The sequence below is a fragment of the Enterococcus casseliflavus genome (assembly GCF_029215545.1).
GTDB lineage: Bacteria > Bacillota > Bacilli > Lactobacillales > Enterococcaceae > Enterococcus_D > Enterococcus_D casseliflavus.
The window spans coordinates 2651126-2708796 of record NZ_CP119393.1 but is presented as its reverse complement, the minus strand read 5'-3'; the positions used below and the strand labels follow the sequence as shown (position 1 = coordinate 2708796).

Here is a 57671-nt window from a genome sequence, read left to right as displayed (position 1 = left end):
TTCCTTTTATCGTTATGGCGGAGAAGAGTTCTGTGTCGTGATCGAAGGGGATGTCAAAGAACAGACCGTAGCTGCGATGACGACACTGTGTCAAACCATTTCTAGTAGTATGTTTCCTGTCGCTAATTTTGAAAAAGGGACGATGTCTTTGTCTTGCGGCGTTGAAGCGAGCACAGTTTGTCATGGGGATATCTTGGCAGCCGTTGAAAGAGCCGATCAAGCACTCTATCTCGCAAAACAAAGTGGTCGAAACCGGGTGTGCACCTTGCCTGAGACGTAAAAAAATAATGGAAAAATAATTTACACAAATTCACAAAGAATTAAATCTTTATGCACAAAAAGTTAGTAATAATAAAGAAATAATGTTATTTATTTACAAAATATACATTTTGATTATTTTATTTATCTTGAGAATCTTCGCATATTAACAAAAAGATTGAAACTATGTATAATTTCTGGTAAATTATTCTAAATCAAGAGTGATAAAAACTGTCAATAATTAATAGTGATTCTTACTTGATGCTTTGTCCGCTTTTCCAATGAAATGTTTCTGGAATTGTCCCGTCGAATCAGCAAGTAAGGGTTCTTTTTTTTAGAAAGGAAGCACAGGAAATGGCAAATACGCTGGTTGTCAATACACTCGCAAATTTAGGCGCAATTATCATCAATATTTATTTGTTATTCAAAATCAGTGACGGATTCGTTGGCCAAGGGACGTTCAAAGCGAAACAGATCGCAGCGGCGATTGCTTGTGAAACCGTCGTGGGGATGCTGATGATGAATTTCTCTTACGTCGTATACGAAACGAGATTTGACCTGCGCTTCTTGCTTTACGCTTTTTCCATGAAGTATCTGGGGTGGAAGGTGACCGTACCGACGATGGTCAATCTAGCGTTAGGACGTTTCTTGTTTGAAGTATCAAAATCTTCTTGGTTGAACTTATACCTTACGTTTTTTTTGATAGTGACACTGACATTTCTGCATGCCTGGGCCAAACGGCGATTTACTGACAAACAAGAGTTGTTCCTATCAATTAGCTACTTGATCGCTATCTCCTTTCTTTTTGGTTTTTATTTGACGGGGGATATTCAAAAAACGACCCTAATTTATATAGTTTATGGCATTCTCGCCTATACTTTGGCGTTTTTCCTTTACTCGATAGTCAATGATATGCAGCGCATTTTGGCATTGGTCAAAATCGATGATCTTACGCAGTTGAACAACTTCCGTAAATTTCAAGAGGACCGCCAACGCCTAGACACGACCGAGGTGGACTTATCGATCGCTTTGATCGATATCGATCATTTCAAAAATTACAATGACCGTTACGGACACCGTGCTGGGGATGTGATTTTGCAAGAAATCGCTCGTATTTTTTCGACCTACTGTACGGCGAGCAATCCGGTCTATCGCATCGGTGGGGAAGAGTTTGCGATCTTGATCCAAGGAGACGCACAGGCTGCTGCTTATCTCCTCGAAAAAATCCAAAAGCGCATCCGTTACCAAGAAATCATCTTGGATGCAGGCGATTCGGTCAGCATCACGTTGTCGATTGGGATCGCACAACGGCAAAAGGGCGAGCTGCTGATGCAAACGCAAGAACGTGCCGATCAAGCATTGTATCGAGCCAAGCGCAGCGGTCGCGACCAACTCTGTCTTTACTGACGGGGTTGGCTTCTTTTCTTTTTTTATTTTCAAAAATACTACCTTAAATGAGGAGCACATATGGAAAATAGTTTAATCATGATTCCTTCGCTAGAACCTGACCACAAACTGCTGGCTCTGGTGGAGAAAATTCGTTTGCATAACCAGCACCTGCCGATTTTAGTCGTGGATGATGGCAGTGGGGCTGCTTATCAGTCTGTCTTTTCGGCGTTGGCACAGCAGTTTGGCTGTCAGGTTTTGACCCATCCAAAGAATCTTGGAAAAGGCGCAGCCATCAAAACCGCCCTCACTGAAGTGCTGACAAACCAGCCAGCTGTTGAATTTATGGTGACCATTGATTCGGACGGGCAGCATGAGTATACCGATATGATGGCTTGCTTAGCTAAGGCACAAGCCCATCCCGACAGTATTATTTTAGGGACCCGATCCTTTGGCAAAGAAGTGCCCTTGCGGAGTAAGTTCGGCAACATTTTGACCCGAAATATCCTACGTTTAGCGACTGGTCTTGCCATCGAGGATTCGCAGACGGGCTTAAGGGTTTTCCCTCGGAAATTCATGACAGATTTGTTGGCGATCTCAGGTGAGCGCTTTGAATATGAAACGCGGATGCTGATCGAAGCCCAGAAACGGGGGTGGCCGATTCTCTCGCAACCGATCGCCACTATCTATATTGAAGAAAATGCCTCTTCCCATTTTCGGGTCTTGGCAGATTCCGTCGCTATCTATAGCGTCTTTTTGAAGTATTTGTTTTCATCTGTGGTCTCCTTCTTTGTCGATGTGATTGCCTATGCGTTATTGATCCATTTCTTGTCTGTCATCGATCTGTCCTCCATCGTGATCGCTTCGTTGGGTGCCCGCTTGATTTCGGCGATCGTCAATTACTACATCAATCGCGAGCTTGTTTTTGGTCAACGGACAAAGAACAGTATGCTGCAGTATTTTTTATTAGTGATCGTACAGATTTTGCTGTCCTCTTTCCTCGTCTACCTGATCTATTTGATCCTGCCGATCGGGGATTCTGTGTTGTTAAAAATAGGCGTCGATTGCCTGCTCTTTTTCTTTAGTTACCATGTGCAAAAAAATGTCATCTTTAAGGAGTGATTGAGGTGGAACAAAAACGTTTGCCTTGGGCGAAAAAAGTCGTTTACTTTCTGGCGTTTGTCTTTTCGCTGATCTATTTATCATGGCGGGGGCTGTATACATTGCCATGGCACGAGTCTTGGTTTGCCCTGCTGTTTGGTTTGCTGCTTTGGGGCAGTGAGATCGTATCGAACTTTACGGGCTTGCTGTTGATTTGGAACAAAAACAAAGCAAAGCCTTTTGAAAAACCGATCGTGCCAGAAGCCGACTATCCAGCGATCGATGTGTTGATTGCTACCCATAATGAAGAAGTGCCGCTTTTATTAAAAACAGTCAATGCGGCAGTTCATATGAAATACCCCGATCCCAAAAAAGTTCACATCTACTTGTCAGATGACACCAACCGTCCAGAGGTCAAAGCACTGGCAGATAAATTTGGCATCGGCTATATCGGATTGACAGGCAATCAGCATGCCAAGTCAGGCAATCTCAATCATGCATTGTCAAAAACCAATTCGCCGCTAGTGGCGACCTTTGATGCAGATATGATCCCTTACTCAGATTTTTTGTTGGAAACAGTGCCATATTTTGTGGCAAATCAGCAGGAACGCCGCAAAGATCAGACCATCAAACCGTTGGGCTTTGTCCAAACACCGCAAAGCTTTTACAATGCGGATCTTTTTCAGTACAATCTTTTTTCAGAAGCGGCGATCCCTAACGAGCAGGACTTCTTTTCCAGAGAAGTCAATGTTTTGAACAACGCCCATGATACAGCTATTTATACAGGTTCCAATACGGTGATCGCACGAGAAGCGATCGAAGCCGCTGGCGGATTTCCGACGGACACGATCACGGAAGATTTTGAATTAGGCGCCTTGATCAATTGCCAAGGTTATCGCAGTTTATCAACACTGCAGCCCATGGCCAGCGGTCTGTCTCCCATTGATATCCCAAGTGCCTTAAAGCAGCGGATTCGCTGGGGAAGAGGAGTGGTCCAAAGTGTCCACAATCTCCATCTTTTTAAGAACAAGACGTTGTCTTTGGCGCAAAAAATGGTTTTCTTAAACAGTTATTTGTATTGGTGGTCGTTTTTGCGTCGGTTGCTGTTTATTTTCGCGCCGATTTTGTACACCGTCTTTAATGTAAGGGTCGTAGAGACCAACTTTTGGGTCTTGCTGCTGTTTTGGCTGCCAAGCTATACGTTCTTGCATTTGGCGATGCAGGATTTGAGCAGTGATATTCGAACGCAGCGCTGGGGCGAGATCCAGGAAACGATTTTTGCACCTTACCTAGTGATTCCTGTCTTTTTACAAGCCATTGGCATCAAAGAGACCCGTTTCAAAGTGACCAATAAAGCAGCAACTCAGTCTAAAAAAGACTTGTTGTTTGTGGTGCCGCATTTGTTGCTGTTGATTTTGACGATTATCGGCTTAGTGAAGTTTAATTACGGCAAATTCGGTTCAGAGATTTTCTATGGCAGCGTGTTGACCTTCTGGCTGCTGACCCATTTCTTTAACTTAACCTTTGCGGTCTTATTTTATCTCGGTCGCCCGATTTACCGAACGACGGAACGGTTCAGAGCCCATTATCCTGTTGAAGTTTCCGACCAAGACGCCAGCTATTCTTTGATGACAGAAAATATCTCAGAAAACGGCTTGTCCTTCGTTTCTGACGTTCCTCTTTATTTTCCGCCAGATGCGCAGCTGACGTTTAAAATCACCCGTAATGGCTACCAAGCAGAGATGACGGGAAACGTCGTCCGCGTTTTTTCAGGCAAGGATCGCTGGGTCTATGGGGTTGCTTTACACCAATTATCAGAAAAAGGCTACTTGGCTTATTTGCAGATCATTTATGATGGCTTCAATCAAAGCCTGCCAGTTCTGCGTGACCCGTGGATGACCTTCTTTGATAGTCTTTTTGAAAATCTCGGTAAGCATCTGCTGCAAGCCAAACAAAAGCCATTGCCGCCTCAGCGAGTGCCTGTCCTGTCGATTGATCAAGAATGGGTCTTTGAAGAAGGAGCCTATACGGTCACAACGTTTGGTTTTGACCAGCTCACGTTGGTAAAAACAGAAGAAGTCGAGATGCCTGCCCGTCTAACCTTGCCGATCAGTAATCTTGTGCTTCACGCTGAAAAAGCAACGCTTCAACCAACAGAAAATCAAGTGATTTATCAAGTAAGCAATCTTTCCGAGCTGCGTTTTACAGCAGCCTTTCAAGAATGGGTAGACAGCTTGCTGAGAAAGGAGGAAGATGATGATCGAGATCCTGCTGCGATTTAGTCTTTTTGGTTTATCATTAGCTGGCTATGCCTATCTTTTTGTACGAGTTTGCCATTTTCCCAAACACATCAGCTGGATCGCTGCTTGCTGTTTGCCGATCCTCGTTCTTTCCTTTGTCGCATATGGTCCAAAAGGATGGTTGATCCGGGGGGCATGGGTTTTATTTGGTCTTGGTTTACTATTATGCGTTTGGCGTTTTTGGCAGGAGCGCCATCAGGTACGTTGGGGCTTGCAAGAGCCCATCCTGCTGTGGTTTTACGGCTATTTTGCTTTGTTCGTTTTAACCTTGCTTCACAGTCATTTGACCCACTATGACAACTTCTCCCATTGGGCGACGATCGTTAAATTCCTTTATACGCAGGGACAATTGCCAACGGCAGCCGATGCCATCATCAGTTTTACTTCCTATCCTTTAGGCAGCTCGCTGTTTGTTACTTATACAGCGATCATTGTTGGCTATCATGAGAATGTCTTGCTGATTGGTCAATTGATTTTGATTTTCTGTAGTCTGTATAGTTTCTTTGCGATTATTCGTGATCCGAAAAGAAAGCTGGCTTTTGCTCTGATCTTCACCAGTATGGCGGTTTTCAATTATTTTAATATTGCGATTCGAATGAATAATTTGTTAGTGGACTTTATCCTGCCAGTGTTGACTTTAGCTGGCATCGCTGGCTTATTCGCTTTAAAAGGCAACGTACTACCGTCGATCGGTTTCTTTCTTTTGATTGGCGCCTCTCTTGATTTGGTCAAAAATAGCGCCGTCTTTTTTCTGCTGATTTTAGGCGGCTATTTACTAGTCTGCTTGTGGCAGGCATCAGTTCGTTGGCGGCAACGGCTGGGCATGATGATTGTAGGATTAGCTGCCATTGGGCTATCTGTCCTGCCGGCGATTCTTTGGAACCTGCATGTCAAAGCGAATTTTCCTAAATCGAAGCATGAAGTCAGCGTGACCGCTTATAAACAGATTTTTGGCGAAAAGGATTCTCAGATACTGCAGCAGATAACGGATGTTTTTGTCAAAACGATCACGGATGTTGCGACGATCTCCACGCAAGGGATTCTCTTGATCCAGGTCATCCTGTTGGGCAGTTGGCTATTTGTCCGATTTATCATGAAAAAACGCAATCCATTTTTCAAAGAACTGCTGTTGATCGATGGTATCATTGGTGGGTATTATTTAGGAATCTATGCCATGTTCTTGTTCTCGATGCCCACTGATGAAGCATTGTCTTTGGCAGGGTTCGATCGCTATGCCTCAAGTATCGTGATTTTAGCACTTGGATTAATGACCTTTTTCATGGTCAGAGGCATTGATCATTTGTATCATGAACAAGCGATCGATCGGCGAAACTACCGTAGTTTTGCCAGCTTGACCACGAAAAAAATCTATCAATACAGTACCTTGATTCTGTTATTTTTTGCGACATTGCTGATCCTTTCAGAGAATAATGGCATGCGTTATACCAATCGTGAATATGCTGCTTCGATTCCAGCACAAGTTTTAGCCGTTACTGGCGATCACTTTGACCTAAACGAGAAAAAATATTTGGTGGTCAGTACTAACAAAGAAGCAGTAGATAGCTACTTAGTTGGCTATGTCGGAAAATATTACTTGTTTTCACCCAATGTCGATGGGCGAGAGAATTTCCTCTTATCCGATGCAGATTTTCGCACGCTATTAAATCAATACGATGAAGTCGTCGTCTTAGAAGAGCACTATACCTTTAATGCCATGACGAAGAAGCTAACAGGCAAGACCTTTGCCCCAGGCGTATATTCGGTGGCGGAGGTGTTGGGGCGTTAAATGTAGATTATACACAAAAAAGCCGATCCTACTCTAGAGAGGATCGGCTTTTGTGGTATCTGAAGGTTGATTTATACGGAATGCACATCAATAAAAGGAACGGCTGACATGCGTATAGGCCCTAAAAAGTTAAACTTTTGCGGTCGTACTTTCTACACATGGTAGTAAGTGCTTTTTTAATAAGAACCAGCCCTATCGTCCATTCTCCGTCTGTCGATAATCACTAGGTGAAATGCCGACTTTTTTCTTGAATAAACGGCTGAAATAGGCGGTGTTTTCAATGCCGATCGCCAATGAGATCTCTTTGATGGAAAGCCGAGAATAGCGCAAAAGGTCTTTCGAATAAGAGATGCGTTTGCTGATCTGGTACTCGATGGGGGGCAAGCCCATATATTTGGAAAACTCCTTGACGATTTGATACTTATTGATATGATACCTTTCCTCCAAAGATTCCAAGGTGATCCCTTGACGGAAATCTTCTTCTAGCTGGTCACGAATCTGCAAAATATAAGGCGGGATTTCACTATCCGAAAAGTCGAGATGATATTTTTGCAGGAGCAGTTCATTGAGCAGCTGATGGATCAAAACAGAGCTTTGGAAGGCAGTTTTCGCATTTGGTTCTGGCTGTAACATCAATAAATCTTGTAAGACCAAATGGATCGGATTTTGGCGGCTGCTGGCAGGATTGGTGTGAAAAACTGGACTGCCATTTTTGAGGAATTCCTCATAAAACGCTGCGACGTTGGCGCCATATAGATGGATCCAGTCCATTTCCCAGGGCTCTTGACTAACGGTGCGGTAGTACTGATAGTCTAGACAGTCGATAAAAAACACATCACCTGCTTTCAATTGATAGCTTTTTCCTTTGTAGCGCAATTCACCGCAGCCGGACAATGTATATTTGATCAAATAAGAAGGCAGGTTCTCTCGTTCTGTAAAGTAAGGTTTGCTGGCTTTGAAATAGCCGATTTCTTGAATGTAATAGAAAAGTTCACGCTGCTTTTGGGTTGAAGTATTGATGTAACGCAGTGAATCGGTTGACCATGAGTGGTTGGCTTTTTCCCAGTAATCCATCGGATCCTCCTTTTTACCAAGATTGTGCAAGTCTTTATCAAAATTGTGTGATGAAACTCGTTGATTGTCAAGCTAAAATTGAGGCAACAAGAATGGATCAGTGAATTGTAATCGATTTATTTTTAAACAAGATAATGAAAGGTGGAGACCAGTGAACACATTTATCGCAATCGATATCGGTGCATCAAGCGGTCGTCTGATGCTGAGCCGTTGGGAAAATGAGCAGATCACTTTAGAAGAGATCCATCGCTTTAAAAACGGCTTTCGTCCTCATGAAGGCTTTGACCGTTGGGCTATCGATTATTTGATCCAAGAGATTTTAGTAGGACTGCAAAAAGTGAAACAAGCAGGTATCAATGACTGCTTCGTCGGAATCGACACCTGGGCAGTGGATTACTGTTTGATCGATCAAACAGGCGAACGTTTAGGCGACCCAGTCGCTTATCGAGATAGTCGCACCAATGATGCGATCGCAACTTTTGGTCAGCGCTATTCTTTGCAAAAACTGTATGAGAAAACAGGCATTCAGCTGCAGCCCTTCAACACGATTTTTCAGTTAGCCACAGAAGAAGCGCAACTGCTGCAAAAAGCCGACAAGCTGCTGTTGATTCCAGACTACTTGGGCTACGTTTTTACTGGTAAGATGGTCACGGAAAAAACCAATGCTTCGACGATGCAGCTTCTAAATGCCAACACCCAAACATGGGATGCAGAATTGTTAGCTGAGATCGGCGTAACTGAAGGCCTATTCCCACCATTGGTTGATGCAGGAACGGTTTTAGGCGCACTGCAAACACAGAAGTTTCCAGCCTATGATTTGCCACAAGCGACCTTTGTCACTGTCGCTAGTCATGATACGGCGTCTGCGATCATCGGTACACCTGGAGAGGGGGCAGATTGGGGCTACATCAGCAGCGGGACTTGGTCATTGCTGGGGATCGAAACCAAAGTGCCCAATGTTTCCCTTGCCGCCTTTGATGAAAATTATACGAACGAATGGGGTGCCCACAATACGATTCGCTTTTTAAAAAACATCATGGGCATGTGGCTGATCCAAGAAGTGGCTCGGCAGCAAGACTATCAGTATTCCTATGCAGAATTGGCGGAATTGGCGCAAGCAACGCCTGCTTTTCAACAGTTTGTCGATGTCAATGATCCTCGTTTTTTGAATCCAGAAAACATGATTACTGAACTGCAAGCGTATTGTCGAGAAACCCAGCAGAAAGTTCCAGAAACCGCAGGGGAACTGGCTCGCTGTGTGTATGATAACTTAGCGCTTTGTTATGCCAGTGAATTACAAAAGCTGGAACAGCTGACAGGTACGACGAGCAAGCTGCAAAAACTGCATATCGTGGGGGGCGGTTCCAACAATCGCTTTTTAAATCAACTGACGGCTGATGCTGCGCAGCTGACGATCGAAGCTGGCCCAAGTGAAGGAACGGCGATCGGTAATCTTTTAATGCAGATGATGAGTGCTGGCATCTTCACGTCGCTGGTTGAAGCACGCCGTGCGGTCAAACACTCATTTCCTTGCAGTGTTCATGAACCACAGCCTTTTGATCACAAGATTTTAAGCAACTATCAACGTTTTATAGAAGGAGTAGGAAAAAAATGACAACGATTCAACAGCGTTATGAAGAAGCTAAGACAGCATATGCCAAATTAGGCGTCGACACGGATGCGGTTTTGAAAAAATTAGCTGATGTGAAAATCTCGATGCATGTTTGGCAAGGGGACGATGTCCAAGGATTTTTGAGTGATGAAGCATTATCTGGTGGGATCTCTGTAACGGGGAATTATCCTGGTGCTGCCCATACCCCAGAGGAGTTGCGCCAAGATTTAGAAAAAGCCTACTCTTTGATTCCTGGAAAACACAAATTGAACCTTCACGCCATCTATTTAGACACCGAGGAAGCAGTGGATCTAAATGAATTGGAGCCGAAGCATTTTGAAAAATGGGTTGCTTGGGCGAAGGAACAAGGCTTAGGTTTAGACTTCAATCCAACCTTTTTCTCACATCCCATGTTCAAAGATGGCTTTACCCTTGCTTCACCAGATGAAGAAGTTCGTCAGTTCTGGATCGAACACGGCAAACGTTCGCGTCAAATCGCTGCTTATATGGGGAAAGAAACTGGGCAAGTCTGTGTCAATAATTTCTGGGTGCCAGATGGCTACAAAGACAACCCGATCGATCGTTTTACACCACGGGAACGCTTGATGACAGCATTAGATGAGATTTTTGCTGAAGAATTGCCAGCGGAATACACAGTGGATGCCGTGGAAAGCAAGTTGTTTGGTCTTGGCGCCGAAGCCTACACCGTCGGTTCTCATGAATTTTATATGGGCTATGGCTTGACGCGCGATAAACTGATTTGTTTGGATGCTGGACATTTTCATCCAACTGAAGTGATCTCCAATAAATTGTCTTCATTGGCACTATTCAGCAAAGGCATTTTGCTGCATGTCAGCCGTCCCGTACGCTGGGATAGTGATCATGTCGTGATCATGGACGATGAATTGCAAGAGATTGGCCGCGAATTGGTTCGCAATGACTTATTGCCAAAAACCAACATTGGGTTAGATTTCTTTGATGCAACGATCAATCGGGTCGCTGCGTGGGTGATCGGGACGCGCAATACTCAAAAAGCGTTGCTAAAAGCGATGCTAGAACCGATCGAAGAACTAAAAGCAATCGAATTGTCAGGTGATTTCACCACTCGTTTAGCCATGACGGAAGAATTAAAAGACTATCCGTATGCAGATGTTTGGAATTACTTCTGTGAAAGCCAAGGGGTACCAGCAGGTCTGGATTGGCTATCAGAAGTGAAAGCCTATGAAGAAACCGTCTTAAAAGCCAGAAAGTAGGAGAACGATGAAAAAGATTGATATTTTACAAGCGAATTTTGTACAAGAAATGATGGAAACGACAGCAAATCTTTACCGTTTAGGGTGGGATGAGCGCAACGGTGGCAATATTTCTTACTTATTAACAGAAGAAGAGATCTTGCCTTTCATCGATCCGCAAAGCGTCTTGCGGGAAATTCCCATGATTTTTGATGCTACGGCACTAGCCGGCAAGTACTTTATTGTGACAGGTTCAGGAAAATACTTTAAAAATGTAGCCGCACATCCAGCGGAAAACCTTGGTGTGATTCGGGTCAAAGAAGATGGGCAAACATTGGAATTGCTTTGGGGCTTGGAAAATGGTGCGGTGCCAACGAGTGAACTGCCAAGTCATTTCATGAGTCATATCGCTCGCTTGTCGGTCGATCCAGAAAACCGAATCATCATGCATAACCACGCGTCGCATCTTTTAGCCATGAGTTTTACCCATGAGTTGGATGAACGCAGTTTCACGCGGACCCTGTGGCAAATGTGTACGGAGTGTTTGGTTGTCTTCCCAGAAGGCGTTTCCATCATTCCTTGGATGGTCCCAGGAACGAATGAAATCGGCGAAGCAACGGCTGCTAAAATGAAAGAAACCCGTTTGGTTCTTTGGCCACAACATGGCATCTACGGTGCTGGCAAAGATATGGACGAAGTCTTTGGCTTGATTGAAACGGCAGAGAAAGCTGCGGAAGTGTACACCTATGTCAAAGCGCAAGGCCCAATTTTACAAACCATTACAGATGAAAATCTGAAAAAATTGGCTGACGCTTTCAAAGTCACTCCCCGAGCAGGCTATCTTGAGGTATAATCAATGGTAGAAGAATAGAAAAGGCTTTCAGTCTTTTCTATTTAAACTATATTGTGAATAAACAAACAAATGGAGGTAGGAAGAATGGCGAATAGAATGATTTTGAATGAAACTTCGTATTTTGGAAAAGGAGCAATCGAGAACGTACCGACAGAATTCAAGGCACGAGGGTTCAAAAAAGCGGCAGTGATCACCGACAAAGATTTGGTGAAATTTGAAGTAGCAACCAAAGTGACGAAATTATTGGATGAAGCAGGTGTCGACTATGCGTTATATGATGGGATCGTGCCCAACCCAACGATCCAAAATGTCAAAGACGGCTTAGCGTTTGTCAAAGAAGCCCAAGCTGATTGTATCATTGCGATTGGCGGTGGTTCACCGATCGATACGGCAAAAGCGATTGCGATTATTGCTACGAATCCTGAATTTTCAGATGTGATTAGTTTGGAAGGCATGGCAGACACGAAACATCCATGCTTGCCGATTTTAGCGGTACCGACAACTTCTGGGACTGCAGCCGAGGTAACGATCAACTATGTGATTACAGATGAAGAAAATCATCGGAAATTTGTTTGTGTAGACCCTCACGATATTCCTCTGGTAGCCTTTGTGGACAGCGATATGATGATGGGGATGCCTAAGAGCTTGGCAGCCGCAACGGGAATGGATGCCATGACCCACGCCATCGAAGGCTTCATCACCAAAGGCGCATGGGAAATGACTGATATGCTGCACATCAAAGCAATCGAGATCATCGGCCGCTCATTGCGAGATTCCGTGAATGGCGATCAAGCAGGACGAGAAGCGATGGCGTTAGGACAATACATTGCCGGTATGGGCTTTTCAAACGTCGGCTTGGGCTTAGTCCACGGCATGGCCCATCCATTGTCCGCTTGGTACAACATTCCTCACGGAGTAGCGTGCGCGTCCTTGTTGCCAACCATCATGAAATACAACAAAGACTTTACGGGTGAAAAATACCGTGAGATCGCGATCGTTTTAGGAATTGAAGGGGCAGAAACGATGTCACTTGAAGACGTCCGCGATGCTGCTTGCCAAGCAATCGATCAGTTAAGCAAAGATGTGGGCATTCCAGCGACCATTTCTGAATTAGGCGTCAAAGAAGAAGATATCCCAGCCATCGCCAAAGATGCCTTGAACGATGTCTGCACACCAGGCAACCCGCGGGATACGACTTTAGAAGAAATTATTGAGCTTTATCGTTCGTTGATGTAATCTTGTTAAAGGTACGAGATCAGAAGAAATGAAAGATACTTCTGCAAGTTTCCCTTAACAACGATCTGCTGATCAGTTGCTGTTTTATTCTGAAGACTTCAGTAAAATTGCGAGGCAAAGCGTTAGATTTTTGAAGAAATCGTTGTGCCCATATACTAGTAATCAAATCAAAAAAAGTGATCATTAGAGTTGGTTCTCTAATGGTCACTTTTTTGCTGTACGCAAGATCACAGCGTACCGATCGCTTCAAAATCATCATCTATCAAGAGCTGAGAGTTTCAGAATTGGTTAGTCAGCCATCTAATCATCTCTCGATAGCACTCATCAGCGATCGCATTTGGTGTCCGATCAAAGTCATGCTGATCTAAGTCGAGCCAAAGTGTTTTGGTATGGGGGACTTGTGCAGCGAAAGCTTCGGATGCGCTGAAGGGAACATCTGGATCTTTTTTGCAATGAACGACAAAGCAAGGAGGAAAGTCTAGGTAAGCGGCAGCAGGGATCGCCAAGGCTGCTAGCTGTTCCCGATTCCCTAAATAACGCTGCCAGTTGCCATATTGACGGGCGGAAAGGTACAAAGGGAATCGTTTTTCTAACGTGCCGTGGGTGATGGGTTGGCTTTCGATCATGGCTTCAGCGGCGAGTGGTGGGACTTTCGGAAATTGTGTGTAAAAGCGTGCCGGCTGCAAAAATTCTTTACAAAACAACTCTTGGTAACCGTAAAATCGGATCAAACCCTTTTGCTCCGAGTGCTTTGTGCGTGCGGTCAGTAAGGTCGCTAAAAAACCGCCGGCGGAGCGACCGAACAAAGCGTACTCATTTGTACCAACGCCGCTGAACTGCCAGCCTTCGGCCAAAAACCACTCAACTGCCTTTTTTGCATGAAGGTAGATATCGTGTAGCGCTACTTCGGGAGCCAGTGGATAATCGAACAGGTAAAGGCTAACATCGGCAGCCAGCAATTGGTGGACATAATCCTGCGGAAGGTCTTCTCGCTGACCATAGAGGAAGCCACCACCATGAAAATACAAAAGGCTGATCCGAGGCTGCGCTGCTTTTAGGATCGTCACTTCTAACGGCAAAGTGCCGTAGGTGTCAAATTGGATTTTTTCTGTTTGCGCAAAGGCATTTTTAGGATAAACCATTGTTTTCTTCCTTTCTCTTCTTCGATAGTATAAGGAAGAGTATAGGAGAAGGAAGCGGTTAAAAAAAACAGCGTTATGACTAAAAATAGAAACGGTTTTGTCGAAAGTGAACAATGATGTCCTTCAGTAACACGCTTACAATAACCGTATAAATCAAAGGAGGCAGAACAATGGAGTTGAAAAAAGAAGTAGCGGCAATGATCGATGCACTATCTCAGATTGGGAGTGATCCAACTGGAGGAATGACTAGACTGCTTTATACCGATTCATGGAAAGAAGCGCAATCATTTGTAGAAAAACAATTAAAAGAAACTGGCTTAACGACGTCCTATGATGCAGTCGGCAATCTCTTCGGCAGAATGGAAGGCAGCCAGTATCCAGAAGAAACGATTCTTTCAGGGTCACATATCGATACCGTCGTTAACGGTGGCACATTAGACGGTCAATACGGGGTCGTTGCTGCTGCTTTAGCAATCAAGTATTTAAAAGAGACCTATGGGCAACCTTTACGCTCCTTGGAAGTCATCTCAATGGCAGAAGAAGAAGGCAGTCGCTTTCCAACCGTTTTTTGGGGAAGCAAAAACTTTGTCGGAGAAGCCAAAAAAGCCGACGTTGAAGCGATCGCAGATTTTGAAGGCAATCGCTTCGTAGCAGAGATGCAACGCCAAGGCTTTGATTTTCGCGACCCACAAGAACCGGTTCGATCAGACATCAAAGCCTTCGTGGAAATCCATATCGAACAAGGCAGTGTTTTAGAAAAAGAAAATTTGCAGATCGGTGTCGTCAATAGTATCGCTGGTCAAAAGCGTTACACCTTTGTTTTAAAAGGACAAGCCAATCATGCAGGAACCACACCGATGGGCTATCGCCAAGATGCTGTGTATGGTTTTGCCAAAATGTGTGCCGCAGTGATCGACCGTGGCTTAGAGCTTGGGGATCCATTAGTAGTGACATTCGGTAAAGTTGAGCCAAAACCGAATACGGTCAACGTGGTTCCTGGTGAAGTGTTGTTTACGATGGATTGTCGCCATACCGATGGGCAGCTATTGGATGCCTTTACTGCTGAAGCAGAACAGATCATTCAAGCGATCGCCAAAGAGCACGACCTGACAGTGGAGATGGATCTATGGATGGATGAACGCCCTGTGCCGATGGACGAGACGATCGTTGCCACGGTGGAACAAGCGGTGAAGCAAACTGGCAAACGCTACAAAGTCATGCATAGTGGGGCGGGGCATGATTCCCAAATCATTGCACCACATTTTCCAACTGCGATGCTGTTTGTACCAAGTATTGATGGGATTAGCCACAACCCAGCCGAAGCAACGACTATCGAAGATTTAGTAGCTGGGGTTGAAGTTTTAGCAGCTTCCCTTTATGAGCTAGCATACAAAGAATAGAAAGCAGGGACACACATGGGATATAAAAATAATAATACGGGCTATTTAGAAGGATTGCTGCAATCACGAGCAGTCATTAGAAAAAATAATTTTGCGATCTTGCCGCATGATGGGCTAGTGAATAATGTCATTCCAGGCTTCGAAAACTGTGAATGTTCGATACTCGGCACACCAAAATTAGGGGCGTCTTTTGTCGATTACATCATTTCATTCAAAAAAGATGGCGCCAACCAATTGGGCTTCGGCGGTCCAGAGATCGAGAGTTTCTTGTATGTCATCTCGGGCAAACTGGAAGTAAGTGATGGCAAAGAAACCCATACATTGACGGACGGAGGCTATATCTATCTGCCTGCTGGAGAAAAACTGTATATGAAAAATCTCCAAGAAGAAGCGACAGAAGTGTTCTTGTATAAGAAACGTTACCAACCACTTGAAAATCACCAAGCCTACAAAGTAGTGGGGAATCTTTCAGAGTTGACACCGATCCAATACGAAGGGATGGCAGACGTCCTACTTTGGGATTTCTTGCCAAAAGAGCTGGGCTTTGACATGAATATCCATATCCTTTCCTTTGAACCAGGGGCAAGTCATGGCTACATTGAGACCCACTACCAAGAACATGGAGCGTACTTACTGTCAGGTAAAGGGATGTATAACTTAGATAATGAGTGGTTCCCAGTGGAAAAAGGCGACTATATTTTCATGAGTGCCTATGTACAGCAAGCGGCCTATGGTGTTGGTCGTGACGAACCATTGACCTATATTTATTCCAAAGATTGCAACCGCGATCCGGAAATTTAAAGGAGTTTAGAAGATGGAAGAGACGGTTATTGTACAGTCACAAGAGTTACAGCAATTGATCCAAAACAAATTAGCGGCTGCTGGTTTGTCTGAAGAGCACGCAGCCATCGTTGCAGAGCATTTGGTCTTTGCCGATGCCAGCGGGATCCACTCTCACGGGGCTGTGCGGGTAGACTATTACGCAGAGCGGATCGCTAAAGGCGGGATGAATCGCACCCCGCAGATCACGTTTGAAGAGACTGGACCGAGCAGCGGGATCGTTCACGGTCAAAATGGCGCAGGGCAGGTCGTCGTATTAGAAGCGACAAAGCATGCCATTGAGATGGCCAAACGTTCTGGGATCGCGGCGGTTGGTGTGCGGAAAACGAGTCATAGTGGGGCACTATCCTATTATGTCAAAAAAGCCGCAGAAGCTGACTTGATTGCATTATCTATGTGCCAATCGGATTCAATGGTGGTTCCTTTTGGCGGCAAAGAAAATTATTTTGGTACCAATCCGATTGCCTTTGCGGCACCGCGAAAGCATGGTGCGCCGGTGGTTTTTGATATGGCAACGACGGTCCAAGCGTGGGGCAAAATTTTAGATGCTCGTTCCAAAGATAAAGAGATTCCAGCAACATGGGCCGTTGATGCCCATGGCAAGCCAACGACAAATCCGCATCATGTTCATGGGTTATTGCCAATCTCAGGACCAAAAGGCTTTGGGTTGATGATGATGGTGGATATCTTGTCTGGAATGCTCCTTGGGCTGCCTTTTGGCAAGCATGTTTCCTCTATGTACAACGATCTGACGAAAGGCCGCGACTTAGGGCAATTTATTTTGCTGATCGATCCGCAACGCTTCACTGATTTAGATACATTTAAAGAGTCAGTCGAAACGATGATCGAAGAGCTACACGCCATACCGGCTGCTGAACAGTTCCAGCAAGTCTATTATCCAGGCGAGATCAATCAACTAACCTATGAAAAATATATGGCAGAAGGTATTCCTATCGAAAAGAACATTTATCGCTATCTCATTAGCGACACGGTTCATTTTGACCAGTATTCTGGGTCAGATGCCTTTGCACAGACAGGAACAGGAAAGTGAGGAGACCCATGTTACACACTATTATTCAAAAAAACAATTACCAAGATTCCATTGTTTTAATGCTTTTGACCAATCGTTTACTGACGATCGAAGGGATCAACAACGCTTCGGTCATGATGGGTACACCTGCCAATAAGGATATCTTCAAGACGGGTGGTCTTTATACCGAGGAGATGAACAATGCGACATCCAACGATATGGTGCTCGTTTTAGACATTGAAGAGGAAGAAATCATCGAAACAGTCCTGTCAGAAATCGATGCCTTCTTATCGGACCAAAGCAATAGCGCAGGAGAAGAAACCCAAAGCGTCAAAACTTGGGAAAAAGCCTTAGATCTTGGAAAAGATGCGAAGGTCGCTGTCTTATCGATTCCTGGTACTATGGCAGCACCAGAAATTGAAACCGCATTAGCAGCAGGCAAACATGTTTTTTGTTTCAGTGATAATGTTTCATTGGAAGAGGAAGTTCGACTAAAGAAAATGGCGCATGAACAAGGACTTCTTTTAATGGGACCAGATTGTGGCACAGGGATTCTCAATGGGATACCAGTAGCCTTCACGAATGCCGTCCGTAAAGGGAAAATCGGTGTTGTCGGCGCTTCGGGTACGGGCATCCAAGAAGTCACCACCATCATTCATAAATTGGGTGCTGGTGTGACACAAGCCATCGGAACCGGTGGACGAGATCTCAAAGAAGCCGTCGGCGGGATCACCATGAAAGACAGCATTCTTGCCTTGGAACACGATCCTGATACGGAGGTGATCGTGGTGATCTCCAAACCACCTGCACCACGTGTCCGCGATGAAGTGTTGGCATTATTAAGAAGAGGAACAAAACCTGCAGTCACGATTTTTCTGGGGGAAGAACCAACGGACCACGAAGAAAATCTTTACCGAGCCTACACGCTGGAAGAAGCGGCACAATTAGCCGTGCAGCTGCTACGTCAAGAACAGATTGGATTAGAGCCAGTAAAAGAGGAAACGGTAGCTGCCGCTTTTGGACCTGAACAGCAAAAAATCAAAGCTTACTATTCTGGCGGAACGTTGGCGTACGAAGCAGCGATGCTGGTCAAAGCAGGATTAAATCTAGAACAAGAAGATGCCCATCAGGAAGGGTACATCTTAAAAGCAGCTGGCCATGAGATCATCGATTTAGGTGATGACATCTATACGCAAGGCAAGCCCCATCCGATGATCGACCCAACAAAGCGGATCGAACTGTTGAAACAAGCGGGAGAAGATCCTGAAACGGCAGTGATTTTGTTAGATATCGTTTTAGGATACGGCTCTCATCAAGATATGGCGAGTGAATTGGCACCGACCATCAAATCGTTGAAGGAAGCAGCGCAAGCAGCTGGCCGGGAGTTAGCGGTGATCGCTACGATCGTCGGAACTGATTTAGACCCCCAAGACAGCAACGAGCAAGCAGAGATTTTAACCGCAGCTGGCGTGATTTTGTGTCAAAGCAATGCCCAAGCAGTCAAACAAGCTTTAGCAATGCTCGGTCACCCATTTTCACCAATTAGTCGTAAGCTGTTGCCAAAAGCAGTGACAACTGCCGATACGTTGCCAGAGTCATCTGAAAAGAGCCGCGAATTGTTGGCGAATGACGCGTTCATCAATGTAGGATTGCGTAGCTTTGCGGAAGCGATCCAGGCGCATCACGGTCAAGTCGTTCAATATGACTGGCAGCCAATTGCTGGTGGAAACGTAACGTTACAAAAAGCCTTACGTTTCTTAGCACAAGTGTCACTATCAGAGTAGGAGGAAGTTATCGTGTACGAAACTATTGAAGAAGCAAACCAAGCCGTTATTGCCAAAATCGTTGCCGGTTCGCCTTTTTTGCTGGATGTCGTTCCAGCAGTCAGTGTCATTCCAGAATTAGGTGAAGGAAAAGTCCTATTGCATGCAGGACCACCGATCCGCTACGACCAGATGATCGATCCGATTCAAGGTGCTTGTGTTGGCGCGGGGCTTTTTGAAGGCTGGGGCGAAACGGAAGAAGAGGTACGTCATTTATTAGCATCTGGGGAAGTTCAACTGATTCCTTGTCACCACGTGCAAGCGGTTGGTCCAATGGGGGGCATCACCTCTGCCAATATGCCAGTGCTCGTGGTGGAAAACAAAACCGACGGCAACCGAGCGTATTGTACGATGAACGAAGGGATCGGGGCAGTTTTACGTTTTGGCGCCTATTCTCAAGAAGTCATTGATCGCTTGCATTGGATGAAAAATACGTTAGCGCCAGTTTTAAGTGCTGCACTACAAACAAAACCCGATGGCTTGAACATCAATGTCTTAGTCGCAAAAGCAATCGCTATGGGGGATGAGTTCCATCAACGGAATATCGCTGCTTCGTTGGCGTTCTTAAAAGAAGTAGCACCAGCGATCGTTACTCTGGAAGGATTTGAAAAAGAAAAACCAGAAGTCATTCAGTTTCTAGCAGACACGGATCAGTTCTTCTTGAATATCATGATGGCTTCTTCAAAAGCGGTGCTTGATGGCGCCCGGACGATTGAAGAAGGCACGGTTGTGACCGCAATGTGTCGCAACGGGCATGAATTCGGTATCCGTATTTCTGGCATGGGAGATGAGTGGTTTACTGGTCCTGTCAATACACCAAAAGGGCTGTATTTCTCAGGATTCAGTGAAGAAGATGCCTCTCCAGATATGGGCGACAGTGCCATTACGGAAACCTTTGGTGTTGGGGGAATGGCAATGATTGCTGCCCCAGCTGTGACACGCTTCGTTGGTTCCGGCGGATTTCACGATGCGTTGAAAACCAGCAATGAGATGTTAGAGATCTCCATTGATACCAATCCGAATTTTCCCGTTCCTACATGGGACTTCAAAGGGATCTGTTTAGGGATCGATGCTCGGAAAGTCGTGGAAACAGGGATCTTACCGGTGATCAATACAGGGATCGCCAACAAACAAGCTGGACGGGGACAAATTGGGGCCGGGACAGTGACACCACCAATGGATTGCTTTGAAAAAGCTGTCTTGGCTTATGCAAAAAAATTAGGATTTGAAGAATAACTCAGGGTCTGAAAACGTGAAAAGGAGCAACCTAGCGATGATACAGGCAAAATGGATCGACCAAGCTTTATTTGAACCCGCATTTATCAATGGCAACTGGATCGTTCACAGTGTGTTTCAGCATAGTTTCAATCTGCAAGATCCTCGTCAGGATCAGCTGATCTGTGTCTCCAAACAAGCGGCTCGCGTGCCCAAAGGGATGATTTTAGCTGCCGACGATTATGCAACGTTGGCGACAGGGTTAGTTGCTGGTACCACTCTTTTGGTTCAGCAACGGGTGATCCATTTTCCGCATCATCGTCTGTCTTTTCAAAAGGCAGCCAAATTTACAACCACCTTTCCAGCTGGCACAGTCCCATTTGATCGAGAACTGTTTTGGTCAACCCTTCAAAACGTCACGGAAAAGACGGGGATTCAAGAAGCTGTTTCAGAAACCATCAGCAGCAATCATCCGTTTTACGACGCAATCGATCAGCTATGCACGCCTTCATTTAAGGAACAACGGCAAGCAGTCGCTTATTTAGTCGGACGGGGTGTCGGATTGACCCCCACAGGCGATGATATGCTAGTTGGTCATTTACTGGCTCGCCGAGTGATGGGGCAAGAAGATACCCGCTTGTTGGCTTATCTACAAAGAAGGCTGTTGACAGTCAATGATTTAACGACTGACGTCAGTAAACACTATCTTCTGCATGCACTGACAGGCGCATTCAATCAATCGGCATCATCCTTGACCAAGTGTACCGATTCAGTGGCTTTTTCCCAAGTAATCAAAGAGATACTAGCGATTGGTCATACCTCGGGGGCCGACTTTTTGGCAGGGTTTGCTCGCAGTATCGATCAATTTCAAAACAATAGAAATGAGGAATTCATATGGCAAAACGAGTGGTCATCGCTCTAGGGGGCAATGCAATTTTAAAACCGAATCAACCAGCGACCGTAGAGACACAGCTTGCAAATATCCAGTTAAGTGCAGAACAGATCGCTAAAATCGAGAAGCTTGACCATCAAATCGTCGTGACGCACGGCAATGGTCCGCAAGTCGGCAATATTTTACGACAAAATGAAGAAGCCAAAGAAGTCGTGCCGCCTTTTCCACTAGATGTCTGCAATGCAGAGTCACAAGGCTTTATCGGTTATTTAATGGAGCAAAGCATCAAAAATAAAATCGAGCAAGAAGAACTGACCAGCAATGTCGTGACCTTATTGACCCAAGTGGAAGTGGCAGCGGATGATCCCGCGTTTGAAAAGCCAACGAAGCCAATCGGCTTGTTCTACTCAGAAGAAGAAGCAAAAAAGATGGCTGAGGAAAAACATTGGGTGATGGAAGAAGATGCTGGACGTGGGTACCGTCGCGTCGTGCCATCTCCACAACCTGTGACGATCCACGGCGTGGAATCAATGGTTCATTTATTGAATCAAAATACCATCGTGATCGCTGGTGGCGGCGGAGGGATTCCAGTCGTAAAACAAGCGGAAGGCTTGAAAGGGATCGAAGCAGTCATCGATAAAGACCGAACCGGGAAGAAATTGGCAGAACAAGTGGATGCCGATGTATTTATGATGCTGACCGACGTCAACAACGTTTATATCAATTATGGAACACCGAAACAAGAAAAATTAACGGGCTTATCCGTAAGTGAAGCGCAAGCATATTTTGATGCGGGGCATTTTGCAGAAGGGAGTATGGGGCCGAAAATGGAAGCGGCGATTGCGTTTGCCAAACAAGGAAAGACAGCAATCATCTGCTCATTGGAAGAAGCGGACTTAGCATTGTTAGGTGAAGCAGGCACAAGGATCGCTGGGTAACACCAGCGATCCAACTGCTTGATTCGCCTATTAGTCGCCTTCTTCCGACAGCTCAAGGGCTAAACGCAGATCCAGGCTGATGCTAGGATCATGCACGTTTTTTCCTAGTAGTTTTTGACACTGTTCGATGCGGTATTTGATCGTGTTGCGATGAACGAACAAGGCTTTGGCGGTGCGGGTGATCTCACATTGATAATCCAAGTAAGCCCGTAAGGTTTTACGCAATTCGATGGTGGCATCTTCTTGCGGAAACGCCAATTCTTTGAGGATCGTACGGCAGAAATAATGGATATCTTCAGGACTCATTTTTTCAAATAGACTCCGCATTCCCCGTTGATGGTAGAAAGAGACGATGGAAGAATCATGTTGGCCTCTTCGTTCTTCATAAGCAGTCTTTGCTTCGATGTAGGAGCTGGCTAAATCATTGATACTTTCACAGACACTCCCTACCCCAAAGGCCATTCGAAATGGCAACCGATTGGTCAAAGCATTGGCGGTCTCGATCAAATGGTCTTCTAAGGCATCACACTTGTGCTGCACGAAAATCGCAAAGTGATTGCTGCCCTTTAAGCGAAAGAGACAAACATCTTTGATGCGATAAGGCAGTTGTTCACTAAACCACTGATAGACCAGGTCACTTTCTTCTTTTAAGTATTTGTCTTTGCCTTTGGTTTCTTTGGTTGGTTCGCAGGCACCATAGATGACACGATAATGGCGGGCTTTGACCAAACCGTAAGTCTTTCCGAGATCTAACCAATCTTTTTGTTCTTGCTTGGTGGATTGCTGGTATTCGATCATCCGTGTTAAAAAGTCACTTTTTAAATCTTCAAAAGATTCTTGCACTTTTTGGTTCTTGTAAAGCATAAACGACAAGACCAAGGCTGCTTGTTCCAGCGCAAAATCCGAGACAGGATAAGGAATCGCCTCAGGATTCAAAATGACTAAATAATGGGGGAAATAAGTGGAGGTTTCAATAGCATAATAAGAAATTTGTGACGTTTTTTCATGAAGATCTTTGATAGGGATCGCCCCGCTTTTTTCACCAGTAAAAACCCCTTTCGTTTGTCCTAATTGATGGATGTAGTACTCCGCGGGTTTTGACATGCGGGTGAAATGCTTGGAGTGGGCAATCACTTGTTTAAAAGGATTCAACAAAATGATCGGTGTATTGACCATTTGGCCAAAATCAGCGATAAAGCGAGCGATGCTGACATCCTTCATCAAGGAAGCAGAGAACCGTTTTTGAATGTCTAACGCATAACTCAGCTGCTCGGTTTTGGTGTTCCACAATAAATTCAAAAGCTGGTGCATCAAACGACCCAGCGGCATCGTGGCAGGTACTTCTACGATGGGGAAACCTAAACTATCGGCGTAGGCGATGACTTCAGGATCGATGACATCTAAAAAACGACCGATCTTGATGCCTAATCCAGCGGCATTTTTGGCTACGAGAGAATCGATCAGCTCTAGAAGCGCTCCTTGATTATTTTTATAAACCATCGCCGTGCTTAAGATAAAGGTATGCTCAGGAATATAGTGGGCGATATCGGGGGTCTCGGTGATTTCGATACTGTCGACGGGAATTTCCGCAGTCAGGGGATCTGTCAATAAACGCAAATTGGAAAAGCGTGGTATAGCAAGCAATTCAGCAACTAACTTCATAGAGAAACTCCTTTTGGAATTGAACAAAACAAACAAAAACATGTCCTTTTTTAGCTTTATTGTACAACAAACTTGGAAACGTTGACAAGGCGTTGGACAGTGAAATCAAAAAGAGAAATGAGGGGAAAAGATGTATAAAGAGTTAACGATCGCACAACGTACGATCATGACACCTGGGCCTGTAGAAGCCCATCCAGCTGTTCTACAAGCAATGACCAATCGCATTTTGGGGCAGTTTGATCCGAATTTTTTGGCGATCATGGATGAGGTCAAAGAAATGATCAAACAACCGTTTGGAACCAAAAACAAAGAGGCATTTGCCATTGATGGGACTTCCCGAGCTGGTTTAGAAGCGGCGCTGATCGCTTTGATCGAACCAGGGGACAAAGTCTTGATCCCCGCCTATGGGCGCTTTGCTTTCTTACTTGGAGAAATCTGTGAACGTGCCCAAGCGCAAGTCAAATATGTAGAAAAAGAATGGACGGCTCCTTTTGCACCCGCAGAGGTCATCAAAGAAATCGACGCATTTCAACCCAAGATCGTGGCGATGGTCCACGGGGAAACTGCCAATGGGCAAATGCAGCCGTTAGCAGAAATCGGGCAGTATTGTCGCGCAAAAGATATTTTCTTTGTCGTTGACATGGTGGCGACTTATGGTGGCGTGGCCCTGTCAGTCGATGATTGGTGTGTCGATTTAGCGATTGCCGGCACTCAGAAGTGTTTAAGTGTGCCGTCTGGTCTTTCATTAGTGACCTACAACGAGCGAGTCGAAGCCGTCCTTAATGCCCGTTACCAAAAAGAATTAGGCTTGAGCAAAACGGATCGAAACAAGCGGCACATTATGAGTAATTACTTGGATTTGAGTCAATTGCAACGCTACTGGAACACAGAGCGAATCAACCATCACACAGAAGCGACGAGTATGATCTATGCGCTTCATGAAGGATTACGGATGCTGCTAAACGAAGGCCTTGATGCAGCCTATCAACGTCATTTGACGAATGAAGGGGCGTTGGTCGCTGGACTGGAGGCAATGGGGCTTTCGATTTATGGCGAAAAAGCAACCAAAATGCCGACAGTTACCCCCATCTTTATTCCAGAAGGTGTTGATGGCGAAGCTGTCCGAGAAGAGATGCTTCACTCCTTTGGTGTAGAGATCGCTAGTTCATTTGGTGATCTAAAAGGAAAAATCTGGCGGATTGGAAATATGGGCTACAGCAGCCGCAAAGAAAATATTTTACATGTCCTAGCCGCGTTAGAAGGGGCACTATTGTACCAGCAAGCACCAATTTCTGCTGGCAAAGCGCTCATCGCTGCGTTAAATTACTACCAAAAAACGACTTAAATTTTTAGCACAAATGCACAACGACTGAAAGCGCTTTGTGAAAAATGACAAATGCAATCGTCGGCAAAAAAACGTACACTAAGACTATCTTAAAGCGCTTTCGTTGACGTGCTTCACAAACTTTACTTGTGTAACTGATGGAGGGAAAAAAATGGAAATCAATAAAGAACGTGGTGGGCTTGCCTACTGGAAACAAATTATTATCTTAATGTGTTCAGGCTGGGTCACTATCTGGATTTATCGCGCTGCGTTATCACCGGTCTATCCGCAAATCAATGAGTCACTTGGCGGCAATATTTCTGATACAGCATTAGGATCGATTGCCAGCTTTTACTTTTTCGGCTATGTAATCATGCAGATTCCTGCCGGCTTTTTGGTGGATAAGATTGGGAAGAAAACAGTTCTGCTTCCAGGATTCGTGGTATTTGCACTGGCAGCTTTACTGATTTCACAAGCCTCTTCAATCTCCATGATCTATACCGGAAGCTTTTTAGCAGGGATCGGCTGTGGGTCATTTTACGGCTCAGCGTATTCTTTGACCTCACAGAACATTCCGAAAGAAAAGAAGAGCTTCTCAACAGCGATCGTCAATAGTGGTTCTGCCGTTGGTTCAGGGTTTGGGATGATCTTATCAAGCTTTATCGTTATTCAGATGAACATGCCTTGGCAAACAATGATGTATTTATCCGCTTTCTTGATCGTTTGTATGACGATCGCTTTTGCATTGGTGATCCGCAGTAACAAAGAAGACGTGGCTTTCTTGGAGAGCCAAGCAGCAGCTGAAGAAGAAACAACGGATCAGCCGAAAGAAAAAGTTTCCCTTTCGACCTTGTTCTCACTGCGGATGCTCTTTACGTATGTGTTATATTTTGCGACGTGTTATGCCTACTATATGACGGTTACTTGGCTACCAAACTTCTTAGGAACAGAACGAGGCTTCCAAGGAGTCGCGATCGGCTTCTCTTCTTCATTGGTAGCATTTGCTTCCATTCCTGGGGCATTGTTCTTTAGCCGCTTGGCAGACAAATACATGCACAAAAAAGTAACTTTTATCGTTATTTTAGAAGTATTGGCGGCGTTGATGTTACTAGTAACGGTGCAAGCGACAAATTCGACCTTCTTAATGATCGCGTTGATCTTGTACGGGTTCCTTGGGAAATTAGCGGTTGAACCAATCATCATTTCTTGGCTAGGGGAAAATGCACCCAAAGTTGGGGTCGGTACGACATTAGGGGTCTTCAACTTTTTCGGCATGATGTCTTCCGTTATCGCACCAACATTGACCGGATCGATCTCGGATGCAACAGGGTCAAAAGTAATGGGCTTTTATATCGCAATTATTTTGTTGATCGGTGGTACATTCTTATTCTTGACTGTAAACTCTAAGAAAACAGCAAAGTAGAAAAGTGAGGCACAAAAGATGAAAAAACGATCCTTAAAAATCAGTTTGACCAACCAAATCATGATTGCAACGGTATTGGGGATTTTTTGGGGCGTTTCCTTTCCCGGTTTAGGTGATCAAATGCAGCTAGTCGGGGACTTCTTCTTGCGACTGATTCAAATGTCTGTGGTCGTGCTGGTCATGGGCTCGGTGATTGAAGCGGTGGGGGGACTTGATCCAAAAGAATTAGGTGGGATCGGCGGGAAAGTCTTCCTCTGGTTTACTGGATCGACCCTCGTCGCCGCTATTTTCGGTCTCTTGTTTGCCTTGATCCTCAAGCCTGGCGCAGGCCTTGATCAGTCCCTGCTGCAAAGTACAGAAACTGCATTAAGTACCAGCAGCATGGAAGAAGTCATCTTAAACTTTGTTCCACTGAACATTATTCAAGCCATGGTGGAGCAGAATATGATCCAAGTGATTATTTTTTCGCTCTTCTTTGGCCTTGCCTTGAGCTTGATCAAGCATGAAAAAAAGAATCAGCTGTTTCTAGATATGATCAGTAGTTTTAATCATATTTTGTTAAAAATGGTCAGCATGATCATGAAGTTGGCGCCGATCGGGATTTTCGGCCTTGTTGCTTCCTTAGTAGAAGATACCGGTATTCGTGTGTTGGGAATGTTAGCCAGTTTTTTATTGACGTTAGCAGCAGCATCTTTGCTCTTTTTGTTTCTTTGGTTTCTCTTGACGTCGCTCTATTGCAAAGTTTCCTTGTTTCGTTTGATAAAGAACATGTGGCGTCTCTCGGTGGTTTCCTTTACGACCACCTCCTCTGCTGTTTCATTGCCGTTTCAAATCGAAGATGGCAAAGAGCGATTTGGGATCAGTGATCGAATCAATAAGCTCGTGATGCCTCTGGGCATGACCTTAAATAGCAATGGGCTCTCCTTATTTTTAGCCCTGGCAATCGTAACCGTTGCTCAGGCGTACCAGATCCAATTGAGCTGGGGGGATCTTTTGCAAGTGGTCTTGTTGTCCTCGTTGGCATGCTTGGGAACGATCGTCGTTCCAGGCGGCGGATTAGTCACACTGGCTACGGTTTTACCTATGTTAGGACTGCCTAATGAAAGCATCGCCTTACTGGCTGGGATCGATTGGTTTTCTGGGATGTTTCGGACCCTCTTGAATGTTGACCCTGACGTCACAGTGGCGTTGATCGTTGCTCATGATGAAGGAGAACTGGATCATGCAGTCTTCAATGGTGAAAAAGCCTCGGTCAAATTAGCAGAAAAAATCACCGATGGCGTATAAGACCAATCATTCTTGTGATGAAACTTTACTCTTTTTTGAAAACGTGCTACGATTGATTCGTTGATAGACGAAAGAAGCTTCCTGAAATACCGTAAACGGTAAACAGTAGCGGCTGATTTTCCGCTCGTCATTCAACAGACAACTACGACAAAAAGAGGAGGAAAAAATATGACAGCATCGATGAAATTGTGGATTGACCTTTTGAATAGCTAATTTAAATCTATTTCAAAAGTCTAGGCAATCGTGATTTCAAGGGATGAGTGTCCTCTTTTTTCCAATTTCTTATTAAAATCAGGGTATAGCGGTAGGCTATGCCCTTTTTTTGTGCTTACGTTTTCCTAGACGGGAAGGACAGACTGATGGAACAATTAAGTGTAAAAATAAACAATCTAATCAAAAATTATGGGTCCAAAGAAGTACTGAACATTGAAGAACTGAGCACCTATCAAACGGATCGTATCGGGATCGTGGGAGCAAACGGGCAAGGCAAGTCTACCTTGCTGAAATTGATTGCGGGAGTCGTCGATCCTGATTCAGGAACGATCCAAAAAGAAAATTCGTTTCACTATTTCCCGCAAATCGCTGAGGTGACTGAAAAGACGGAGGCCCTTGACTGGGCGCTGTTCGGTCGTTTTTCGATCCCAACAAATGAATTGGCGACACTAAGCGGCGGAGAGGAGACCAAATACCGGTTGGCACAAACGTTATCTTCCTATCAGTTAGGACTTTTGCTCGATGAGCCAACGACCCATTTGGACCAGCAAGGAATTCAAGTCTTGATTGAGGAATTGCAGTATTATTATGGCACCCTGATCGTGGTCAGTCATGATCGGTATCTATTGAATCAGCTGGCAACGAAAATCTGGGAAGTCGATCAAGGAAAAGTCACCGAGTATGCTGGCAATTATGACAGTTACCGACAGCAAAAAGAGCAAGCGGCACAGCGTGTTGCCTGGGAGGCTGCGCAGTATCAGCAACAAAAACAGCAGTTGACCCAAGCAATCCAAAAGAAAAAAGAACAAGCGATCAAGAGCTGTCGTATTTCTGAAAAAAAGCGACAGCAGAACATCCGACCAGACCGTTTGTCGTCATCAAAACAAAAAGACACGGTGCAAAAGTCATTGCAAAAAACAGTCAAAGCCATGGAAAGCCGCTTGGATCAGTTGGAAGAAGTGAAGGGCGTCGCCCGGCAGCAGGTGATTCGTTTTCCAGTAGTCCCTGCAGTGGAGCTGCATAATAAACGACCGATTCGTGGGGAGCAAGTAACCATTCAAAGAGGGGCGAAACGTTTGCTAGACAGCAGCAGTTTCCAGTTTGCTGCCGGGAAGAAAATCGCTATCGTGGGTCCGAACGGTTCGGGAAAGTCGACTTTACTAAAAGAAATCATCGCAGGCGGAGAGGGAATCTATGTATCACCGAAAATCGTTTTTGCGGTCTACGAGCAAATGGGCTATCGAAAAAACAGCACCACCCCGCTTTTGACGGAATTGATGGCTCAAACAGACTATCAGGAACCACTGGTCCGCAGTATTTTACACAATCTGGGATTTAGCCAGATTGACGTGATGAAGCCAGTCAATGTGCTAAGCGGCGGAGAAGCGACACGGGTCGAGCTCGCACGCATCTTTACTCAACCTGCCAATGTTTTGATACTTGATGAACCGACGAACTTTATTGATCTGCCGACAATCACCGTCTTGGAACAATTGATTCGCAGCTATCGAGGCATGGTTTTGTTCACATCTCACGATCAAGCGTTTATCGATGCCGTCGCGGATGATGTGTATCAAATCGATCATGGAAAATTAACATTGGTTTCCAGTAACTAGCAGCATTGTCGCTTTTATAACTGTATAAAGAAAAACAGCGCGGGAAAGGAAGCGACCGCCCAACGTTCGATCAACAATCGGCCGTTGAGCGGTCACTACAAAACCCGTGCTGTTTTTTTCGCAATCATCGGTATCGCCTAGCTGTTGCTACATCGCTTAATAAATCTTTTTCGTAAAGTATATTAAGATCAGGGGAGAGATCAAGGTACTCAACAAGACAACGATCACCAAAGGGGAATACAATGCGGACGAAATCAATTGGTTTTGTTGACCAATCTGCAAAATGATCAATGCCATTTCACCTCGGGAAATCATTCCAGCTCCCACCATCCAAGCACTGTTGTTCGAGAATTTCGCGATTTTCGCCCCGACATAACCGCCGACCAGTTTGGTCAAGATCGCGACCACGGTAAAGGCAAGAATAAAGAATAATTGCTCATTTAAGCGGGAAAAATCAACTTCTAAGCCAACGCTGACAAAGAACACCGGAATGAAGACGGCGTAACCTAATGCTTCGACACTGTGTTCCACTTCCTCACGAACCTTCGTTTGACTGACAGCGATCCCTGCGAAGAAGGCACCAATGACCGAGCTTAACCCAACGAGGTCAGCAAGATACGCCATTCCTAAGCAGATGATCAGTGACATGATGATCACCGCGGAATTTGCAAATAGCTTTTCTGCAAGTGCCAATAAGAACGGAGCGATCCATTTCACTAATAGAAAAATCAACACAAAATAAATCAATTCTACCAATAAGGTGACCGGCAGTGGTGTTGCTTGGCTACTTTCGCCGCCCAAAAAGGAAAGGCTAAGACTCAAAACCAACACGACCAAAATATCATCCACGACGGAAGCACCAAGAATCGTCGACCCTTCTTTCGTATTCACCACATTCAACTCTTTCAATACTTCGACAGAAATACTGACTGAGGTGGCAGCTAATACGATCCCGAAAAAGAACGCTTCTGTGGGACTGCTTTGAAAACCGACCCCCGTGGCATACCCGAAGAGCATAGGGAACACGATTCCCAAAAGGGCAACGAGCATCCCTGGACGAAAATAGCGTTTCAATAAAGAAATATCACTTTCCAATCCCGCTAAAAACATCAGCAAAATAACACCAATCTCTGAAAAATCATGAACCAGAATATCTGGATGGACCCAATTGAGTCCTGCGCCTCCTAATAAAACCCCCGCTAACAACTGCCCGATAACAGCAGGAACGCCCATCCGTCTCGCCAGATGCGAGAAGAGGGTCGTCGTGATTAGGATCAAACACAAAATCCCGACAAAATGCATAAAACCTCATCCTTCTTTCCTATAACATACTCCCCTTTAGTATAGCATTCTCTCTTGAATTGAGCCTGTATCAAGCCTTTTTTTATTAAAAGAGTTTCATTAAACCACACGTTTTTTGAGATAAGGAGGAAGCGAAGGCAATCAGAGTTTTTCTGTGCACTCGTCGAAATAAAAAAACATTATTTTCACTTTACTTGTATCAAATTATTGTTTGAGCCAACGGGCGAGCTGCTGAAACACCATTTGGACTTGCGGCTCCTCGACGTTTTTCAAAAAGTCGTGGGGCAAATCATAGACAGGGACAAATTTGCTTTTAGGCACTTTCTTCAAGCCTTTGCTGTAACGAAAAGGAACTTCCTCATCGGGACTGCTGGCACTGCTGAAAATTGGAGGAAATTGAGCAAGCAGCTCAGGATCAATGGCATAGTCAGAAAGAGCTTCAGCTGTTAGACCATAGATCGTGGTGAGTTCTTGCTGTTGAACCCAATAAACATAAGGCAAATAGCGCTGAAACTGCGGATCATCCCAAACGATCTCGGTTTGATCCAAAGAAGGGACTTGCTCTTTGCTTAAGAGCGGCTGCTGCAAGACTCGTTTGTTTTCAATAAAAGAAAGATCGGTATACCCATAAAAATTGACCAGTTTTTCAGGCAATCTCTGTTGTTCCTTCAGTAATTGCTGGGTCAGCGCCAGCATCAAATAACCGCCAGCTGAGCGTCCGCAGAAACAAAACGGGTTATCTTTAAGCACAGTTGCTTGCAATTCTTGAAAATTTTGCCAGTTCAGCGCCAAAATCTCAGCTAACGAGGAATTGGGCGCCAGCAAATAATCGACTGTGAGGACGCTGTATTGCTGCGCTTGAAATAGTGTGATCAGTGATGCGGGAATGTCTTGGCGGGTTCCATAAACAAAACCGCCGCCGTGAAAATAAATCAGGTATTTCTCCGAAGCAGGATAGAGGGTCACGGAAGCACCGGTGGTCAATTGCCATTCTTTTTTCATTTTGCTTGACTCCTTTTTTGAAGCTCTAATAAATAGGTGCCGATCTCGTAATTGACTAATTGGATCGGACTTGTCAGATCGATCTCTAGCAGCTGCTCAATTTTGCTTAGCCGATAGCGAATCGTTTTGGCATGAAGAAACAAGGTTTCAGCCGTATTTTTGTAATTGCGATTCGTGATAAAAAAGGTATACAGCGTTTTGAACAGCTCTTCATTTTCTTCCGAAAGTTGATACAGCTTCGGGGGAATGCTTTGCTGCAGCTTTTCCAGTTGGTTCTCCTTGATAAAGGAACTAAAGATACCTAAGTCGCTATAGGCAATGATCGGCGCCAAATAAAACTGCCGATTGAAGCGAATCGCATCCAAACACTCTGGCAGGATCTCTTTGATCTGTTCCTTGCGCAAGACTTCGCTGACCACCAAGCAGCCATGTTCACCGGCTAACAGGGCATCATCAAAATGTGTCTGCAGCATCTGTTTCGTCACCTGATGGGCGATCGATTGGAAATTATAGAGGATCACCAAATAATTGTGGTGTTCGAAAAAGACGTGGGGTGTTTTCAACGCCCGTAGCTTGTGCAAGACGACGGACTTACGCTCCTTATCTTTAAAGCTGTTGGAAGCAAAGGCAATGCCTTGGTAGAAATCGTAGCGATCCAGTTGCGCTTCTTCTAACAAAAGATCCAGCTCAGCCAAATTACTAGGAGTGTTTTGTAAGATTGCATCGGCCAGATTGTTCATGCGATTGTAGCGTTCTTTCTTCAACAAATACTCCATTTGGAGGCGTTCATAAATGACGTCGATCACATTTTCAATGATCATGACTTTTGCCTCAGGGATCTGCGAATCTTTCTGATAAACGATCAAGGTACACAGATCATTGTAAGGATTGATGATCTCTACTTTTATGGCAGTCACATATTGATTGTTTTCATGAGAAAATAATTCCAAATATTCGTAGTGGTTCTTGGTAAACTCGATGGTTTTCATGGGTTCTTGTTTGGTCACAACGAAATTCTTAAAGGATTGACCGACGGACACATGCACATCTAAATGGGGGATGCGCAACGAACAAGGCTTTTCGATCAATTGATAGAACTCCTGCATGATCTGATCGAAAGAAGAGTGGTTGCGCTCAACTTTCATGAAGCGCTGGCGAACTTCGTAATAGGTACGCAGCAGCTGGGTTTGGTGATTTAGCAATGGTTCGTAAACCGCTAGCATGATGGCTTCATAGCTGACTTCTTGCTGCACTTTGATCAAAGGGATCTGATAAGCAAAGCTAAGCTCAATCACCCAATCTGGGATCATAGGGATCAAGCGATCCACTTTGATCACTAAACCGCTGACACCGATTTGCTGCATTTTTTCAAAAAAAACACGCAGTTCCTCAGGGGATTGGTCTTTGAAGGCATAAAAAGAAGTCAAAATCAATTGATGGGCTTTGCTCCACTTCTCAATGTCCATCGCTTCCAGCACCATGACGGAACCAACGGAATTTGTTAAACCAATGGAGCCAGTCAGGACTTTACTTTTTTCAAAAAGCGGCAGTTCAACCAATTCTTTTAATTTCATAAAATGCTCCTTTTTTCTCTTTTGGATAAAAAGTATAGCATTTTTTTAGAACTTTATCCAATGAAAACGCAAACAAGGCTCGTTAGAATGAGAGTATAAGAAAAGGAGGAGAACAAATGCTGCACACAGTAATCTTAAAGAATAACTACCAAGATTCCATTAACTTAATGTTGCTGACGAATACGATCAATGATCTAGGCGATGTCGAAATGAGTCAAATCATGATGGGGACGGATGCAAACAAAGATATATTAAATAACACTGGCTTGCTTTCTAAAGAGGCAGAAGGTGCTTCACCTAACGATATGATGATCGTAGTCGATAGCCAAAACGAACAGATCATGGATCAAGTAATGCCAGCGATCGATTCATTTTTAGCTGATCTTTCAGCAAAAGATCAAGGCAAAGAAACGCCAGCGGCGGCTTCATGGCAAGAAGCCTTGAGCGCAATGCCAGATGCCAATGTTGCACTATTTAGTATTCCTGGGGAATATGGCGCAGCCGAGATGGAAAAAGCCTTGAAAAATGACTTGCATGTTTTCTCGTTTACGGACAATGTCGCTATCGAAGATGAAGTGCGTTTGAAAAAGCTGGCTCATGAAAAAGGCTTATTGATGATGGGGCCAGACTGTGGGACCGGTATTATTTCCAGCATTCCGATTGCCTTCACGAATGTCGTGGCACCAGGAAACATCGGCGTCGTTGGTGCCTCTGGTACGGGGATTCAAGAAGTGACGACGATCATTGACCGATTAGGCGGTGGTGTCGTTCATGCCATCGGGACCGGCGGACGTGACTTAAGCGACAAAGTTGGGGCGATCACTGTCAAAGATGCCATCGTTGCTTTAGAAAATCATGAACCGACAGATGTGATTTGCGTGATCTCGAAACCACCTGCAAAAGAAGTGCGGGATGAAGTCGTTCAATTGCTGCAAAGTATCAGCAAACCAGTGGTAGCGATTTTCTTAGGAGAAAAACCAGAAGCCCATGAAGGAAAAGTCTATTTGGCACATACTCTGGAAGAAACAGCGCGCATCGCTGTTGATCTTGCCAATGAAGAACCCGTCAAAGCGAACTATTTTGAACGCGTGGCAACCCCAGATGTGCCAAAACTCGCTGAAGACAAAGTGGTCAAAGGTCTTTATTCTGGCGGTACATTAGCTGCCGAAGCAGGAATGCTGATCTCCGAAGCCTTGAATCTAGAAGGCCTTGTAAAACAAGAAGGCTATATCTTGCATTCCCACGGCTATGATGTGATCGACCTTGGTGATGATATCTATACCCAAGGCAAACCGCACCCAATGATCGATCCTGAAGTGCGCATTAAAAAAATCGAAGACTATGCGCAAGATGAGCAAACCGGGGTCATTTTATTTGATGTGGTGTTAGGTTACGGCGCACATGCAGATATGGTAGGAGCTTTGTTACCAGCCATCGAAGCTGCACAGCAAACAGCCCAAGCAGCTGATCGCGCGTTGTACTTTGTTGCTACCGTCTGTGGAACTGAAAAAGATCCGCAAAACTATCAAGAAGCAGTCAACCGTTTGAAAGCAGCTGGCGTCTATGTGGCACCAAGCAATGCTCAAGCAGTGCAATTAGCCCTCGCCTTAAAAGGGACGACTCTTTCTGAAGCAGACAAAGCGGTCAATGACTATACTGGTAGCAAAGTTGAGGTGCCGACAGTTAGCGAAAAAGTGATGGAGCTGTTGACCACCAAACCACGGATCATCAATGTTGGCTTGCAAAGCTTCAATGAATCGATCCTGCAATATGGCGGGAAAACAGAACAATTTAACTGGCGTCCTCGTGCCAACGGCAACAAGAAAATGATCCGCATTTTAGACGCGTTAGAAGAATTTGACGAAAAAATCACAGCTGAAAACCAAGCAGTGACGGATAAAATCAAAAATGCCCAACCATTCTTGATTGATGTCGTTCCAGCTAAATCAGTGATCGCTGAATTAAACGAAAGCCAGAAAACCTTGCTGCATGCAGGACCGCCGATCCAATGGTCGGAAATGACGGGACCGATGCAAGGGTCTTGTATCGGCGCTGCCTTGTTTGAACGCTGGGCGAAGGATGAAGACGAAGCCCGCAGCTTACTCGAAAGTGGGGAAGTCCGCTTTATGCCATGTCACCATGTCCAGGCAGTTGGACCAATGGGGGGAATCACTTCTGGGAATATGCCTGTCTTTGTGGTTGAAAACCGCCTTGTCGGCAACAAAGCCTACTGTATTTTGAACGAAGGGATCGGTAAAGTCTTACGATTTGGTGCCTATTCACAAGAAGTGATCGATCGTTTGGATTGGATCAAAGACGTCTTAGGACCAACCATTGCCAAGGCATTACAATTAACAGAAGAAGGCATCAACTTGAATGTATTGATTGCCCGGTCGATCACAATGGGGGATGAATTCCATCAACGAAATATTGCAGCATCATTGAACTTTTTGAAAGAAATCGCGCCGTTGATCATCCAAACAGAGATCGATGAAAAGCAAAAATATGAAGTGATCAAGTTCTTAGCAGATACCGATCAGTTCTTCTTGAATATCATGATGGCAACTGGCAAAGCCATCGTTGACGGTGCCCGTGTCGATGCCAAAGGAACGATCGTGACCACCATGACGAGAAACGGTGTTAACTTTGGGGTTCGTGTCGCCCAAACAGAAGACCAATGGCATACTGCACCAGTCAATACGCCGAAAGGTTTGTACTTTACTGGGTTTACCGAAGCAGATGGCAATCCCGATATTGGGGACAGTGCCATTACTGAAACCGTCGGTGTCGGAGCAATGGCGATGGTAGCCGCACCAGGTGTAACACGCTTTGTCGGCGCTGGTGGTTTTGAAGATGCGCTAGAAACTTCCAATGAAATGGCAAAAATCTGTTTCGGTCATAATCCGACCTTCTCGATCCCAACATGGGATTTCCAAGGGACTTGTTTGGGGATCGACATCCGCAAAGTCGTTGAAACAGGCATCACCCCAATCATTAATACTGGGATCGCCCATAAAGAAGCAGGTGTCGGTCAAGTCGGCGCAGGCACGGTGCGTGCACCGTTAGGCTGTTTTGAAAATGCCTTGACGGCTTATGCGAAGGATCTGGGGATCGATGTTGACTGAGAAAATTAAAATCAGTGATTATCTAGACCCACTGCAACGATTCGGTCGTACCGGTCGGGTGCATAGCGTGTTTGATCGTTCATTCAATGTGATGATCGGGCAGCAGCTGGTCAATATCAACAACTATCGCAACTATTTGACTGGCTTCGGGGTCTTTTTACCTGATGCATTGTTTGAACAAGTCTTGCCTTTGATCGAAGTCGGCAATCGCGTGCAAGTCCGAGAGCATGGTCTGACTTTTTACAGCAGAAAAGGAACATTTTCTCTTTCATTAGAGGAGAAAGAATTGGTTTCGCTGCAGGTGAAGGAGCTATCCTTCACCTCTGCGGAATTGCAGCTTTTGAAAGAAATACTGCTTCAACAAAAACTAGAAACCAAAATTGGGTTGCCAGAAGATGAGAAAACCCGAGCAGTGTTTGCGGCATTGCGGCAGTCTGTCTCAGATTGGGAACCAATCATTGACCACCTGATTGGTCGCGGCAAAGGATTGACACCTAGCGGCGATGATCTTCTCGTTGCCTATCAAGCGATGCTCTATGCCTTGCAGCAGCCAGAAGCCGAAACGTTAGCGCAAGCATTGGCAAAACCGCTGTCTACGACGGATGTCAGCCTTGCATATATTCAAAGTGCCAGTCAAGGGTATGTCAATTCGGTAATGCTGCAATTATTCCAAGACGTAAAAAGTAAAAACCCGCAGGTGCTGGAAAACGATGTGCAGCAGCTGATGTCCATCGGTCATTCGTCAGGCAAAGATCTTAGCTTTGGGTTGTTGTTAGCGTTGGAGTCATTGTCACTTGAGGAGAAAGAATAGAAAAGGGGAGAAATCATGGAAATCAGTAACCAGAAAGATGCGGTCAAAGTAAGCAATTCTTACTGGAAAAAAGTCGTTGCTATTTTCTTTGTCGGCTGGATTTTAATGTACGCCACACGGACGATCTTCAATCCAATCATGGGTGTGATCGGTGAAGAATTCAATTTAAGTAACACACAACTAGGACTTGCCAATAGTATTTTCTTTTTGACTTATGCCGTTGCGCAAATTCCTTTTGGGATCATCGGCGACAAAATCGGTCGCAAATTAGTGATCGCTCTAGGCTTTGTTTTATTGGCGGTGACTACGTACTTCAGTGGGCTAGCCACAAGCTTTGTTTTGTTTTTAGTGATTCGTGCCATTGCAGGGATTGGTCAAGGTGCCTATTACGGTCCGCAATACGCATTGTCTACCGAAGCGATTCCCGACAACAAACGAACCGTCGGAAATGCCATTATCAACAGTGGGATGGCGTTTGGAACGTCTGGCGGGTACTTGCTTTCTAGTAAATTGGTCTTGGATAACGGGGGCCATTGGAGCCAACCCTTCTTCCTAATGGCGATTCCGACCTTGATCGTCGGTGTCTTGTTTTATTTTGTTTTGAAAGAAAAAGTGATTCGTCCAGAAGATGAAGGACAAGAAATAAAAGAAGAAGGGCCGAAAGAAAAGATTTCCTTGAAGCAGATTTTTTCAAACCGCAATCTCGTGGCAGCCTTTGTTCTATGCTTTACCAGCATTTATGCAAACTTTGTGATCATTACTTGGCTGCCGCAATTCTTGATTGCCGAGCGTGGCTTTGAAGGGGCGAGTGTCGGCTTTATTGCTTCCTTAGTCCCATGGGCATCAATTCCAGGTGCGTTGATTTTTGCTCGATTGAATGATAAAACAGGCGCAACGAAAAAATTAGTCTATTTATTGGTCCCATTGGCGACCCTTTCCGTATTTGCCATTGCCTTTGTAACGGATCGTACCTTATTGATCACTGTCTTGATTTTGTATGGATTGACTGGCAAGCTGGCGCTTGATCCAATCGTCGTGACCTTTGTGACGAAAAACGCACCAAAAGGCGCCTTAGGAACGACTTTGAGTGCTTATAATTTTATCGGGATGTCGGGGTCGATCTTAGCACCTTATGTTACTGGCTTTTTAGCCGATTCTTTAGGATCGATGCAAGTCGGGTTTTACCTGTCTTGTCTATTACTGCTGATCGGATTAGGTGTTTTTGCCGTATTAGCAAAGGAAAATCAGAAGGAGAGCATAAAATGAGTTTGAATGTGATCGCGTTAGGCGGCAATGCTATTTTAGATAAAGACCCTAGTGATGAAGGACAAAAAGCAGTTGTTGCGCAAGCAGCACGTTATATTGCCGATTTTGTCGAAAAAGGGGAAAAAGTCATTGTTTGTCACGGCAATGGACCACAAGTCGGCAACTTACTGTTGCAGCAAAAAGCAGGGGAAAGTGAAAAAAATCCCCAATTGAAATTAGACAGCTGCGTGGCAATGACCCAAGGAAGTATCGGTTATTGGCTGCAAAATGCCTTGATCAATGAGTTTGCCACACGTCAAGCACATCCATCGGTGATCTCATTAGTCACCCAAGTTCGTGTCGATCCAGCAGATCCATCCTTTGAGAAACCTTCCAAACCAGTCGGACCTTTTTATAGTGAAGAGGAAGCCAATGCTGCGATGGCAGCCAATGGTGGGGTATATCAAGAAGATGCAGGGCGTGGTTACCGGAAAGTGGTTCCATCCCCGAAACCGCAAGAAATCGTTGAAAAAGAAGCCATCAAAACATTGGTCGATGCTGGTGTGATTACGATTTGCGCCGGTGGTGGTGGCGTACCTGTCGTTCGCAATGACAATGGGTTTACTGGCGTGGAAGCCGTCAACGACAAAGACTTTACCGCTAGTGTCTTAGCAAAAGATGTGCAGGCCGATCGCCTGATCATTTTGACTGGTGTCGACAATATCTACATCAATTACAACCAGCCGAATCAGCAAGCCCTAGGGGAAATCAGTGTGGCACAAGCCAAGGGCTACATCGAGGAAGGCCATTTTGCAGCGGGCAGTATGTTGCCAAAAATAGAAGCTGCGATTGATTTTGTTGAAGAAGATGCAGCCAGAACCGCGATTATTACCTCAATCGAAAAGTTAGCTGAACTGGATCAGCATACAGGAACCATACTTCGAAAATAAAGAGGGGATCAAAGTGAAAGCAAAAAAACTACCGATGGTGACGCAGATCGTTATTGCCGTTCTTCTAGGGATTCTTTGCGGTTTGTTCTTTGGGCAAGCCGCTTCGTTCCTAAAAATTTTGGGCGATCTTTTCTTGCGTCTGATGCAAATGGCGATCCCATTATTGATCGTTGGACAAATCATTCAAGCAGTTGGGGGGATTGCCCCGAAAGAACTCACTCGTTTGGGTGGAAAAACGATCGCTGTCTTTGGGATTTCCTCCTTATTCGCTGCTGCATGGGGCGTGCTGATGGCGCTCTTCTTTGCTCCAGGCAAAGGGATCGACTTTTCACAAGCTGCCGGCGAACCTCTGCAAGCACAAGAAATTTCTATATCAGAGACAGTGATCAACTTTATTCCCACGAATATTTTCGATGCGTTGAGTAAAGGGTCAATTATTCAAATCATCGTTTTTGGGTTATTTTTTGGTGTTGCCCTCAATCGCTTTATGCAAAAGAAACCTGAGTCAGCTCTTTATGGGCTGATCGTGGATCTGAATGAGGTCGTCATTGCCATCATTCGTTACGTGATGATCGTGGCACCAATCGGTATTTTTGCTTTGATCGCTTCAACGATCAGCTCCCTGGGCTTGCAGATCATTTTGCCATTAGGCAGCTATTTGCTTGTCTACGGTCTAGCCACCGTCACGTTCCTTGGGCTGTGGCTAGTCTTGTTGACCGTGTATTGTCGGATCAATCCGTTACGATTGATCAAAAATATGAAAAATATGTCGGTCATGGCATTGGCGACAACCTCCTCTGCCATCACGCTGCCGATCGCTATGGAAGAATCCCAGAATAAATTAGGACTCAGTAGCCGCATCACCAATTTGGTATTGCCGTTAGGGATGTCTTTGAACAGCAATGGGTCAGCGATGCATATGGCGATTACAGTCATGACGATCGCCCAAATGTATCAAATCAACTTTGACGGGATCCAAATGGTGACGGTAGCTGTAACTGCGACTTTCGTTTCTTTAGCCAATGCAGTTGTTCCCGGAGCGGGGTTAGTTTCCTTGGCAATCATTGTTCCCCAGCTCGGTTTACCAATCGAAAGCATTGCGCTATTTGCTGGTGTTGAATGGTTTGTTGGTATGCTGCGGACGATCTTGAACGTGAACTCAGACGTCTATTCAGCGCTTTTGATCGCTAAGTCTGCTGATGAACTCGATCATCGCGTGTTTAATCAATAAGAGAAGCCGTTGCCAAGCGTGCTTCTCTTTTTCTAAGGAGGAAAAAAGATGGAAGAAATGAGCAGACGTTCTCTGCTGGAATTAGAAGCATTGATGAAAAAGAAACTCTTGGCTGCTGGTTTGCCAGAAGCCGCTGCCAGTGAAACAGCGGCACATTTGACCTTTGCGGATGCGTGCGGGATCCATTCTCATGGTGCCGTGCGGATGGACTACTATGCCGAGCGCTTAGTAAAAGGCGGCATCACGCTAGAACCAAACATGTCTTTTGAAAAAACAGGCGCCGCTACCGGAATTTTTCACGGAGATAACGGCATGGGGCATTATGTGTGCAACGAAGCGATTGCGATCGCCATTCATCTGGCGAAAGAAGCAGGGATCGCTGCAGTAGGAATCGAGCAGACCAGCCATAGCGGGACGATGGCGTATTACGTCAAACAGGCTGCTGAAGCCGACTTAGTGGCGATCGCCATGTGTCAATCGGATCCGATGGCGGTGCCTTTTGGTGGGACCGAAAACTATTTTGGCACCAATCCAATCGCGTTTGCAGCACCACGAGCCAATCATCCGCCGGTGGTTTTTGATATGGCGACAACGGTTCAAGCGTGGGGCAAAATTTTGGACGCTCGCTCGAAGAAGCAGCAGATCCCCGATACTTGGGCCGTAGACGAGCAAGGCTTGCCTACCACCGACCCCTATGCAGTCCAAGGATTATTGCCAATCGCTGGTGCCAAAGGGTATGGCTTGATGATGATGGTGGATATTTTAGCTGGCTCGATGTTGGGCTTGGCTTTTGGTAAACAGGTCACCTCCATGTATGCGGACTTGACGGAAAAACGTCGCTTAGGACAATTCCTTTTGGTGATCGATCCGTCTCGTTTTACGGACACCGAAACCTTCAAGCAAAGCATCGATCAGATGGTGACTGAGCTGCATGCAATCCCGCCAGTAAAAGGGCAATCACAAGTCTACTATCCTGGAGAGATCAGTCAAATACACTTTGAAAAAGCTCAGCAAGAAGGGGTCCTGATCCCCAAAGCGATCATCGATTATCTCGAAAGCGAAACCCTCCATTTTGATCGCTATGGGAGTCAAGATTCCTTTGCTAAATAAAGATTTGCAGAAGACGGTTGGTTCATAGGGGTATTGAACCAACTGTTTTTTTGCTGTGTGGAGCAAAGAGGATTTTTCCATAAAAAATCGCAGCTTTTTGACAGGAGCAGACGAATTCTTTGAGTTGGTTCATTTTTTTCAAAGCATTTCTTAAGCCATTTAACCTTTGATTGCTTGTTTTTTGGAATATGGTAGAATAGGTCGCATAAGTTTAGATCACTCAAGAAATGAGAGAAAAGCGAGGATGCAGCGTGGCAATGAATAAAGTGGTTCTTACTGGGAAAATCGCAGCGATGCCTAGTAAAGAAGCGTTTGATGCGGCGGACGATCAGGGCGTACGTTTTGATCTTGTCATTGTATCTCAATGGCAAAACAGTGAAGAAGTGCATCATGAATGGTTTGCTTGTGTCGTTCATGGGAAACAGGCAGAGACCTTTTTACGGTATACTCAAAAAGGAGCAAGTATCAAAATCAACGGACACTTGCAAGGCTGTCCGTATGAAACAGCAGAAGGGCAAAGATTTTGTGCGGCAGAAGTCGTGGTGGATACCTTTCAAATTTTAGAGTTAGCAGAAGAACCAGCGGCGCCTTTTCCTAAAAAGCGACCATCGACACTTGATGAACCGACGCAAACAAAGTCGATCCGTAATGAAAAAGATCCCCTAAAAACACAGATGCTGGAGTTTTTAAAAGACAATCGATTATTTTAATGACGAAACATGCGGAAAGCAACGGCTTCTCGCATGTTTTTTTACGTAGAGAAAGCGTTGGTAAAATTCAATTATATCTGACTAGCGGTGTTCTTTATTGCGAATCAAAGAGGCGGTTAAATAGAATGGTGATTGTAATAAATGATCACGAAAGTGAAAATAGTATTTCACAAAAAGTGTCGATTGGTTTAGAATAGTTGAAACATATCTTGAGGGAAAAAGCGGCGCTTGCCTTGTTCAACTGCTAGATGCCGCTTTTTTCTGAAAAAATCGTTAATCAGGGAGGGATGTCGATGGGCAAACCAATTATAGGGATCGCTGCGAATGAAGTGCAAGATGCTGGTGATGTGCTGCATCATTTGCCGATCGCCTACACACCATTAGGGTATGTGCGAGCGATCCAGCAAGCGGGCGGACTGCCATTGCTTTTGCCAATCAGTGAGTCAGCTATAGCCAAGGACTATGTTTCACAGATCGATAAACTGGTGTTAGCTGGTGGACAAGATGTTTCACCCAAGTTTTATGGGCAGGAGGCTCATCAGGCAACTGGAAGCGGCTTTTTGGCACGGGATGAGTTTGAACTGGCGCTAATCGATGAAGCGCTGCTGCAAAAGAAACCAATTTTTGCGGTTTGTCGGGGGATGCAGCTGGTCAACGTGGCCTTTGGGGGCACGCTGCAGCAAGACATCAGTACCTTCAGTGAAATCATTCATATGCAGGCGCCGATTCCGAAAGAAGTGCCGACCCATGCCATCGCGACGGCTGAAAAAAGCATGTTGGCTCGTGTATACGGTCAAAAAACAAAGGTCAATTCCTTTCATCATCAAGCGGTGGATCGATTGGCTCGTCCATTGCAAAAGACAGCTTGGAGTCCTGATGGCATCATTGAAGGCATTGAACACGTGGGTCAGCGCTTGTTGGCGGTTCAGTGGCATCCGGACTTTGCCTATGATGCGCTTTTACAAGAACAAGCGGTTTTCAAGTATGTCGTTGACGTGTTGTAAGAAAGAGGGTCACGCAAGGAGGAGAAAAATGAAAAAGAAAATGATGGGTATCACTGCTTTCACAGTATTGGTTTTAAGTGCCTGCAGTACCACGAGTCCCACGACGGATTCTGGACAGCAAGAGGAGCAAGGCGGTGTTGCGCAAGAGATTCAAGTGTCAACCGCGGGCGCCTTATCGACCCTTGATAGCGGGCAATACACGGATGTCAACAGTTCCGATATGATCGGACAAGTGGCAGAAGGGTTATACCGTCTGGATCAAGAGGGGGATCCTGAGCTTGCGATGGCCGCTGAAGAGCCTACGGTATCAGAAGATGGACTGGTTTATACCTTCACCATTCGTGATGCAAAATGGAGCAATGGCGATCCTGTTACAGCGGATGATTTTGTCTACGCCTTTCAATATGTTGCCAATCCAGAGAACGGTTCTAGCAGCAGCAATCAAATGGATGTGTTGAAAAATGGCAGTCAAGTACGTCAAGGAGATGCTGAGGTCAGTGAGTTAGGTGCCAAAGCATTGGACCAGCAGACGTTAGAGCTGACATTGGCAAGTCCGATCTCGTATTTGGATCAGATTCTGGTCGGGACACCTTTTATGCCAAAAAACCAAGCGTTTGCTGAAGAAAAAGGTGCCGATTATGGGTTATCAGCGGAAAATTTTGTCGGCAACGGCCCATTCTTGATCGAAGGGTGGAACGGAACCAATGAATCATGGACGTTAACGAAAAATCCTGATTATTGGGATGCTGAGAATGTCCAATTGACCAAGATCGACGTGCAAGTAGTGAAGGAAACGGCGACTGGTGTCAGCCTTTTTGAAACAGGAGAACTGGACTACACCACCTTAACGGATACTTACGCGCAGCAATACCAAAACTCAGCTCAAGCCAACTATGTGCCAAAGGCGCTAGTGGGGTATTTAAGTGCCAACCAAAAACGAGAAGTCACAGGCAATGTCAAAGTACGTCAAGCAATTTTACAAGCCATCGACAAAGAGGCATTTGCCGAAAATATCTTAGGTGATGGGTCCACTGCATTGAACGGCTTTGTGCCAAGCAACTTTGCCAAAGATCCTGAAACAGACCAAGATTTTCGTGAAGAAAATGGCGATTTACTGCCGTACGATTTAACAGCCGCACAAGAGCTTTGGGCACAAGCCAAAGAAGAGTTGGGACAAGACGAAATCACTTTGGAACTGTTGTCAGCAGATACAGCAGCAGCCAAGAAAACCATCGAGTTTGTCCAAGGGCAGTTAGAAACCAATTTGCCGGGATTAACCATCGATGCCAAGTCGATTCCTTTACAAAACCGTTTGGACTTGCAATCCCAAGGTGAATTTGATCTCGTCTTTGGGACTTGGACACCAGATTACGCGGACCCGATCAACTTCTTAGAATTTTATGATTCGACAGGTGGCTTGAATACCTCTGGGTATGCTAGTGAAAAGTACGACCAAGGGTTACAAGAAGCACGGACGACTTTAGCAAACGACCCAGCTGCTCGTTGGGACTTATTGAAAGAACTCGAGAAACAATTGATCGTCGAAGATACAGCCGTCTTGCCTTTATATCAAGGAGCGGTAGCGTATTTGAAAACAGATCGTTTGCAAGGGGTGCAAGTGTTTCCTTTTGGACGAACAGTATCCTATCGCCTAGCATCTGTCTCAGAATAAACAGGAAGTAAGAAAACAGAGGAACTTTTTTCAACCAAGTGTGCTGACCAAACAACGCTTGTTGAAGAGAGGAGAATCTGTTTTTTTATTTTGCCAAATTCCTTGCAGCGCTTAGGATAAATCGAGAATTCGTTTTCAAAAAAAAGTTGTTGAAAAGCGAGAAATTGAGAAACGCCTTTTTAGAAAAGTCAATCTTTTTGAAAAAAAATTAATAAAAGTTGTTGCATTCTCAGAAACTTATCTGTAAAGTGTTAGGTGTAGTCAGCAAAAATAAAAAGAGAAGGAGGGATTACGATGCAAAAAGTATTTGATAAAAAAACAACCAAATTGAATAAAGTGAATCCCTCATTCGGTAACCATTAGTGTACAGATAATGTCTATAATAACGACGTTTATGCTCTGTCCTTTTTCCGAAGGGACAGAGCTTTTTTGTGTACTTTTTTAGAATGTGAGGGATAAAACATGAAGTATGTATTAAAACAATTAACAACGTATTTTAAAGAACATAAGGTGCGCTATACCTTTGTATTCGTCTTTATGGTGATCGCTAGTGCGATGTATGTCGCACCGATCTATATTCTGCGCTTGTTCATCGATGCGTTGATTCAAGATAATTTTGATTACTCCGTACTGATCCAATATGTGAGCCTCTTCGCGGGAGCTATCTTGTTAGGATATTTGGCGGAATTTGTTTGGACGTTTAATTTATTTATTGGTTCCTACGATTTGCAAAAACAATTACGGGAACAATTGATGAGCCACTTTCTCAAAATGGGGGCGCCGTTTTACCATCGTTTCCGAACAGGTGATTTAATGACCCGTTCCAGTGACGATGTCCAAGTGATGGGGATGACCGTTGGGTATGGTCTGATGGTTTTCTTAAATACTAGTTTGTATCTAAGCTTTATCGTAGCGATGATGGCTGGGACGGTTTCTTGGTTATTGACCTTGATTGCCTTGATTCCAATGCCGCTTTTAGCCTATTACATTTTCAAATGGGGCTCGCAAGTCGATAAGGCGTTTACGGAAGCGCAGAATTCTGTTTCTGAGATGAACAGTGAAGTGCTGGAGATCATTGATGGCATTCGGGTCGTCCGAGCTTATGGACTAGAAGGAGCCACCACGGAACAGTTTCAAAAGAAAACACTGGAAACACGAGCGAAAAACAATATCGTTTCTGAGATCGATTCCCGTTTTGGGCCGCTGATTACCATCATCTTAGCAATCAGTTTTGTGATGAGCTTTGGTGTCGGGGCGTTTCTTGTTGCCAACCAAACGATCACCATCGGTGCGATGGTCTCTTTCCAAGTGTACTTGACAATGGTCGTTTGGCCGATGATCTCAGCAGGAGATCTTGTGAATGTGATGCAGCAAGGTGCCGCATCCTGGCGTCGAATCAATGAAGTGCTGCAGACGGGGGATGAATTAGAAACGCCAGGTGAAGCCGACCTGCAAGCCATCAATACGATCCGTTTTGAAGCATATCATTTCCAATACCCGCAAGCAGCTCGTTATGTGTTAGAAGGACTGGATTTGACGATCACTCGTGGAGAAGTCTTAGGGATCGTTGGGAAGACCGGCAGCGGAAAAACGACGCTGCTAAGACAATTCGGTCACCGCTATCCATACTCTGATCAAGTCCCCTTGATCAACGAGCAGCCGTTGACGGCCTATCAAACAACAGCAGTGCGCAACCACTTTGCAGAAGTACCGCAAGAACATACCTTGTTTTCACGAACGATTCGCGAGAACTTGTTATTCGGACAACCAGACGCTTCCGAAGAAGTATTGTGGGAAGCACTGGAAGCTGCTTGCTTTAGCGAAGACATCAAGCGGATGCCAGAAGGGCTCGAAACGGTCGTCGGTGAGAAAGGCGTTTCCCTTTCTGGTGGACAAAAACAACGCTTGTCCTTAGCACGGGCGTTTTTACGAAACAGTGAAGTTCTCTTACTGGATGATGCCCTTTCGGCAGTTGATGCCAAAACGGAACAAGCCATCATCACGAATTTGAAAACGATGAAGCAGGCACCGACCTCCATTATCGTGACCCATCGATTGTCCGCCATCACCGAAGCGGATCAAATCATCGTCTTAGAAGACGGACGGATCACACAGCGTGGTACCCATCAGGAGTTGATCGAAACCCCAGGCTGGTACCAAGAACAGTATTACCATCAACAGTTAAAGGAGGACGATACAAGTGTTCTCAACGATTAAGCGCTTGCTCACGTATTTGAGCTATTATAAAAAACAATTTACCGTGGGCGCGATCTTGCTGTTGCTGGCAGCAGCGCTCGAACTGACTTCACCACTGATTGCCAAACAGCTGATCGACCGAGTGATGACACCGGCGGTTGACAGCAGAAACCTAAATACGATGCTTTTGATCCAATTACTCGCTGGGTATTTGCTGGTCAATTTGATTGGTTCCCTCTTTCGTTATATCAGCTTGCTGCAATTGCGAAAAATGTCCAACAGTATCGTCAAAAAAATGCGGGATCAGCTTTTTGACCATATGCACAAATTACCGGTTTCTTACTTTGACCAGATCCCAGCAGGTAAAGTCGTTGCACGAATCACGAATGACACCGAAGTCTTGCGGTCTAATTTCTACGTGATCGTGATCAGTAATTTGTTAAGCAACATCATCCAAATCATTGGTGCGTTTATTGCATTGTTTCTTTTGAACCGTACCTTAGGAGCAGCGATGCTGATTTTGATCCCGATTTTAGGAATCTGGCAGCATTTTTATACCAAATATGCCTCTCGTTACAATTTAGCAATGCGGGAATACATCTCACAAATCAGTGGGCAGTTGAATGAATTTGTCCAAGGAATGGCGATCATCCAAGCCTTCCAACGAGAAAATCAGTTGCAGAAAGAATTTAATGAAACAGTAGAGAAATGGTTCAAAACTGGACGTAAATACCTCTTGCTCGATTCAAGTATCGCTTGGGGATTAGGCAATTTGTTGCGAAATTCAACGATCTTGATTTTGATCACCACCTTGGCCGCCTTTTTCCTTGATGGCCGCTTGGCGATCTCAGCAGGCTTGCTGTATGCCTTTATTGATTACATCAACCGCCTGTATGATCCCATCGAAGGGCTTGTCCAAACCATCACCAATGTGCAGCAATCATTAGCTGCTGGACAGCGGGTCTTTGAGTTTGCTGATCAGCCGGTTGAAAAACAACAAAGTGAGCAGCTGACTGTCACGAATGGCGATGTTTCATTCCAACAAGTGACCTTTGGCTACGACCCTGAGCAAGCGATCTTGCACGATATCAACTTTGACGTTGCCGCAGGAGAGACCATTGCTTTAGTTGGTCATACTGGTTCTGGAAAATCGAGTATTTTGAACCTGTTGTTCCGTTTTTATGATCCGCAGCACGGAAAAATCGTTGTGGATGGACAAGTGATCGCTGATTATGATCGTCATAGTTTAAGAGATTCAATGGCGATCGTCATGCAAGATCCCTATCTATTTACTGGAACGATCGCCAGCAACATCGGGATGAACGATCCAACGATCACCGAAGCGATGATTATCGATGCCTTGAAGCAAGTCGGCGCTGACTACCTTTTGAGCCGCTACGAAAAAGGCATCCATCATCCAGTCGTTGAAAAAGGCAATGAGTTTTCTAGTGGAGAACGCCAGCTGATCAGTTTCGCCCGTGCGCTGGTCTTTGATCCGAAAATCTTGATTCTGGATGAAGCGACGAGCCATGTGGACACTGAAACAGAGTCCATCATTCAAAAGGCGATGACCGTCTTGCAAAAAGGGCGGACGACCTTCATGATCGCTCACCGTTTGTCAACGATCAAACAAGCCGATCAAATCTTGGTCCTAGACCAAGGGAAGATCGTGGAACGGGGAACCCATGCAAGTCTTGTCCAAGGGCAGGGAATCTATCAGCAAATGTATCAAATGCAGGCAGAGCAGCTGTAATCAGCGGTGATTGCCGACAACGTTAACCGTAAAAGAAAATCCTTGAGCCTCCTGCATGGGAAGTGGCTCAAGGATTTTTTATATAATGCGAAGGTGCAGCCAATCATCTATGGGGAGTAGGAAGAGGAGGCCTTCGCTTATATATCAGTAGGAAAAGCGGCAAGGTGTTGTCGTAATTTTGTTAAGAAACGCTCGCCGATCACTGATAACGGGCGAGCGTTCTTTTTAATGAGGATGATCTCACCCTCGGACGCGTCGATCAAAGGAAGAAAAGCCAAGCCTTGGCGTTCTGGTTGGGCAACGATCCCCGAGCCGGTTCCATAAAGATCCGTCTGCTGTAATAGCTGGACCATCGTGCCTCGATCGCTGACATGCACCACTTGAGGGCTTGGAGCAAAGTCGATCAAATCTTCGGAAAAAAACGAATAGCGTTCATCTTCTTGCAAAAAGCGTACTTGTGGATAAGGGGCGAGATCTCTTAAGGAAAGCTGCCTTTTTTCTGTCAAGGGATGAGCTGCTCGCAAAAAGACATGGGGGCGAAACCGTCCCAACGCCTCGAAGGACAATTGGGCGCCTTGCAGCAGTCGTTCCAATCCTGCTTGGTTTTGCTCATTCAAATAAAGGATCCCAAATTCACTTCGATATTGTTGCACGTCCGTGATCACCTTTAAGGTCGTGGTTTCTAATAAGCGAAACTGGCGGTAGTCGGGAAATTCCTGCAGCAGCTCACTGAAAATTCCAGCCGTGAAATCATAGTGCTGGCTTGCGATAGCGAAGGTTTGACTCGCTGCTTGCTTGCTGGAAAAACGCGTTTGCAGCTGCGCCACTTGACTCAAGATCGGCTGGGCATGGTCTAGAAATTCCGAGCCTTCGGCAGTCAAGCGGGCGCCTTGATTCGTACGCTCGAAAAGCTGGACCTCCAATTCTGTTTCCAACTCTTTCACGGCTTGGGAAAGACTTGGCTGCGAAAGATACAGCCGTTTGGCTGCTTCACGAAAACTTCCATGGTCAGCGATCGCTTGCACGATGCGCATTTGTTGAATATTCAATTTTTGACCTCCTTTACAAAGATTCAGACGGGGAATGGTCCGCTAATCAATAGTAGTCATGTCTTTTCCTTCTATAGTAATAGAAGCTTCTTTAAAAAATACGACGATAGTTGCTGCTTATTGCTACTTGTGAAGCGGTTATTGCAATTCTTCAGGAATAAACCAATAGCCCGTTTGATTCTCTTCTGCCAGCAGTTCTTTAAAGGCTTCAGAACGATATGCTGCCACCACTGCCTGTGCCCAATCACTGTCTTGGTTGGCTTCTTTGACCGTTGCCACCAGTTCATACTCTTGCAAAATGTCTTCACTTAATAAGCTTTCCTCTGCAGCAATTCCAGCACTATAAACGATGCTGCCGGGAATCACCGCGTAGTCTAAGTCTGCTAAGCTGCGGGGGATTTGCGCAGAATCCATCTCGACGATATCCAGGTTATAAGGATTGTCAGTAATGGTTCTTAACGTCGCGTCAATGGGCGCCACTTCGGGGTCAAGTTCGATCCAGCCAGCTTTTTGCAGCAGCAACAGGGCCCGGGCGCTATTTGACGGATCATTGGGAATCCCGATGGTATCGTTTGCTTCAATCGCTGCTAAATTGTCCTTTCTGCCAGGATACAAGCCAGCTGGAACGGTAGGGATCGGTGTGATACCCACCAAATCGGCACCCGTGTTTTCATTAAAGTTCTCTAAATAGGCGGTATGCTGATCGACGTTTAAGTCGATTTCGCCATCGTTCAGTGCAATGTCTGCTTCCAATACCCCAGTAAAGCCAATATCAGTCACGGTATAGCCTGCTTCTTCTAAAATCGGTTTGATTCCCTGAAGAAACAGTTCGCTGTAAGGTCCTGGTGTCGTACCAACTCTGATTTCTGTCTGCTGCTCTTCGGCATTTCCGGTCACTTCTTCTTGGTTGCCGCAGCCAGAAAATAAGACCAAGGACAACAGACCAATGCCCATACCTAATCGAATCCATCGTTTCATACCTCTTCCTCCTTTTTTATAAAAAAAACCTTCCCAAAGACAATTCTTTGGGAAGGACGATCATTTCGCGGTACCACCTTCATTTGTTTTTTGTTGAAACAAAAAACCTCAGTCAGTTCATCAAATAAACTGCATTGCGCTATCGGGCTTTCTCCGTCGGGGATTGTTCGTCCACGAATGCTCAAAGGTCATCTTCGGATCGTCTTCCTTACTCGTTTCCACCAGTTCCGAGCTCTCTTGAAAGAAAGGGGGGATCGTACTCTTCTTCTCACTGCATGTGTATGAAATTAGTAGTATCTTAGAACAAGATGAGAAAGTTGTCAATTGCTTTCGTGATAGGTGATTCCAATCACTACGCAGGTAGTAGGGGAACAAATGGGGAAGGGTAAGAATAGATCAATAAGGCAGGAAAAGCAGATGAATGGTCGAAATCGCTTGGTTGGGTTAGAATCGAAGCACAAAACAAAAAAAGAGGCGAGGAAATGAAATTACTTTTGATTGGACATACCGGCACACTTGGGCAGCTTTTAGTTGAAGGCTTTCAGCAGCTACCAGAGGTGGAGCTGATCACGGCTAGCCGTAGCAGCGGCGATCATCAAGTCGAAATTGCGGATGCAGACAGTGTCAGCCAGCTATTTGCAGCTACTGGGAAAGTGGATGCCATTGTTTCCGCTGCGGGAAGCACAGTGTTTAAACCCTTTGAGGAATTGACGCCAGCAGATATTCAACAGTCGGTGGCTTCGAAGTTGCAAGGACAAGTCAACCTTGCGTTGATTGGCCAGCATTTTCTCAATGAAGGCGGCAGTATCACACTGACTTCTGGAATTATCAAAGACGAATTTATCCCAATGGGCACGCCTTCAGCACTGGTCAACGGCGGTTTAGAAGCCTTCGTGGCATCGGCAGCTTTTGAGATCGGTCATGGGGTACGAATCAATGCAGTCAGTCCCAATGCACTTGTGGGCTCTTGGGAAACCTTCGCCGATTCTTTCAAAGGCTTTATTCCCGTTGGTGACGCACCCGTTTTTGCAGCGTATCAAAAAGCAGTCTTTGGGATCATGACTGGCAAAACCTTCACTGTGTATTAAGAAAAAGCAGAAGTAGGAAAAACCGCCAAATCAAAGCTGACTTGGCGGTTTTTGTTCTGCTGAAAAAGAAGTAGCAAGCAGTTAAGAAGAGAGCAATTGGGTTTTCAGCTTGGGCATTTCTGCTTTGAGTTGTTGGCGAGCAAAAGCCAAGTCATTGATCCAAGAAGCAATCGCTTCTTTTTCTAAGAACAGAGGCATTCGATCATGGACTGGTTCAACAGAATCGTTCGCGGCAGTCGTTAGAATGATTGATTCGGTTTCGATTTGATCCTCTTTTTGAAGGATGCGATAAAAACCAGCAGCATAAATCACGTGATCTTGCGAAAAGAGAAACTTTTCCTTTTCATGATTCCATTCATAGAAACCAGACATCGGAAAGACACAGCGATGCTCTTGGAAAGGTTTGCGAAAAGTCGGTTTTTCTTCAACGGTCTCAGAACGGGCATTGATCATCAAATGCCCTTTTTTAAAGCCGGTAAAGCCCCATCTTGTCACACCAGCTACAACTTGTTGTTGTTGATTTGCACCGATGGTTACGACATGATTGGAAGGGAAAACATCATTGACAGCGACAGTCTGTTGGCGCTTGCGGGCTTTCGCCGCGGCTTCTTGATAATATTCTGACAATTCGCCAGTTGTTGGGTCAAATAAGTATCGGCCGCACATGGACGGGTCACTCCTTTTTTTGGATTGGCTGGTGCCTTTGTTTCAGTATAAAGACTCAAGGCGTCAAAACCAACTAACTTGCTTCACTTCTCGATTCAACAAGAAAAGGAGCTTAAACATATGTAAAAAGTCAGGAGTATCGCTTGATTTGCTGGAAATCAGATAACAAAAAAAGGCAGTCACCTACTGAGGTTGACAGCCTTTTTTATTCTAGTTGGTTAGCCAATTTTTTTAACTCTCCCGCCGATTTTATTTGCGAAACGTTCAGCATCTTCTCTGCAAGTATAGGTCAATGCAATTGTTTTGTCCCGTGTTCTTTTTCCTTCGGCGGTTAGATAACCATGAAAGATTTTAATCGCATACAATAGATAAACACCTCCTTATCCTTGGTAATAATAACAAATTTACCGCTTACATTCAAGGGATATAGTAAAAGTTTATTTTTTGTTAGTTATTTTATTAAGAATTTATTCAAAGGTTTAAGAAACGATTGAAGGAGAAAGGGAGGAGAGTGGAATAGACCAATTCGTGTTTGAAGGAAAGACGAAGGAACGGAAACGTATAAAATTTTTGCTACTTGCTTTCCAGCATAGAAGGACAAAGAATGAAAGCTATTTTGTTTTGACATTTCAACAAATAGACCAATCGAGGAATAACTAAGATATGTGTCAAAAGTAGAGAATAGAAGCTATTTTCGTTTTTTGCGTGTTATTGATACATTTTCCCCTCAAAAAATGATTTGTAGAAAGAAACGATGACTCAAGCGCTATATAAGCACGAAGCTTGTTGTTTATTGTGCCGGCAAGTTGCTGGTTTGGGGATTAAAAAAAGCAAAAGTTGTTCTTAAAACACCAGTCTGACAAAAATAGCTTTTGTGAGAAGCTCAACGGGGGCTTAACGATCGTGTGAAAAAATTTAAGGAAGCGATTGACAAGTTTTTTTTGAAGTGCTATGATACCGATGTAATTAGATAACGGTTACAGAAGTGCTGTGACCAAGAGGCGTGTTACTGTAAGAAGGCAAACCTCATATTCCACCAAGGGTGGAGTATGAGGTTTTTTAGTGTTTTTAAGGTGGAGGAAATCATGAAAATAAAGAAGTTTTTAAATAATAATGTTGTCTTACTAAAGAAAGGCAGCAATGAAATTATCGGATTTTCTACAGGCATCAGCTTCAATAAGAAGGTAGGAGATGATGTAGAAGAACAAGATTTTGAAAAGATTTTTGTATTGGATACTCATGCAATGCTGGAACATTTTAGCTATCAATTAGGAAAGTGCGATCCGAAATACGTAGCGATCGTTGCTAAAATCGTGGCCTATGCCAAACAGAATTATCGCTTAGCAGTCAGCGACTATATTTATTTGACTTTGCTGGATCATATTGATTTCACTGTTCATCGGATCAAGCAGCAAATGACTTTTCATAGTCCTTTGCAATGGGATATTCGGCGATTTTATCCCGATGAATATGCCATTGGGGTGTATGCTGTCCAGCTTATGGAGCAAGAACTAGCGATCGATGTACCAACAGAAGAAGCGATCTCCATCGCATTGCATTTTGTAAATGTCCAATCACAAAAGAAGGATATGGCGGTTACCAATCAAATCGCGAAGTTTATAGAAGACGTACTGACGATCGTAAAGTATGAGTACAAACAAAATTTTGATGAGAATAGTTTCCATTATTCTCGCTTTGTCACGCATCTGCACTATTTCGCACAAAATGTGATCAATCATACACTACCCAGCTATGAGGCGTCGACGCTCTATGCACAAATTGAAAAGATGTATCCGCAAGCATTTCACTGTGTGGAAAAAATCAAGGTTTATATCAAAAATACGTATGATATCAATATCTCAGAAAATGAAGAAATCTATCTATCACTCCATATCCAGAAATTGACGGAACAAGGAGAAAGGGAGAAAAACAATGGACTATAAACAACTAGCCAATGAAATTTATGAAAATGTCGGCGGTGGTAAAAATATCCAGCACGTGACCCACTGTGCAACAAGACTGCGTTTCACGCTGGCCGACGACAAAAAAGCTGACAGTGAAGCAATTAAACAATTAAAAGGAGTGACTGGACTCGTTCAGGGAAATGGTCAATACCAAGTGATTATTGGGCCGGATGTATCGAGTGTATACGCTCAATTACCGACGACAGAAGCGACGGCTGATCAAAGCAACAACGATCAATCGATCATCTCACGACTCCTTGACTTTATCGCAGGCTGTTTTACACCGATGATTGCAATCATTGCAGCTGGAGGAATGCTGCAAGTGGTCCTTTCACTGTTGGAGTTATCAGGCATTTTAGCAGCAACTGATGATACGTATCTCATATTGTATCAAGTATCGCAAGCAGCCTTCTTTTTCATTCCCGTTTATTTAGGAAATTCTGTGGCCAAACGATTAAAAATTGATCCTTTCTTAGGAAGCTACGTCGGAGCGATTTTTGTGATGCCTGGATTGACGGCCCTTCTTAGCCAAGAAGGAGGAATCTCATTATTTGGGTTACTCGTACCGAATGTGAGCTACAATGCCTCCGTTTTGCCAGTCTTATTAAGTGTCTGGGTTATGTCTTATGTTTATCGGTTCGCCGATCGGATTTTACCGAACAGTGTCAAATTTATTCTACGTCCTTTGATCGCCATCATCGTGATCACACCGCTGGCTCTATTACTAATCGGACCATTAGGTGTGACGATCGGTAACTATGTGTCACAGTTTTTGAACTACTTAACAAACAATTTTGGTCCGTTAGCGGTCTTGTTTATGGGTGCCTTTGCTCAATTGCTAGTAATGACGGGCATGCACACGACGTTGACCCCTATTTTATTAACTTCTCTGGCGACCTACGGGTATGATGATTTGATCGTCCCTGGTATGTTGCTTGGATTGGCTGCCGAAGCAGCGATTTGTTTAGCGGCTGGAATCAAAGCTAAGGATACGGAATTTAAACAAGTGAGTTTTTCATCAGCAATTACTGCCCTGATGGGTGTATCTGAACCTGCTTTGTACGGAGTAACCTTACGTCTGAAAAAACCGATTGTCGGAATGATCCTTGGGGGTGCTGCTGGGGGACTTTATTTCGGTTTGATGAAAATCAATACGCCAGTAGTCATTGCTTCATTTGTGGCGCTTCCATCATACAGCAGTGTGTTTCATGCGCTGATCGGCTCGTTGATTACTTTTGCGATTGCCTTTGCCTACACCTGGCTCATGGTCAAAGATGCAGATTTTCCTAACAATAATCAGCCACAAGCAGTAAAATCTGGAACGCAAGATGCGACACCCGAAGCAACTGATGTTTTTTCTGAAACGAAGAAAGAACAGCCAGCGATTGAAAAAATTGTATTATCACCTTTAAATGGGACTGCTGTTCCATTGACAGAAACCAATGATCAGGCGTTTGCTTCATTGGCATTAGGTAAAGGAATTGCTGTTAAGCCACACGATCAACAGGTGATAGCACCATTTACGGGACAGGTTTCTGCCGTTTTTCCAGGAAATCATGCGATTGGACTTACCAGTACCGAGGGGATTGAACTACTGATCCATATCGGTATCGATACGGTGAATATGCAAGGAAGTGCCTTTGAACGACTAGTCAATGAAGGTGATCAAATCACAGTGGGAGAAACGTTATTGCACTTTGATTCAGAAAAAATCGCTCAGGCTGGGTATGAAGATACCGTTATGATCACTGTTACTAATACGGCAGACTTCTTAGATGTTGTGGCACTTGCCCAACATCAAGAAATTCAAGCTGGCGATCAGTTATTAGCTATTTTTTAACCATTAGAAAGAAGAAAGGATGACAGCAATGAGTTTCCCAAAATATTTTTTATGGGGCGGCGCTTCGGCGGCAAACCAATATGAAGGCGGCTATAATGAGGGCGGAAAAGGCCTCGCTTGTGCTGACTTGATCAGTGGTGGCAGTCATACGACTTCTCGGAAAATCACAGCAAAAATTGAAGAAGAGTTGTTGTATCCAAGCCACGAAGCAACTGATTTTTATCATCATTATCAAGAAGATATTGCATTGTTTGCAGAAGCTGGATTTAAAGCTTTCCGCATGTCTATCAACTGGACACGGATTTTTCCCAAGGGCAAAGACGCTGAACCGAATGAAGAAGGACTGGCCTTTTATGATCGTGTGTTTGACGAGTGTCGGAAGTACGGGATCGAACCAATTGTAACCATTGCTCATTTTGATGTTCCCGCATATTTGAGCCAAGAATACAATGGTTGGGCGAGTCGTGAAGTGATCGACTTTTATGCGAGATATGCGGCGGTATTGTTTGAACGCTATCACGAAAAAGTAAACTATTGGATCACTTTTAATGAAATCAACACGGCCACTTTAAGTATCGGAAACTTTTTATCACTGGGACTGCAAGTTGGTGAATCTGAATTTATCAATCAGCCGGATAATCTACAGCAACGATACCAAGCCCTGCATCATCAATTTGTTGCCAGTGCAAAGGTTGTCGCTTACGGACATGAACACTATCCAGATCTGAAAATCGGCTGTATGATTTCTTATATGCCAC

The 57671-nt window shown here is 44.8% G+C and carries 45 protein-coding genes and 1 other annotated feature (2 of these 46 running past the window's edge); of the genes, 35 read left to right on the top strand and 10 right to left on the bottom strand.

Annotation, left to right across the window (positions count from 1 at the left end; translation table 11 throughout):
* From P0G38_RS12920 to P0G38_RS12900, 5 genes are all read left to right on the top strand, one after another.
* Positions 1–280, top strand: partial view of a GGDEF domain-containing protein gene (locus P0G38_RS12920; RefSeq protein WP_074536519.1) — the 3' portion only. It extends 830 nt beyond the left edge of the window; 280 of the gene's 1110 nt are visible here — the last part of the coding sequence; its start codon lies off the left edge, out of view; it ends in the stop codon at positions 278–280.
* A 332-nt stretch (positions 281–612) separates the two neighbouring features.
* A complete protein-coding gene (locus tag P0G38_RS12915; protein ID WP_074536518.1) occupies positions 613–1665 on the top strand; it encodes a GGDEF domain-containing protein in 1053 nt (350 codons plus the stop codon).
* A 60-nt stretch (positions 1666–1725) separates the two neighbouring features.
* Positions 1726–2766: a bifunctional glycosyltransferase family 2/GtrA family protein gene (locus P0G38_RS12910; protein WP_074536517.1), complete on the top strand. Its 1041-nt coding sequence runs from the start codon at positions 1726–1728 to the stop codon at positions 2764–2766.
* Positions 2763–5027 (top strand): glycosyltransferase family 2 protein, encoded by a 2265-nt coding sequence (locus tag P0G38_RS12905; protein ID WP_151195852.1) that lies wholly within the window; start codon positions 2763–2765, stop codon positions 5025–5027. Before P0G38_RS12910 ends, P0G38_RS12905 begins: the two co-directional genes overlap by 4 nt.
* Positions 5002–6831 (top strand): lantibiotic ABC transporter permease, encoded by a 1830-nt coding sequence (locus P0G38_RS12900; RefSeq protein ID WP_275851727.1) that lies wholly within the window; start codon positions 5002–5004, stop codon positions 6829–6831. Before P0G38_RS12905 ends, P0G38_RS12900 begins: the two co-directional genes overlap by 26 nt.
* 192 nt (positions 6832–7023) lie before the next feature.
* Here the strand turns inward: P0G38_RS12900 and P0G38_RS12895 are convergent, their stop codons facing one another.
* Positions 7024–7905 (bottom strand): AraC family transcriptional regulator, encoded by an 882-nt coding sequence (locus P0G38_RS12895; protein ID WP_005225353.1) that lies wholly within the window; start codon positions 7903–7905, stop codon positions 7024–7026.
* Between the two features lie 199 nt (positions 7906–8104).
* On the opposite strand from P0G38_RS12895, the gene rhaB reads away from it, so the two are divergent.
* From rhaB to fucO, 4 genes are all read left to right on the top strand, one after another.
* Positions 8105–9520 (top strand): rhamnulokinase, encoded by a 1416-nt coding sequence (gene rhaB, locus P0G38_RS12890; protein ID WP_373193405.1) that lies wholly within the window; start codon positions 8105–8107, stop codon positions 9518–9520.
* The gene (gene rhaA / locus P0G38_RS12885; protein ID WP_016612607.1) at positions 9517–10770 is read left to right on the top strand and encodes an L-rhamnose isomerase; all 1254 of its coding nucleotides are present in this window, start codon (positions 9517–9519) and stop codon (positions 10768–10770) included. The genes rhaB and rhaA overlap by 4 nt, the downstream gene beginning before the upstream one ends.
* A gap of 7 nt (positions 10771–10777) precedes the next feature.
* Positions 10778–11602 (top strand): rhamnulose-1-phosphate aldolase, encoded by an 825-nt coding sequence (rhaD, locus tag P0G38_RS12880; protein WP_005234418.1) that lies wholly within the window; start codon positions 10778–10780, stop codon positions 11600–11602.
* 84 nt (positions 11603–11686) lie between these two features.
* Positions 11687–12838: a lactaldehyde reductase gene (gene fucO / locus P0G38_RS12875; protein ID WP_151195848.1), complete on the top strand. Its 1152-nt coding sequence runs from the start codon at positions 11687–11689 to the stop codon at positions 12836–12838.
* A gap of 278 nt (positions 12839–13116) precedes the next feature.
* On the opposite strand, the gene P0G38_RS12870 is transcribed toward fucO, so the two are convergent.
* Positions 13117–13980 (bottom strand): alpha/beta hydrolase, encoded by an 864-nt coding sequence (locus P0G38_RS12870; RefSeq protein WP_151195847.1) that lies wholly within the window; start codon positions 13978–13980, stop codon positions 13117–13119.
* Between the two features lie 170 nt (positions 13981–14150).
* Here P0G38_RS12870 and allC point away from each other — a divergent pair, with 170 nt between their 5' ends.
* The 7 genes from allC to arcC (P0G38_RS12835) are packed head-to-tail and all read left to right on the top strand — an operon-like array spanning position 14151 to position 22118.
* Positions 14151–15380, top strand: coding sequence for an allantoate deiminase (gene allC, locus P0G38_RS12865; RefSeq protein ID WP_005225359.1), 1230 nt, complete (start codon positions 14151–14153; stop codon positions 15378–15380).
* A 15-nt stretch (positions 15381–15395) separates the two neighbouring features.
* Positions 15396–16181: a (S)-ureidoglycine aminohydrolase gene (gene allE, locus P0G38_RS12860; protein WP_151195846.1), complete on the top strand. Its 786-nt coding sequence runs from the start codon at positions 15396–15398 to the stop codon at positions 16179–16181.
* Positions 16182–16194: 13 nt separating this feature from the next.
* Positions 16195–17271, top strand: coding sequence for an ureidoglycolate dehydrogenase (gene allD, locus P0G38_RS12855; protein ID WP_015509185.1), 1077 nt, complete (start codon positions 16195–16197; stop codon positions 17269–17271).
* An 8-nt stretch (positions 17272–17279) separates the two neighbouring features.
* Positions 17280–19034 (top strand): acyl-CoA synthetase FdrA, encoded by a 1755-nt coding sequence (gene fdrA, locus P0G38_RS12850; RefSeq protein WP_275851714.1) that lies wholly within the window; start codon positions 17280–17282, stop codon positions 19032–19034.
* A 12-nt stretch (positions 19035–19046) separates the two neighbouring features.
* Entirely contained in the window at positions 19047–20309 is a 1263-nt protein-coding gene (locus P0G38_RS12845; protein ID WP_005234461.1) for a YlbE family protein, read from the top strand.
* Positions 20310–20346: 37 nt separating this feature from the next.
* The gene (locus P0G38_RS12840) at positions 20347–21210 is read left to right on the top strand and encodes an oxamate carbamoyltransferase subunit AllH family protein (RefSeq protein WP_275851711.1); all 864 of its coding nucleotides are present in this window, start codon (positions 20347–20349) and stop codon (positions 21208–21210) included.
* The gene (gene arcC / locus P0G38_RS12835; protein WP_005225365.1) at positions 21183–22118 is read left to right on the top strand and encodes a carbamate kinase; all 936 of its coding nucleotides are present in this window, start codon (positions 21183–21185) and stop codon (positions 22116–22118) included. Before P0G38_RS12840 ends, arcC (P0G38_RS12835) begins: the two co-directional genes overlap by 28 nt.
* A 30-nt stretch (positions 22119–22148) precedes the next feature.
* Here the strand turns inward: arcC (P0G38_RS12835) and P0G38_RS12830 are convergent, their stop codons facing one another.
* Positions 22149–23780: a PucR family transcriptional regulator gene (locus P0G38_RS12830; protein ID WP_151195845.1), complete on the bottom strand. Its 1632-nt coding sequence runs from the start codon at positions 23778–23780 to the stop codon at positions 22149–22151.
* A 130-nt stretch (positions 23781–23910) separates the two neighbouring features.
* Here P0G38_RS12830 and P0G38_RS12825 point away from each other — a divergent pair, with 130 nt between their 5' ends.
* The 4 genes from P0G38_RS12825 to abc-f all read left to right on the top strand — a co-directional run bounded on the left by P0G38_RS12825 (position 23911) and on the right by abc-f (position 29643).
* Positions 23911–25125, top strand: coding sequence for a pyridoxal-phosphate-dependent aminotransferase family protein (locus tag P0G38_RS12825; protein WP_005225367.1), 1215 nt, complete (start codon positions 23911–23913; stop codon positions 25123–25125).
* Between the two features lie 151 nt (positions 25126–25276).
* The gene (locus P0G38_RS12820; RefSeq protein ID WP_005225368.1) at positions 25277–26527 is read left to right on the top strand and encodes an MFS transporter; all 1251 of its coding nucleotides are present in this window, start codon (positions 25277–25279) and stop codon (positions 26525–26527) included.
* A gap of 18 nt (positions 26528–26545) precedes the next feature.
* Complete coding sequence (locus P0G38_RS12815) at positions 26546–27814, top strand: dicarboxylate/amino acid:cation symporter (RefSeq protein WP_275851703.1); 1269 nt, start codon at positions 26546–26548, stop codon at positions 27812–27814.
* Between the two features lie 359 nt (positions 27815–28173).
* Positions 28174–29643, top strand: coding sequence for a ribosomal protection-like ABC-F family protein (abc-f, locus tag P0G38_RS12810; protein WP_151195844.1), 1470 nt, complete (start codon positions 28174–28176; stop codon positions 29641–29643).
* A 156-nt stretch (positions 29644–29799) separates the two neighbouring features.
* Here abc-f and P0G38_RS12805 read toward each other — a convergent pair whose 3' ends face one another.
* The 3 genes from P0G38_RS12805 to P0G38_RS12795 all read right to left on the bottom strand — a co-directional run bounded on the left by P0G38_RS12805 (position 29800) and on the right by P0G38_RS12795 (position 33521).
* Positions 29800–30945: a cation:proton antiporter gene (locus P0G38_RS12805; RefSeq protein WP_275851698.1), complete on the bottom strand. Its 1146-nt coding sequence runs from the start codon at positions 30943–30945 to the stop codon at positions 29800–29802.
* 204 nt (positions 30946–31149) lie between these two features.
* The gene (locus P0G38_RS12800) at positions 31150–31947 is read right to left on the bottom strand and encodes an alpha/beta hydrolase (protein ID WP_275851695.1); all 798 of its coding nucleotides are present in this window, start codon (positions 31945–31947) and stop codon (positions 31150–31152) included.
* Positions 31944–33521 (bottom strand): PucR family transcriptional regulator, encoded by a 1578-nt coding sequence (locus P0G38_RS12795; RefSeq protein WP_275851692.1) that lies wholly within the window; start codon positions 33519–33521, stop codon positions 31944–31946. Before P0G38_RS12795 ends, P0G38_RS12800 begins: the two co-directional genes overlap by 4 nt.
* Positions 33522–33637: 116 nt before the next feature.
* On the opposite strand from P0G38_RS12795, the gene P0G38_RS12790 reads away from it, so the two are divergent.
* From P0G38_RS12790 to P0G38_RS12740, 11 genes are all read left to right on the top strand, one after another.
* Positions 33638–36646 (top strand): bifunctional FdrA/YlbE family protein, encoded by a 3009-nt coding sequence (locus P0G38_RS12790; RefSeq protein ID WP_275851688.1) that lies wholly within the window; start codon positions 33638–33640, stop codon positions 36644–36646.
* The gene (locus tag P0G38_RS12785; protein WP_167826870.1) at positions 36636–37457 is read left to right on the top strand and encodes an oxamate carbamoyltransferase subunit AllH family protein; all 822 of its coding nucleotides are present in this window, start codon (positions 36636–36638) and stop codon (positions 37455–37457) included. Before P0G38_RS12790 ends, P0G38_RS12785 begins: the two co-directional genes overlap by 11 nt.
* A gap of 15 nt (positions 37458–37472) precedes the next feature.
* Positions 37473–38723 carry an MFS transporter gene (locus P0G38_RS12780; protein WP_005225376.1) on the top strand — a complete coding sequence of 417 codons (1251 nt, stop codon included), beginning with the start codon at positions 37473–37475 and terminating at the stop codon, positions 38721–38723.
* On the top strand, positions 38720–39652 hold the full coding sequence (gene arcC / locus P0G38_RS12775) for a carbamate kinase (protein ID WP_008379201.1): 933 nt from the start codon (positions 38720–38722) through the stop codon (positions 39650–39652). The genes P0G38_RS12780 and arcC (P0G38_RS12775) overlap by 4 nt, the downstream gene beginning before the upstream one ends.
* A 13-nt stretch (positions 39653–39665) precedes the next feature.
* Positions 39666–40883, top strand: coding sequence for a dicarboxylate/amino acid:cation symporter (locus P0G38_RS12770; RefSeq protein ID WP_015509197.1), 1218 nt, complete (start codon positions 39666–39668; stop codon positions 40881–40883).
* 48 nt (positions 40884–40931) lie between these two features.
* Positions 40932–41993 (top strand): ureidoglycolate dehydrogenase, encoded by a 1062-nt coding sequence (gene allD / locus P0G38_RS12765; protein ID WP_015509198.1) that lies wholly within the window; start codon positions 40932–40934, stop codon positions 41991–41993.
* A 227-nt stretch (positions 41994–42220) separates the two neighbouring features.
* Positions 42221–42703: a single-stranded DNA-binding protein gene (gene ssb / locus P0G38_RS12760; RefSeq protein ID WP_016610622.1), complete on the top strand. Its 483-nt coding sequence runs from the start codon at positions 42221–42223 to the stop codon at positions 42701–42703.
* 293 nt (positions 42704–42996) lie between these two features.
* Positions 42997–43707 carry a gamma-glutamyl-gamma-aminobutyrate hydrolase family protein gene (locus P0G38_RS12755; protein ID WP_275851675.1) on the top strand — a complete coding sequence of 237 codons (711 nt, stop codon included), beginning with the start codon at positions 42997–42999 and terminating at the stop codon, positions 43705–43707.
* A 28-nt stretch (positions 43708–43735) separates the two neighbouring features.
* Complete coding sequence (locus P0G38_RS12750) at positions 43736–45379, top strand: peptide ABC transporter substrate-binding protein (protein ID WP_275851672.1); 1644 nt, start codon at positions 43736–43738, stop codon at positions 45377–45379.
* Between the two features lie 462 nt (positions 45380–45841).
* On the top strand, positions 45842–47596 hold the full coding sequence (locus P0G38_RS12745; protein WP_074534922.1) for an ABC transporter ATP-binding protein: 1755 nt from the start codon (positions 45842–45844) through the stop codon (positions 47594–47596).
* A complete protein-coding gene (locus tag P0G38_RS12740; RefSeq protein WP_074534923.1) occupies positions 47580–49328 on the top strand; it encodes an ABC transporter ATP-binding protein in 1749 nt (582 codons plus the stop codon). Before P0G38_RS12745 ends, P0G38_RS12740 begins: the two co-directional genes overlap by 17 nt.
* 137 nt (positions 49329–49465) lie before the next feature.
* On the opposite strand, the gene P0G38_RS12735 is transcribed toward P0G38_RS12740, so the two are convergent.
* Positions 49466–50377: a LysR family transcriptional regulator gene (locus tag P0G38_RS12735; RefSeq protein ID WP_074534924.1), complete on the bottom strand. Its 912-nt coding sequence runs from the start codon at positions 50375–50377 to the stop codon at positions 49466–49468.
* 138 nt (positions 50378–50515) lie between these two features.
* Complete coding sequence (locus P0G38_RS12730) at positions 50516–51355, bottom strand: MetQ/NlpA family ABC transporter substrate-binding protein (protein WP_074534925.1); 840 nt, start codon at positions 51353–51355, stop codon at positions 50516–50518.
* Between the two features lie 49 nt (positions 51356–51404).
* Positions 51405–51636, bottom strand: a binding site (T-box leader).
* Positions 51637–51837: 201 nt separating this feature from the next.
* Between P0G38_RS12730 and P0G38_RS12725 the strand changes: the two genes are divergently transcribed.
* Entirely contained in the window at positions 51838–52443 is a 606-nt protein-coding gene (locus tag P0G38_RS12725) for a short chain dehydrogenase (RefSeq protein ID WP_010747693.1), read from the top strand.
* An 81-nt stretch (positions 52444–52524) separates the two neighbouring features.
* On the opposite strand, the gene P0G38_RS12720 is transcribed toward P0G38_RS12725, so the two are convergent.
* The gene (locus tag P0G38_RS12720) at positions 52525–53109 is read right to left on the bottom strand and encodes an SOS response-associated peptidase (protein ID WP_005225388.1); all 585 of its coding nucleotides are present in this window, start codon (positions 53107–53109) and stop codon (positions 52525–52527) included.
* A gap of 218 nt (positions 53110–53327) precedes the next feature.
* Complete coding sequence (locus P0G38_RS12715) at positions 53328–53474, bottom strand: hypothetical protein (protein ID WP_005234527.1); 147 nt, start codon at positions 53472–53474, stop codon at positions 53328–53330.
* A gap of 720 nt (positions 53475–54194) precedes the next feature.
* Between P0G38_RS12715 and P0G38_RS12710 the strand changes: the two genes are divergently transcribed.
* The 3 genes in view from P0G38_RS12710 to P0G38_RS12700 are tightly spaced (at most 28 nt apart) and all read left to right on the top strand, a layout consistent with a single transcriptional unit that may run on beyond the window.
* Positions 54195–55052 (top strand): PRD domain-containing protein, encoded by an 858-nt coding sequence (locus P0G38_RS12710; protein ID WP_074534926.1) that lies wholly within the window; start codon positions 54195–54197, stop codon positions 55050–55052.
* A complete protein-coding gene (locus P0G38_RS12705; protein WP_201705853.1) occupies positions 55042–56913 on the top strand; it encodes a beta-glucoside-specific PTS transporter subunit IIABC in 1872 nt (623 codons plus the stop codon). Before P0G38_RS12710 ends, P0G38_RS12705 begins: the two co-directional genes overlap by 11 nt.
* 28 nt (positions 56914–56941) lie before the next feature.
* A protein-coding gene (locus tag P0G38_RS12700; RefSeq protein ID WP_275851654.1) for a glycoside hydrolase family 1 protein crosses the window boundary here: on the top strand, positions 56942–57671 show its 5' portion. The gene runs 701 nt beyond the window's last position; the window shows 730 of its 1431 coding nt (coding positions 1–730); its start codon is at positions 56942–56944; the stop codon falls past the right edge of the window.

Bases quoted from the DNA above. Each gene is read 5' to 3' on its own strand.
- rhaA (WP_016612607.1), top strand. From the start codon at position 9,517: ATGACAACGATTCAACAGCGTTATGAAGAAGCTAAGACAGCATATGCC.
- P0G38_RS12840 (WP_275851711.1), top strand. From the start codon at position 20,347: ATGATACAGGCAAAATGGATCGACCAAGCTTTATTTGAACCCGCATTT.
- allE (WP_151195846.1), top strand. From the start codon at position 15,396: ATGGGATATAAAAATAATAATACGGGCTATTTAGAAGGATTGCTGCAA.
- P0G38_RS12915 (WP_074536518.1), top strand. From the start codon at position 613: ATGGCAAATACGCTGGTTGTCAATACACTCGCAAATTTAGGCGCAATT.
- arcC (WP_005225365.1), top strand. From the start codon at position 21,183: ATGGCAAAACGAGTGGTCATCGCTCTAGGGGGCAATGCAATTTTAAAA.
- rhaB (WP_373193405.1), top strand. From the start codon at position 8,105: ATGCTGAGCCGTTGGGAAAATGAGCAGATCACTTTAGAAGAGATCCAT.
- P0G38_RS12750 (WP_275851672.1), top strand. From the start codon at position 43,736: ATGAAAAAGAAAATGATGGGTATCACTGCTTTCACAGTATTGGTTTTA.
- P0G38_RS12820 (WP_005225368.1), top strand. From the start codon at position 25,277: ATGGAAATCAATAAAGAACGTGGTGGGCTTGCCTACTGGAAACAAATT.
- P0G38_RS12710 (WP_074534926.1), top strand. From the start codon at position 54,195: ATGAAAATAAAGAAGTTTTTAAATAATAATGTTGTCTTACTAAAGAAA.
- P0G38_RS12900 (WP_275851727.1), top strand. From the start codon at position 5,002: ATGATCGAGATCCTGCTGCGATTTAGTCTTTTTGGTTTATCATTAGCT.
- P0G38_RS12730 (WP_074534925.1), bottom strand. From the start codon at position 51,355: ATGAAACGATGGATTCGATTAGGTATGGGCATTGGTCTGTTGTCCTTG.
- allD (WP_015509185.1), top strand. From the start codon at position 16,195: ATGGAAGAGACGGTTATTGTACAGTCACAAGAGTTACAGCAATTGATC.
- ssb (WP_016610622.1), top strand. From the start codon at position 42,221: ATGAGAGAAAAGCGAGGATGCAGCGTGGCAATGAATAAAGTGGTTCTT.
- P0G38_RS12745 (WP_074534922.1), top strand. From the start codon at position 45,842: ATGAAGTATGTATTAAAACAATTAACAACGTATTTTAAAGAACATAAG.
- P0G38_RS12705 (WP_201705853.1), top strand. From the start codon at position 55,042: ATGGACTATAAACAACTAGCCAATGAAATTTATGAAAATGTCGGCGGT.
- P0G38_RS12785 (WP_167826870.1), top strand. From the start codon at position 36,636: ATGTTGACTGAGAAAATTAAAATCAGTGATTATCTAGACCCACTGCAA.
- arcC (WP_008379201.1), top strand. From the start codon at position 38,720: ATGAGTTTGAATGTGATCGCGTTAGGCGGCAATGCTATTTTAGATAAA.
- P0G38_RS12795 (WP_275851692.1), bottom strand. From the start codon at position 33,521: ATGAAATTAAAAGAATTGGTTGAACTGCCGCTTTTTGAAAAAAGTAAA.
- P0G38_RS12895 (WP_005225353.1), bottom strand. From the start codon at position 7,905: ATGGATTACTGGGAAAAAGCCAACCACTCATGGTCAACCGATTCACTG.
- allD (WP_015509198.1), top strand. From the start codon at position 40,932: ATGGAAGAAATGAGCAGACGTTCTCTGCTGGAATTAGAAGCATTGATG.
- P0G38_RS12910 (WP_074536517.1), top strand. From the start codon at position 1,726: ATGGAAAATAGTTTAATCATGATTCCTTCGCTAGAACCTGACCACAAA.
- P0G38_RS12780 (WP_005225376.1), top strand. From the start codon at position 37,473: ATGGAAATCAGTAACCAGAAAGATGCGGTCAAAGTAAGCAATTCTTAC.
- P0G38_RS12755 (WP_275851675.1), top strand. From the start codon at position 42,997: ATGGGCAAACCAATTATAGGGATCGCTGCGAATGAAGTGCAAGATGCT.
- P0G38_RS12870 (WP_151195847.1), bottom strand. From the start codon at position 13,980: ATGGTTTATCCTAAAAATGCCTTTGCGCAAACAGAAAAAATCCAATTT.
- P0G38_RS12790 (WP_275851688.1), top strand. From the start codon at position 33,638: ATGCTGCACACAGTAATCTTAAAGAATAACTACCAAGATTCCATTAAC.
- P0G38_RS12815 (WP_275851703.1), top strand. From the start codon at position 26,546: ATGAAAAAACGATCCTTAAAAATCAGTTTGACCAACCAAATCATGATT.
- fdrA (WP_275851714.1), top strand. From the start codon at position 17,280: ATGTTACACACTATTATTCAAAAAAACAATTACCAAGATTCCATTGTT.
- P0G38_RS12830 (WP_151195845.1), bottom strand. From the start codon at position 23,780: ATGAAGTTAGTTGCTGAATTGCTTGCTATACCACGCTTTTCCAATTTG.
- P0G38_RS12725 (WP_010747693.1), top strand. From the start codon at position 51,838: ATGAAATTACTTTTGATTGGACATACCGGCACACTTGGGCAGCTTTTA.
- P0G38_RS12825 (WP_005225367.1), top strand. From the start codon at position 23,911: ATGTATAAAGAGTTAACGATCGCACAACGTACGATCATGACACCTGGG.
- P0G38_RS12805 (WP_275851698.1), bottom strand. From the start codon at position 30,945: ATGCATTTTGTCGGGATTTTGTGTTTGATCCTAATCACGACGACCCTC.
- fucO (WP_151195848.1), top strand. From the start codon at position 11,687: ATGGCGAATAGAATGATTTTGAATGAAACTTCGTATTTTGGAAAAGGA.
- allC (WP_005225359.1), top strand. From the start codon at position 14,151: ATGGAGTTGAAAAAAGAAGTAGCGGCAATGATCGATGCACTATCTCAG.
- abc-f (WP_151195844.1), top strand. From the start codon at position 28,174: ATGGAACAATTAAGTGTAAAAATAAACAATCTAATCAAAAATTATGGG.
- P0G38_RS12800 (WP_275851695.1), bottom strand. From the start codon at position 31,947: ATGAAAAAAGAATGGCAATTGACCACCGGTGCTTCCGTGACCCTCTAT.
- rhaD (WP_005234418.1), top strand. From the start codon at position 10,778: ATGAAAAAGATTGATATTTTACAAGCGAATTTTGTACAAGAAATGATG.
- P0G38_RS12720 (WP_005225388.1), bottom strand. From the start codon at position 53,109: ATGTGCGGCCGATACTTATTTGACCCAACAACTGGCGAATTGTCAGAA.